Annotated in this window: 15 protein-coding genes and 1 pseudogene (2 of these 16 cut by a window edge); 7 read left to right on the forward strand and 9 right to left on the reverse strand. The window is 74.9% G+C overall.

The window, feature by feature from the left end:
* Together RM572_RS02635 and RM572_RS02640 are read left to right on the forward strand one after the other, a co-directional pair.
* Positions 1 to 793, forward strand: partial view of an NAD(P)/FAD-dependent oxidoreductase gene (locus tag RM572_RS02635; protein ID WP_311671605.1) — the 3' portion only. Its footprint begins 428 nt before the window's first position; only the last 793 of its 1,221 coding nucleotides appear in the window; its start codon lies off the left edge, out of view; it ends in the stop codon at positions 791 to 793.
* A 9-nt stretch (positions 794 to 802) separates the two neighbouring features.
* Positions 803 to 1,738 carry a sigma-70 family RNA polymerase sigma factor gene (locus RM572_RS02640; protein WP_311671606.1) on the forward strand — a complete coding sequence of 312 codons (936 nt, stop codon included), beginning with the start codon at positions 803 to 805 and terminating at the stop codon, positions 1,736 to 1,738.
* Between the two features lie 37 nt (positions 1,739 to 1,775).
* On the opposite strand, the gene RM572_RS02645 is transcribed toward RM572_RS02640, so the two are convergent.
* Genes RM572_RS02645 through RM572_RS02655 form a run of 3 tightly spaced genes read right to left on the reverse strand, consistent with a single transcriptional unit; the run spans position 1,776 to position 5,142 of the window.
* The gene (locus tag RM572_RS02645; RefSeq protein ID WP_311671607.1) at positions 1,776 to 2,795 is read right to left on the reverse strand and encodes a Gfo/Idh/MocA family protein; all 1,020 of its coding nucleotides are present in this window, start codon (positions 2,793 to 2,795) and stop codon (positions 1,776 to 1,778) included.
* Between the two features lie 15 nt (positions 2,796 to 2,810).
* Entirely contained in the window at positions 2,811 to 4,121 is a 1,311-nt protein-coding gene (gene rfbH, locus RM572_RS02650; protein ID WP_027763698.1) for a lipopolysaccharide biosynthesis protein RfbH, read from the reverse strand.
* Positions 4,114 to 5,142, reverse strand: coding sequence for an NAD-dependent epimerase/dehydratase family protein (locus tag RM572_RS02655; protein WP_311671608.1), 1,029 nt, complete (start codon positions 5,140 to 5,142; stop codon positions 4,114 to 4,116). Before RM572_RS02655 ends, rfbH begins: the two co-directional genes overlap by 8 nt.
* A gap of 231 nt (positions 5,143 to 5,373) precedes the next feature.
* On the opposite strand from RM572_RS02655, the gene RM572_RS02660 reads away from it, so the two are divergent.
* Positions 5,374 to 6,633 carry an activator-dependent family glycosyltransferase gene (locus RM572_RS02660; RefSeq protein ID WP_311671609.1) on the forward strand — a complete coding sequence of 420 codons (1,260 nt, stop codon included), beginning with the start codon at positions 5,374 to 5,376 and terminating at the stop codon, positions 6,631 to 6,633.
* A gap of 62 nt (positions 6,634 to 6,695) precedes the next feature.
* On the opposite strand, the gene RM572_RS02665 is transcribed toward RM572_RS02660, so the two are convergent.
* The gene (locus RM572_RS02665; RefSeq protein ID WP_027763700.1) at positions 6,696 to 7,346 is read right to left on the reverse strand and encodes a response regulator transcription factor; all 651 of its coding nucleotides are present in this window, start codon (positions 7,344 to 7,346) and stop codon (positions 6,696 to 6,698) included.
* A gap of 5 nt (positions 7,347 to 7,351) precedes the next feature.
* The gene (locus RM572_RS02670) at positions 7,352 to 8,557 is read right to left on the reverse strand and encodes a sensor histidine kinase (protein ID WP_311671610.1); all 1,206 of its coding nucleotides are present in this window, start codon (positions 8,555 to 8,557) and stop codon (positions 7,352 to 7,354) included.
* A gap of 168 nt (positions 8,558 to 8,725) precedes the next feature.
* Here RM572_RS02670 and RM572_RS02675 point away from each other — a divergent pair, with 168 nt between their 5' ends.
* Genes RM572_RS02675 through RM572_RS02685 form a run of 3 tightly spaced genes read left to right on the forward strand, consistent with a single transcriptional unit; the run spans position 8,726 to position 11,048 of the window.
* A complete protein-coding gene (locus RM572_RS02675; protein WP_311671611.1) occupies positions 8,726 to 9,241 on the forward strand; it encodes a YceI family protein in 516 nt (171 codons plus the stop codon).
* Complete coding sequence (locus tag RM572_RS02680) at positions 9,226 to 10,242, forward strand: ABC transporter ATP-binding protein (protein ID WP_311671612.1); 1,017 nt, start codon at positions 9,226 to 9,228, stop codon at positions 10,240 to 10,242. The genes RM572_RS02675 and RM572_RS02680 overlap by 16 nt, the downstream gene beginning before the upstream one ends.
* A complete protein-coding gene (locus tag RM572_RS02685; RefSeq protein ID WP_311671613.1) occupies positions 10,239 to 11,048 on the forward strand; it encodes an ABC transporter permease in 810 nt (269 codons plus the stop codon). The genes RM572_RS02680 and RM572_RS02685 overlap by 4 nt, the downstream gene beginning before the upstream one ends.
* Positions 11,049 to 11,168: 120 nt before the next feature.
* On the opposite strand, the gene RM572_RS02690 is transcribed toward RM572_RS02685, so the two are convergent.
* Positions 11,169 to 12,131, reverse strand: a complete 963-nt coding sequence (locus tag RM572_RS02690; protein WP_311671614.1) for a helix-turn-helix transcriptional regulator — start codon at positions 12,129 to 12,131, stop codon at positions 11,169 to 11,171.
* Between the two features lie 144 nt (positions 12,132 to 12,275).
* Here RM572_RS02690 and RM572_RS02695 point away from each other — a divergent pair, with 144 nt between their 5' ends.
* Entirely contained in the window at positions 12,276 to 12,965 is a 690-nt protein-coding gene (locus RM572_RS02695; protein ID WP_311671615.1) for an alpha/beta fold hydrolase, read from the forward strand.
* Positions 12,966 to 13,161: 196 nt separating this feature from the next.
* Here RM572_RS02695 and RM572_RS02700 read toward each other — a convergent pair whose 3' ends face one another.
* The 3 genes and pseudogenes from RM572_RS02700 to RM572_RS02710 all read right to left on the reverse strand — a co-directional run.
* Positions 13,162 to 24,603 (reverse strand): type I polyketide synthase, encoded by an 11,442-nt coding sequence (locus RM572_RS02700; protein WP_394813498.1) that lies wholly within the window; start codon positions 24,601 to 24,603, stop codon positions 13,162 to 13,164.
* Positions 24,604 to 24,857: 254 nt separating this feature from the next.
* Positions 24,858 to 33,890: pseudogene (locus tag RM572_RS02705) on the reverse strand (type I polyketide synthase); the annotation flags it as partial.
* Positions 33,887 to 57,671 carry the 3' portion of a type I polyketide synthase gene (locus tag RM572_RS02710; RefSeq protein WP_311671617.1) on the reverse strand. Its footprint extends 395 nt past the window's final position, so 23,785 of the gene's 24,180 nt are visible here — the last part of the coding sequence; its start codon lies off the right edge, out of view — the gene reads right to left on this strand; its stop codon occupies positions 33,887 to 33,889. The pseudogene RM572_RS02705 and the gene RM572_RS02710, both read right to left, overlap by 4 nt.

A 57,671-nucleotide genomic window follows, 5' to 3' on the forward strand; every position in this document is an offset into this window, starting at 1 on the left:
GCGGCTGCGGGAGCGCCTGGCCGGCGTGGGCCGGGGCGGCGGCGTGCTGGTCGTCGGCGAGGGTCTGACCGGCATCGAGACCGCGACCGAGTTCGCCGAGTCACGGCCCGACCTGTCCGTCGCGCTCGCCGCCCGCGGCGAGCTGGGCGCCTGGCTCTCCCCGAGGGCCCGCCGTCACCTGCGCCGGGCCTTCGACCGGCTCGGCGTCACCGTGCACGAGCACACCGCCGTCGCAGCCGTGGAGCCTGACCGTGCACTCACCGCCGACGGGCGTTCCCTGCCCGCCGACGTGACGGTGTGGTCGGCCGGCTTCGCCGTGCACCCGGTCGCGGCCGCGAGCGGACTGGAGGTCGCCGGGACCGGTCAGATCGTCGTCGACCGCACCATGCGCTCGGTCTCGCACCCGGACGTCTACGCCGCCGGCGACTGCGCCTACGCGATCGGCGACAACGGCCGGCCGCTGCCCATGTCCTGCGCCTCCGCCGGCTTCACGAACATGCAGGCGACCGCCGCGATCATCGCGCGCCTGACGGGTGGCGAGGTCCCGGCCACCGGACTGAAGTACTACGGCAACCACATCAGCCTCGGACGGCGGGACGCGCTGTTCCAGATGGTCGACGGGAGCGTCCGGTCGAAGTCCTGGTACCTGGGCGGCCGGACCGCCGCGCGGCTCAAGTCGGGCGTGCTCACGGGGGCCGGATGGGGCATCGCCCACCCGACCTTCGGCATGCCGAAGCGCAGGCGCCGGCTGGCCACAGCGCCGCAACGGGCCGGTGCGAGGGTCGCCGCCTAGGCTTTCCGCGTGGACACCGCAGCCCTCGAACGCTTCGAGGCCGGCCGGGCCCGGCTGGCCTCGCTGGCGTACCGCCTGCTCGGCTCGGCCGCCGACGCCGAGGACGCCGTGCAGGACGCGTTCCTGCGCTGGCAGGCCGCGGACCGGGAACGCATCGAGGTGCCGGAGGCGTGGCTGACCAAAGTCGTCACCCACCTCTGCCTCGACCGGCTCCGCTCGGCGCGGGCGCGCCACGAGCAGCCGGCCGGGGACCGGCTGCCCGAGCCGCTCCTGGAGGGCGACCCGATGCTCGGCCCGGCCGACACCTTCGCGCAGCGCGAGTCGGTGTCCCTGGCCGTGCTGACCCTCATGGAACGCCTCTCACCCGTCGAGCGGGCCGCCTACGTGCTGCGCGAGGCCTTCGCGTACCCGCACGCCGAGATCGCCGGCATCCTCGACGTCTCCGAGTCCGCCAGCCAGCAGCACGTCCACCGGGCCCGGCGCCACCTCGCCGCCGAGCGGCGCGGCGGCGAGGTGGACCCCCACGCGGCGCGGCGGATCGTCGAGGAGTTCCTGGCCGCCGCCACGTCCGGGCGCACCGAACGGCTGGTGGCGATGCTCACCGCCGACGTCACCGCGGTCTCGGACGGCGCCGGACTCGCCCGGCGGCCGCTGCGCCACACCACGCGCGAGCGCGTCGCCTCCCACCTGCGGGCCGGGTTCCGGCCCACTCCGGCGAAGCGGCGGCTGGCCGGCGGCTCCCCCGCGCTGTACATCGCGCCGGTCAACGGTTCCCCGGCGGTCGTCGCCGTGGTCGACGGGCGGGTCGTGGGCGCCGTGGCGTTCGACGTCAGGGACGGCAAGGTCGCGTCCGTGCACGGCGTCGCCGCCGCGGCCCGGCTCACGCGCCTCGACGCGGCCTGGCGACGGCACGACGCGGGCGCGCCGGTCATCGACTCCTGGTGACCGGCGGCGGCCCGTGCCGGCGGTTCCGGTGCGGCGCTCAGCGCGTGGACGCGCGCAGCACGGCCTCCATCACGGTGGCCTGCCGGACGGCGTCCTGCGCGTGGTGACGGTGCGCGACGGGCTCCCGGCACGCCGCGGCGAACGCGGTGAAGGTGCGCTGGAACTGGTCGGCCGCCGCCAGCACCCGTTCCTCCCGCACGTCGCCGCGCTGCAGGCGCAGCACCGGACGGGTGTCCGGCCTGGGGTTGAACGCCCAGTCCAGTTCGACGCGTCCCTCGCTGCCCCAGAGCGCGTACGTGTTGCGGTAGGAGTGCTCCAGCCCGAAGTCGCACTGCGCGGTGAGCCCCGCGCCGTCGGCGAGCAGCGCCGAGCCGGCGACGTCCACGCCGCTGGCGGGGTCGGTCCGCAGGTGTGCGCCGAGGACGCGCAGGTCGTCGCCGAGGTGCAGCAGCGCCGCGCGCAGCGGGTAGCAGCCGTTCTCCCGCAGGGTGCCGCCGGCGAGTTCGGGGCGGTAGCGGATCAGGTCGCCGCCGCCGCGCGGTATGCCGAGCGAGGCGGTGAACGTCTGCGGCGTGCCGATCGCCCCGTCGGCGACGAGCTTGCGGACCTCGTCGTGCTGGGGGTGGCAGAGGAAGGTGAAGTTCTCCATGAACGCCAGGCCGCGCGCCTCGGCGAGGCCGGCGAGGCGCCGGGCCGCTTCCGCGTCGACCGTGAGGGACTTCTCCACCAGCACGTGCTTGCCGGCCCGCAGCGCGGCCTCCGCCCACTCCTCGTGCAGCGCGTTGGGCAGCGGGACGTAGACGGCCTCGACGTCGTCCCGCTCCAGCAGGCGCGGGTAGGAGTCGACCGCCTCGCAGTCGAAGCGGTCGGCGAAGCGGCCCGCCTTCTCGGCGCTGCGGCTGGCGACGGCGACGAGCCGCAGCCCGTCGCAGCGTTGCACGGCGGGGAGCGCGTTCCGCCAGGCGATGTCGGCGGCGCCGAGGACGCCCACTCCGATCGGACGCGTACCGGTCCGGTCGCCGGCTCTGTGCGGTTCGGACGAGTCCCGTGCTGCCATGCGTGCGCCTGCCCCTCAGTCGTGCTTGGCGACGAACTCGCGGAGGGAGTCCGTCATGTAGTCGATCATCTCGGTGGTGATGCCGGGATAGACGCCGATCCAGAAGGTCCGCTCGGTGATGATGTCGCTGTTGGTCAGCTCGCCGCTGACCCGGTAGTTCTCGTTCTTGTAGGCGGGGTGCCGCAGGAGGTTGCCGGCGAACAGCAGGCGCGTGCCGATGCGGCGGTCGTTGAGGAACTGGATCAGCTCCCCGCGCGCGAACTTCGCCTCGTCGGTGAGGGTGATGACGAAGCCGAACCAGCTCGGGTCGCTGCCCGGGGTGGCCTCCGGCAGCAGCAGGCCGGGCACGCCCTCCAGCCGCTCGCGCATGCGCCGCCAGTTGCGCTTGCGGGCGGCCACGAAGTCGTCGAGCTTGGCGAGCTGGGTGAGGCCCAGCGCGGCCTGGATGTCGGTGGACTTCAGGTTGTACCCGACGTGCGAGAAGATGTACTTGTGGTCGTACCCGTGGGGCAGGTCGCCCATCTGATACGAGTAGCGCTTGAGGCACTTGTTGTCCTCGCCCGGCTCGCACCAGCAGTCGCGGCCCCAGTCGCGCATCGACTCGGTGATGCGGGCCAGTTCCAGGGTGTTGCTGAGGACGCAGCCGCCCTCGCCCATGGTCAGGTGGTGCGCCGGGTAGAAGCTGACCGTCGAGTAGTCGCCGAAGGTTCCGGTGGTCTTCCCCTTGTAGGTGGAGGCCACGGCGTCGCAGTTGTCCTCGATGAGGAACAGGTCGCGTTCCGCGCACAGTTCGGCGATCTCGGCGGCGGGGAACGGGTTGCCCATCGTGTGGGCGATCATCACGGCCCGGGTGCGCGGCGTGATCGCCTGCTCGATGCGCTCCAGCGTGGTGTTGTAGGTGGCCAGGTCGACGTCCACGAAGACCGGCACCGCGCCGCACTGGAGGATCGGGTTGACCGTGGTGGGGAAGCTCGCCGCGACGGTGATGACCTCGTCGCCGGGACGCAGCCGGCGGTCCTCGAGTTCGGGGACGGTGAGCGAGGCGAGGGCGAGGAGGTTCGCGGACGACCCGGAGTTGGTCAGGTGCGCCTTGCGGACCCCGATAGTCTTGGCGAAGCGGCGCTCGAAGAGCAGCGCCTTCGCGCCGGAGGCGATCTTCATCTCCAGGGCCTGCTCGACGAGCGCGGCGCGGTCGTCCTCGTCGAGGACGGCGCCGGAGGGCAGGATCGGCGTGACTCCGGGGCGGAACTCCTGCGCGGACGCGTCCCGGTCGCGGTGCAGCTTCCGCGTCTGCTCGAGGATGGACTGCACGTCCGTGTCAGCCATGAATGCTCTCTCCGTCCACTGCGAGGTTCGAGGTCGTGATCAGGGGTGCGGGCGACGCGTCGGGCCGCCCGGGGACGGTGTCCCACAGGGCCGTGAGGGCGTCGGCGAGGGTGTGGTGCGGGGACCAGCCGAGTGCGCGGCGGGCGAGGGACACGTCCAGCGGCTGTTCGCCGATGCCCGCGTCGCGTCGGGCGTGCCCGCCGTCGTCGGGGACGGGGCTGCGCAGGACGGCGGCGGTCGTGCCGGTGACGCGGATCAGGGTGTCCACGGCCTCGGTGAGCGGGACGCCGGTCCCGGAGCCGATGTTGACGACCGGCGGGACGCGCGGCGCGTCGGCGGCGCGGCGCACGGCGTCGGCGACGTCCCGGACGTCGACGATCTCGCGGACACCGGCGAGCGGCGGCAGCCGCAGTTCGCGGGGCTGTTCCGCGATGCGGCGGGCGAGCGAGCCGAGGAGGCTGTCCGGCGGGGCGTACGGTCCGGCGGACATGGCGATGCGCAGCACGGTCGCGTCGATCCGGCCGTCGGCGACGGCGTCGGTGAGGACCCGGGTGCCGGCCAGTTTGGTACGGGCGTAACGGCTGGTGGGACGCTCCGGGAGGTCCTCGGTGAGCGGCCTTCCGGTGCTCTGGCCGCCGTACTCGTAGGCGGAGCCGATGTGGACCAGCCGGGCGGGCTCGGGGAGTTTCGCGACGGCGTCGACGAGGCGCCGGACCAGGGTCACGTTGCCCTCGGTGAGCTGTTCGTCGGTGACGTTCCACAGCGCGCCCGCGGTGTTGACGACCAGCGTGGGGCGTTCGGCTTCGAGCAGAGCGAGGAGCGCGGACGCGTCGGAACGCAGCAGGTCCAGCCGTACGGTGCGGCAGCCCGGCGGCAGGCCGGAAGCGGTGCGGCGTACGACGGCGGCGACGGACCAGCCGCGCGCGGACAGCGCCTCGCAGACGTTGCGGCCGACGAACCCGGCGGCGCCGAGCACCACCGCGGTCGGCGGCTCACGGTCCGCGGGACTGACTGCACGCATGAGCGGCCCTTCTCGATCGGTCGGCCGAAGGGCGGGCCGACGTCGTCCGGGCGGCCCCGCCGGGCGTCACTATTCCTGCGGGCGCAGCGCGGGGACACCCGTGCCGGTGGTCGGCAGGGGAACTCTGGGTGTTTCCCCCGAGTCGCACGTCACGCGCCCGCGGCCCCCCGGCGGCGCCCCGAACCTGGTGGGGCACCGGCCCGTCCGCCCACCCTGGAGTGCACTGTGCGCGTGTTGTTCGCGACCATCCCGGAGAAGTCGCACCTGTACTGCATGACGCCGCTGGCCTGGGCGATGCGCGCCGCGGGCCACGAGGTGCGCATCGCCAGCTGCGTGGAGTTCGTCGACGTCATCGCGCGCACCGGCATGACGGCGGTGGCCGTGGGCACCAACGACGGCATCACCGAGGCGATGACCGCCCACCGGGAGACCCAGGTCGAGGAGAAGGTCAGCTTCAACGAGCTGGACCCGGCGAAGCTGAACTACCAGGACGAGCTGGCCCGGGTCACGCTCGCGGCCTACGGCTCGGCGATGTACAACGAGCCGATGATGGAGGGCCTGGTGGACTTCGCCCGGTCCTGGCGGCCGGACCTGGTGGTGTGGGACCCGCTGACCTACTCGGGCCCGATCGCCGCCGGCGTCGTCGGCGCCGCCCATGCCCGGTCGCTGTGCTTCGCCGACGTGTGGACGATGAAGCGGCAGCTCTTCCTGAAGCTGCACGAGCAGGCGCCGCCGGAGGAGCGGCACGACCAGATGGCCGAGTGGCTGGGCGAGCGGGCGGAGCAGTTCGGCGGCGTCTTCACCGAGGAGTTCACCACGGGGCAGCTGACCCTGGACCCCCTGCCGGACAGCCTGGGCATCGACACGCACGCGCGGCGCACGCCGGTGCGCTTCGTGCCGTACAACGGTCCGGCGGTGGTGCCGGACTGGCTGAGCACCCCGCCGGAGCGCCCGCGGGTGTGCATGAGCCTGGGGGCGTCCAACACCGAGCGGTACGGCGGCGACTTCGTGTCGAAGAACGACATTCTCTCCGCGGTGGCCGAACTGGACGTCGAGGTGGTCGCGGCCCTGCTGCCCGCCCAGGTGCGGGAGGTCGGCACCATGCCGGACAACGTGCGGGTGGTGGAGTCGGTGCCGCTGCACGCGCTGCTGCCCAGCTGCTCGGCGCTGATCCACCACGGCGGCTTCGGCTCCTACGCCAACGCACTGGTGTACGGCGTGCCGCAGATGACCGTCACCACCACGGTCGCCGACCAGATCTACCGCGGCGAGGGCCTGGAGCGGCAGGGCGCCGGGCTCCTGCTGGAGCGCAGCCAGGTCACGCCGGAGAAGGTGCGTGACGGGATCGCCCGGATGCTGGCGGACGACGGGTTCCGGCGGAACGCGGACCGGCTGCGCGAGGAGGCGGTCTCCCGTCCGTCGCCGGGCGCGGTCGTGCCGGTCCTGGAGCGGCTGGTGGAGGAGCGGCGCACCGCCCCTTGGACCGTCTGACGGTGTGACGCCCGCGAGACCTCCGGCCCCGGCCGGGGCCGGAGTCGTTCGGGCCCCGGCCCTCAGGGATGGGCGACGCCCGCCTCGTGGGCGATGAGTCCGGCCTGGGTGCGGTTGCGGCACTCCAGTTTGTCCAGCATCCGCGAGACGTAGCCCTTGATGGTGGCCTCCGACAGATACAGCCGGGAGGCGATCTGCGCGTTGGACATGCCCTCCCCGAGGCAGGCCAGCACCTCGACCTCGCGTTCGGTGAGCGCCTCGACGAGTTTCCGGGCCCGGTCGCGGGCGGACAGCCCGTCGGTGGAGGCGGCCACCAGGCGACGGGCGGCGGCCGCGGACAGCACGGTGTGGCCCTCGGCGGCCACCCGCACCAGCCCGATCAGGTCCTCCGGGGGCGTGGACTTCACCAGGAAGCCGGCGGCGCCCGCGCGCAGCGCCCGCATCACGTAGTGGTCGGCGTCGAAGGTCGTCAGCACCACGACGGCGGGCGGGTCGGGGAGCTTCCCGATGCGTTCGATGGCGGTCAGGCCGTCCACGCCGGGCATCCGCAGGTCCATCAGCACCACGTCCGGCCTGCTGCGCTGCACCGCCTCTACGCCGGCGGCGCCGTCGTGCGCCTCGTCGACCACCTCGATGTCCTCGGCGGAGCCGAGGATGGTGCGCAGGAACACGCACACCATCGGCTCGTCGTCGACCACCACCACCCGGACCATGCCCGTCACACCGCCGATTCCGCAGTCGGTACGTACGCGGGCAGCGTGGCCTCCACGCAGAACCCGCCGTCGGGAGCGCTTCCGGCGCGCAGCGTGCCGCGCAGCACCTCGACGCGCTGCCGCAGGTTGACGATGCCCAGGCCGGAGCCGGTCCGCACCAGTTCCCTGCTGGGACGCGCGGTGGGCGGCGTGTTGTGCACGGCGATACGCACCTGCGACTCCTCGTAGTGGACGCGCACCTCGACCTTCGCGCCGGGTGCGTGCTTGTGCGCGTTGGTCAGCGCCTCCCGCACGATGCGGTACGCGGTGCGGCCGACCACGGGCGAGGCCAGCCCCGGGTCGCCCTCCTCCAGCAGTTCGGCGTCGACCCCCGCGCCCGCCGACTCGGCGACCAGCGTGGGCAGCCCGGCCACCGACGGCGACCCGTCGCCCTCGGGCTCGGTGCGCAGGATGCCGACCAGGTCGCGCAGTTCGTCCAGCGCCTGGCAGCCGGCCTGCCGCAGGTCCTCGGCGGCCTGCCGGGTCGCCTCGTCCGTCGCGGTCATCCGCAGCGCTCCCGCCTGGAGCGCCATCAGGCTGACGCGGTGCGTCACCACGTCGTGCATCTCTCCGGCCAGCCGGGCGCGCTCCTCGGCGCGGGCCCGTTCGGCGAGCAGGTGGCGTTCGCGTTCGGCCCGCTCGGCGCGCTCGGTGAGGGCCAGCACGAGCTTCCTGCGGGCCTCGAAGTACAGCGCGAGCAGCGGGCCGACGGCGGTGCGCAGCAGGCCGATGGTCAGCACCGTCCAGGACGGCTGCCAGGGCCGCATCACGATCAGGGTGAACACGGCGAGCGCGACGAACGCGGCCCGCCGGTTCTGCTGGTAGAACAGCGGCCCGTACGCCGCGAGGACGGTGGCGAAGGGCGCCCACAGGTTGTTCTCGTGCGCCGGGGTCAGCGCCCCGAAGGGGTGGATGAGCAGCGTGATGGCCAGAGTGAAGGCGCCCAGCACCACCACCACGGCGATCGGCGCGCAGCGGCGTGCGGCGAGCGAGGCGCAGGCCAGTGCCTGGAGGCCGAGCATCGTCCAGGCCAGGGTGCCCGGCCGTTCCGGCCACCAGGTGGTGCCGGCCAGCGTCAGCACGGTGTCCAGCAGCACGAAGAACGCGGCGATCGCCGCGTCCACGACGGCCCAGTGGCGCAGGTGCCACGGCGCTTCGTCCCTGCTGGTCATGCGCAGCACGGTACGCCACTCGCGCGGCCGGGCACCCTACAGCGGACTTTCGCCGGGGCGGACCCTACGAAAGTCGCATGCGGCTTCCGCCTGGCGGACCGTTCGTCGCAGCGGGTCCCTCCCCTCCGCCCTGCCGCCGCACCCCCGGCACACGATGGAATGTGGGACATGGACGCGACACAGGACGACGTGACGGCGACCCCCGCACTGGGCAGGTACGCGATCGACACCGACGCTTCGACCATCCACTTCCGCAGCAGACACCTCTTCGGGCTGCTGCCGGTCAAGGGCACGTTCGCCGTCCGCAGCGGCACCGTGGACGTCGCCGAGCCGGTCGGCGAGTCGCGTGTCCGGGTGGAGGTCGACGCCACCAGCTTCCACACCGGCAACGACCACCGCGACGGCGACGTGAAGTCGTCGAAGTTCCTCGACACGGACACGCACCCCACCATGACGTTCGTCTCCGACCAGGTGGAGGGCACGCAGATCGTCGGCCGCCTGACCGCCTGCGGCGTGGAGCAGCCGGTGACGCTGCGGGTCGAGGAGTCGAAGACGACGGCCGCCGGGTTCACCGCCCGCGCCACCACCCGCGTGGACCGGACACAGTTCGGCGTGACCGGATCGCCGGGCATGGCCGGCCGCCATCTCGATCTGACCCTGGAGATCACGTGCGTTCGGTCGTAGTCGAGGACCTGCGCAAGTCGTACGGCTCGGTGCATGCCGTGCGGGGCGTCAGCTTCGACGTCGAGCAGGGCGAGATCTTCGCCCTGCTCGGCCCGAACGGCGCGGGCAAGTCCACCACCCTGGAGATCCTGGAGGGCTTCCGCAAGCGCGACTCCGGCACGGTCGAGGTGCTCGGCATGGACCCGGGAAGCCGCGCCGACGGCCGCGAGCTGCGCGAACGCATCGGTTTGGTGCTGCAGGACATCGCCGTCGAGCCGTACCTCACCGTGCGCGAGACGATCACCCGGGCCGCCGGCTACTACCGCACACCGCGCGACGTGGGCGAGGTCATCGAGCTGGTCGACCTGGCGGGCAAGGAGAAGCAGAAGGTCCGCAACCTCTCCGGCGGCCAGAAGCGGCGCCTGGACCTGGCGCTCGGCGTGATCGGCGACCCGGACCTGCTGTTCCTGGACGAGCCGACCACCGGTTTCGACCCCAACGCGCGGCGCGGCGCGTGGGAGCTGGTGCGCCGGCTGCGGGACACCGGCACCACCATCCTCCTCACCACGCACTACATGGAGGAGGCGCAGCAGCTCGCCGACCGGGTGGCGGTGATCGCCGCGGGCCGGATCGTGTCCGAGGGCACCCCGGCCACGCTCGGCGGGCGGGACAGCGCCAAGGCCCGCATCCGCTTCGCCCTCCCGGAGGGCTGCACGGCGGAGGACCTGCCGGTCGCGGACGCCGTCCTGGCCGAGGGCCTGGTCACCGTCGAGGCCGACGAGCCCACCGAGGCGCTGCACCGGCTGACCGGCTGGGCCCTGGACCGCGGCGCCGTCCTGGACCGGCTGAGCGTCGACCGCCCCAGCCTGGAGGACGTCTACCTGAGCCTCACCGGCGAGTCCGGCCCCGCTTCCGGGGACGAGCCCGCGGACGGGCCCGCGACGACGGACAGCGCGACGACGAAGAGCGCCGGGCGGAAGACGGGCTCGCCGGAGCCCGTCCTGGAAAGGAGTGCCCGATGAGCACCGCCGCTCCCCCGGCCCGGCCGGAAGCACCGGCCGCGCCACGCCGCGACAAGACCCTGCTGTGGCACCAGATCAAGTACGAGCAGCTGACGTTCTGGCGCAACCCGCAGAGCGCGTTCTTCACCTTCGTCTTCCCGATCGTGATCATCGCCATCTTCGGTGCGCTCTTCCGCGGCGGCAAGCCGAGTCCGTTCTACGACGGCCTGACGCCGCTGGAGTACTACGTGGCGACGATCGCCGCGCTCTCCGTGCTCAGCGCCTGCTACAGCCAGCTCGCGATCGTGCTCTCCACCCGCCGCCAGGACGGCATCCTCAAGCGGGTGCGGGCGACGCCGCTGCCGACCTGGATGTACTTCATGGGTCTGCTGGCCCACTGCATCATGGTGAGCGTCGTCGACATCCTGCTGGTCATCGGCATCGGCAACCTGTACGGCATGCCGCTGCCGAACGCCTCCCAGCTCCCCGCGATCACGGTGACGCTGGTGCTGGGCGCCGCGAGCTTCTGCGCCCTCGGCGTGGGCGTCGCCTCGCTGATCCGCAACGCGGAGGCGGCTCCGGCGGTGGTGCAGTTCGTGCTCTTCCCGCTGGTGTTCATCTCCGGGACGTACATCCCGATCCACTCCGACTGGCTGAACATCGTGGCCGGCGCACTGCCGGTGAAGCCGTTCAACGAGGCCCTGCTCGGCTCCATCTCCGGCGACGCGGCCTTCCCCTGGCAGAGCCTCGGCGTCCTCGCCCTGTGGGGCGCGCTGGGCGCGGTCGTCGCCATCCGCCGCTTCCGCTGGGACCCGAAGCCGGAGTGACCCGAGGGGCGTGCCGCCCCTCCCCCGATCCGCCGTGGCCCTGCGGCCCCCGACGCAGGGCCACGGCGCTCTCATGGCGGCCTCGCGTACGGCGCGCCGGCCGCCGCACGGCGCGCACGTTCAGGGCTCCTCCGTCAGGGCGGCGGTGAAGCGGGTGGCGACCTCGGCGACGGCGGCGCGGAGTTCGGGGCCGCCGTCGACGCGGAAGGCGAACGGCAGGGTCGCCAGCCACTCCTGGGCGTACATGGCGGGGTTGCCGGTGCTGCCGACGAGCACGCATCCGTCGCCCGACGGCTCCAGGCGGCCCATGGGCGGACGTATCCACGGCTCCACCTCGGCCGCCGGGGCGTCGAAGCGGACGCGGGTCGGGTACTCCCAGCCCGTGCCCAGGTGCTCCTCCAGGACGGCGACCGGGTCCAGCCCGGGGGGCGGTGCGAAGCCGTGCCCGGTCTGCCGTACCGCGCCGATCCGGTCGGCCCGGTAGGTGCGGACCGCGTCGGCGCGGTGGGAGTGGCACAGCAGGTACCAGCGGCCGTGGCGGACGACGACCGCCCAGGGGTCCACGTCGGCCTCCCACTCCCGGCCCGCCGCGCTGCGGTAGGCGATCCGCACCCGCCGTGCCGCGGCGACGGCGGCGACCAGCGCGCTGACGACGGCCGGGTCCGGGCGGGTGGAGTACCGGTCGGGCGCCACCGCGGCGTGGTCCCGCAACGCGGCCGCCTGCCGCCGCACGGACTCCGGCAGTGCGCGGAGGATCTTCCCGAGGGCGTCGCCGAGCAGGTTCTCCGCGTCGCCGGTCACGGGCCGGCCGTCGAGCACCGCCATGACCACCCCGACGGCCTCCGCCTCGGTGAAGACGACCGGCGGCAGCCGGGTGCCGCGGCCCAGCCGGTAGCCGCCGTGGGGGCCCCGGACCGAGGCGACGGGGATGCCGGCCTCGCGCAGGATGCCGACGTACCGGCGCGCCGCCCGCTCCGTCACCCCCAGCCGTTCGGCGAGGTCCCCGGCCGTCGTGCCGGGGCGGTCGCGGAGGATCTCCAGGGCACGCAGCGCCCGCGCGGTGGGGCTGAGGTCGGTGGGCACGCGAGCAGCGTAGGACGACCCCGGCGTGTACCGGAAGCAGAACGTCCGGAATCGGTTCTAGCGTGAGAGGCGCGCGGTCGGCGTCACTCGCCGCCGCGCATGCTCCGACTTCTGTGAGAACTTCCGCAAGAAAGAGATGCGCCCATGAGAATCCTGCTCATCGCCGGCCTGTGGCTCGACGGCTCCGCGTGGGACGAGGTGGTGCCCGCGCTGGAGTCGCACGGCCACCGGCCCGTGCCGCTGACGCTCCCGGGCCAGGGCGACGGCGCCTCGGGTGCCACGCTGGAGGACCAGCTGGCGGCGGTGCTCGCCGCCGTGGACGCCGAGGCGGACCGGCCGCTGGTGGTGGGGCATTCGGCGGCGTGCACCCTGGCCTGGCTGGCCGCCGACCGGCGGCCGGAGAAGGTCGCCGGGGTCGCCCTCGTCGGCGGCTTCCCGTCCGCCGACGGCGAGCAGTACGCCGCGTTCTTCGACCGGAAGGACGGCGTCATGGCGTTCCCCGGCTGGGGCCCGTTCGAGGGGCCGGACATCGCCGACCTCGACGAGGAGACCCTGCGCCGTGTCGCGCAGGGCGCGATCCCGGTACCGGAGGGGGTCGCCGAGGGCGTGGTGCGGCTGTCCGACCAGCGGCGGTTCGAGGTACCGGTCACGCTGGTGTGTCCCGAGTTCAGCCCCGCCGAGGCCCGGCAGGTGGTCGACGCCGGTGACGTGGCGGAACTCGCCGCGGCGCGGCACGTCGACTACGTCGACATCGACTCCGGTCACTGGCCGATGTTCAGCAAGCCGGCCGACCTCGCCCGGCTCCTCGCCGCCACGGCGGCCGACGCCGGCTGACCCGCCGCCGGGCGCCGGCCGGCGTCAGGCCGGCCGGCGCCACCCGGGGACGTGCACGCTGCTCGTGACGGGTGGCCACCCTGCCCACAGGAGGGGGCCGGTGTCGCACGGTTCGTCGATACGACCGCCGCGGCCCGCCCTACCCGGCGGCCGGGGCCCCCGGGAGTGACGGGTGCGGTGCGCCGGGCGGGTTCGGTCACGCCTCCCGGGCGCGCAGCCAGTCGTCCACGACGCCGGCGGTCGTCCCGGCCAGGTCCTCCATCATCGTGAAGTGGTTGCCGGGGACGTCCACGATGTCGTCGGCCTCGGTCCAGCCGGTCTGCCAGTCCTCCGGGGAGAGCGTGTCCCCGCCGGCCACCGGTTCCCCTGCCCGGACGAGGAGCCGGGGTGCCGAGAGCTTCCCGGGCGCCCAGTCGCCGAGCAGGTTGAAGTACCACGCCATGGCGGACAGCCGCGCGGTGTCCATGCGGGCGAAGCTCTCCTCCCGCGCGAACATCCCGCCGAGCAGCTGGTCCTCGAACTGGCCGAGGGAGTCGTCGCCGGGGACGTAGGTGTCGAGGAGGACGACTCCTGCCGGAGGGTGACCCGCCTCTTCCAGGTGGGCGGCGGTCGCGTACGCGAGGATGCCGCCCGAGGAGGAGCCGAGCAGCGCGAACGGCTCGTCGCCGACCTGCTCGCGCACCATCCGGGCGAGGAGCGCGAGGAGGGCGTCCTCCGTGGCGGGCAGCGACTGCCCGCTCGCGAACCCGGGCACGGCCAGCGCGACGACGTCCCGCAGGTCACGGAACTTGGAGGCGAACCGGGCGTACTGGTGGACGCCGGCGAGCGCCACCTGGGAGCTGATGCAGACCAGCCGCACCGGCGCCGGTCCGCCGGCGAGACGTACGGCCGTCGGCGACGCGGCGACCTCGTCCGCCGAGGAGAACGTGGGCCGCAGCCGGGCGACGCTCTCCAGCAGTGCGAAGCCCTCCTTGTGACGGCCCTCCTCGGCGGCCCGGCGGAACAGCATGCCGACCGTGTCGTCCGCGTCCCGGCGGGCGGCGGGAGCCGGTTCGGCGCCTTGCGGGCTCTCCGGGCCGGTGGCCGCGGCGAGTTCGCCGGACAGGTGGTCGGCGAGGTCGACGGGCGAGGTGTGGTCGAACACCAGGGTGGCCGGGAGCCGCAGCTCGGTGGCGGCGGCGAGCGCGTTGCGCAGCTCGACCGACGTGAGGGAGTCCAGGCCGAGTTCGAGGAAGACCGCGTCCGGTGCGATCGCGTCGCCGGACGGGTGGCCGAGCACGGCCGCGGTGGCGGCCCGTACGGTCTCCAGCACGGCGGCCCGGCGGGCCTCCGGTTCCATGCCGCGCACCCGCTGGGCCAGGGACGGACCGGCCGGTTCGCCGGACGCGGCGGCGCGGCGCGGCGAGCGGCGCACCAGGCCCCGGAACAGCGGCGCCGGTTCGGGCCCGAACGCCGAGGTGTCGAGGCGTACGGGGACGAGGGCGGCGTCGGGCGTGCGGAGCGTCTGGTCGAGGAGCTGGAGCCCTTCCTTCTCGGTGAGGGCGAGGACGCCGCCGCGCGTCATCCGGCCGCGGTCGGTCTCGTCGAGCCGCCCGGCCATGCCCTGTTCCCAGGCGCCCCAGGCCAGCGACAGGCCGGGCAGTCCGTCGGCGCGGCGCTGTGCGGCGAGCGCGTCGAGGAAGGCGTTGGCCGCGGCGTAGTTGCCCTGCCCGGGGGCGCCGAAGGTGGCGGCGGAGGAGGAGAAGAGCAGGAACGCGGACAGCGGCGTGTCGCGGGTCAGTTCGTGCAGGTGGAGCGCCGCGTCGATCTTGGCGCGGAAGACGGCGTCGAACCGTTCGGGGGTGAGGGCGGAGACCACGCCGTCGTCGAGCACGCCGGCGAGGTGGACGACGGCGGTGAGCGGGTGGGCGTCCGGGATGCCGTCGAGGGTGGCCGCCAGCGCGTCCCGGTCGGCCGCGTCGCAGGCGGCGAGGGTGACGTGGGCGCCCAGCGCGGTGAGTTCGTCGCGCAGGGCGGCGCCCTGGGCGGAGGCGGCGCCGCTGCGGCTGAGCAGCAGCAGGCGGCGGACGCCGTGGTCGGTGACGAGGTGCCGGGCGACGGGGCCGCCGAGCGACCCGGTGGCGCCGGTGACCAGCACCGTGCCGTCCGGGTCCCAGGCGTGGGCCGGGTCGGCGGGCGCGGGAACGCGGGCGAGGCGTGCGGCGCACACCCGGCCGTCGCGCACGGCGAGTTGGGGTTCGCCGGTGTCGAGTGCGGCGGGCAGGGCGAGCACCGAGTCGGGCTGGTCGTCGAGGTCGACGAGCACGAAGCGGCCGGGGTTCTCCGTCTGGGCGCTGCGCAGCAGGCCCCACAGCGGCGCGGCGGCGAGGTCGCCGGGGCGGTCCGGGCCGGTGCCGACCGCGGAACGGGTGACGAACGCGAGCCGGCTGCCGGCGAGGGCGTCGGCTGCGAGCCAGGTCTGCGCGGTGCGCAGCGCGTGTGCCGTGACGGTCCGGGCGGCGGCCGGGGTGTCGTCGCCGTCGGAGGCGCCGTCGGCGCCGTCGGAGCCGTCGGAGCCGTCGGAGCCGTCGACGGCGACGAGGACGAGTTCCGGCAGCGTCATGCCGGTGGAGACGGCGCCGGTGAGCGCGTCGAGGTCGGCGAACGACTCGACGGGCACGCCGGCTTCGGTGAGCGGGCCGGTGAGGTCCAGGGTGTCGGAGCCGACGAGTGCGCAGCGGCGGGTCTCCGGCTCCGCCCCGCCCGCGGCGACGGGCGTCCAGTCGACGCGGAACAGGGCGTCGGACCAGTTCTCCGGGCGCGGCGCGTCGGACGGTGCCCGCAGGGCGAGGGCGCCCACGTCGGCCACGGCACGACCGGACGGGTCGGCTGCGGCGATGGCCACCTCCTGCGGGCCGTTCGCCGTGAGCCGCACCCGCAGCGAGGCGGCGCCCGTGGCGTGCAGGGCGACGTCGCCGAAGGAGAACGGCAGGAGGCGCCCGGCGCCCTCGGGCAGGAGGAAGGCGATGCCGTGCAGGGCGGCGTCCAGCAGCGCGGGGTGCAGGCCGTAGTGCGGCGCGGCGGCGCGCACCGGTTCGGGCAGCGCCACTTCCGCGAACAGCTCGCCGTCGCGCTGCCAGGCGCCCTGCAGGCCCTGGAACGCGGGGCCGTAGGCCACGCCCTCCTCGGCCGGGTCGTCGTAGAGGCCGTCGACGGGCACCGGCACGGCGTCGGCGGGCGGCCACACGGTGGCGTCGAACGGGTCCGCCTCGGCGGCGGGCCGGTCGGTGAGGGTGCCGGTGGCGTGGGTGGTCCAGGGCGCGTCGGCGGGGGCGCCGACGATGCGGGACAGGATGCGGACGGTGCGGTCGCCGGTCTCGTCCGCAGGTCCGGTGACCACCTGGAGCTGCCGGTCCTGGGTGACGTCGAGGGGGAACGGCGCGGCGAGGACCAGTTCCGCGACCCGGTCGGAGCCGGCGTGGTCCCCGGCGTGGACGGCGAGTTCGAGGAGGGCGGTGCCGGGGAGCACGGCGCTGCCCGTGACCCGGTGGTCGGCCAGCCACGGGTGGGCGGCGGACGGCAGCCGCCCGGTGCACACGGTGCCGCCGTCGGGCAGCGGGAGGCAGGCGCCGAGCAGCGGGTGCGCGGCGCCGGCCAGTCCGGCGGCGCTCAGGTCGGCGGGACCGGTGCCGGCGTCGGCCCAGAACCGCTGGTGCCGGAAGGCGTACGTGGGCAGCTCGACGCGGCGGGCGCCGCTGCCGGCGAACAGCGTCTCCGCGTCCAGGTGGTCGCCGTGGGGCAGGACGGCGGCCAGTGCGGTGGCGAGGGTCTGCGCCTCGGGGCGGCCGCGGCGGAGCAGGGAGACGACGAACGGCTCGGCCGTCTCGCGGCCGGTGGTGCCGGGCTGTGGGGTTTCGGTCTCGAGGATCTCGCGGACGGCGGGGGCGAGGGCGGTGTCGGGGCCGAGTTCGACGAAGCCGGTGACGCCGCGGTCGCGGATCCGGGTGACGGCGTCGTGGAACCGTACGGCCTCGCGGACCTGCCGCACCCAGTACGCGGGGTCGCCGTACCCGCCCTCGGGGGCGTCGGCGGCGGTGGGTTCGCAGGGGATGCCGGCGGGGTGGTAGGTGACGGACTCGGCGACTTCGCGGAACGCCTCCAGCATCGGCTCCATGCGGGCGGAGTGGAAGGCGTGGCTGACCCGCAGGCGCTTGGTGCGGCGGTCGGCGAAGTGGTCGGCGACGCGTGCGACGGCGTCGTCCTCCCCGGAGAGCACCACGGCGTCCGGGCCGTTGACGGCGGCGAGACCCACGTCGTCGCCCAGGTGGGGGCGTACCTCGTCCTCGGTGGCGCGGAGCGCCAGCATCGCGCCGCCGGGCGGGAGTTCCTGCATCAGCCGGCCGCGTGCGGCGACGAGGCGGCACGCGTCGTCCAGGGTGAGCACCCCGGCGACGTGGGCGGCGGCGAACTCCCCGACGGAGTGGCCGGCCAGCACGTCCGGGCGCAGGCCCCAGGACTCCAGCAGCCGGTACAGGGCGACCTCGACGGCGAACAGCGCGGGCTGCGCGTACCCGGTGCGGTCGAGGAGGGCTTCGGCTCCGGGTTCGGGCTCGCCCCAGAGCAGCTCGCGCAGCGGGCGGTCCAGGTGCGGGTCGAGGCGGGCGATCACGTCGTCCAGGGCGGCGGCGAACACCGGTGAGGCCGCGTGCAGTTCACGTCCGGCACCCACCCGCTGGGCGCCCTGGCCGGTGAAGAGGAACGCGACCTTGCGGGGGGCCGCCCTGCCGTGGCCGGTGCCGGGTGCGGGGGTTCCGGAGGCGAGGGCGTCCAGGGCGGCGAGCAGTTCGTCGCGGTCGCCGCCGACGGCCACGGCGCGGTGGTCGAAGCGGCTGCGGCCGGTGGCGAGGGAGAACGCGGTGTCGAGCGGGGTGAGTTCGGGGCGGTCCGCGAGGTGGTCGCGGAGTGCGGCGGCCTGCGCGCGTACGGCGTCCGGGGTGCGTCCGGAGAGCAGCAGCGGCACCGTCGGGGCGGGGCCGTCGGGCCGGGCGGGCTCGGGCTGCCGGCCGGCGGCCTCGATCACGACGTGGGCGTTGGTGCCGCTGATGCCGAACGAGGAGATGCCGGCGCGCCGGGGGCGGTCGTCCTCGGTGTCCCAGGGACGTGCCTCGGTGAGCAGTTCGACGCTGCCGGAGTCCCAGTCGACCTGGGTGCTGGGCTCGTCGACGTGCAGCGTCGGGGGCAGCACGCCGTGCCGCATGGCCTGCACCATCTTGATGACGCCGCCGACGCCGGCGGCCGCCTGGGCGTGGCCGATGTTGGACTTCAGGGAGCCGAGCCACAGCGGCCGGTCCTCGTCCCGGTCCTGGCCGTAGGTGGCGAGCAGCGCCTGCGCCTCGATGGGGTCGCCGAGCACGGTTCCGGTGCCGTGACCCTCGACCGCGTCGATCTCGCGGGGTGACAGTCCGGCGCGTTCCAGCGCCTGGCGGATGACGCGCTGCTGCGACGGCCCGTTGGGGGCGGTGAGGCCGTTGGACGCGCCGTCCTGGTTGACGGCGGAGCCGCGCACCGTGGCCAGGACGCGGTGGCCGTTGCGGCGGGCGTCGGAGAGGCGTTCCAGCAGCAGCATGCCGACGCCCTCGGACCAGCCGGTGCCGTCGGCCGCGGAGGCGAACGACTTGCAGCGGCCGTCGGCGGCGAGGCCGCGCTGGGCGCTGAAGTCGATGAACGTGCCGGGGGTGGCCATCACGGTGACGCCGCCGGCCAGCGCGCTGTCGCACTCGCCCTCGCGCAGCGCCTGCGCCGCCATGTGCAGGGCGACCAGGGACGAGGAGCAGGCGGTGTCGATGGTGACGGCCGGGCCCTCGAGTCCGAGGAGGTAGGCGACGCGGCCGGTGACGACGCTGCCCGCCGAACCGGTGCCGAGGAAGCCCTCGGCGCCCTCGGGCACGGTGTGCAGCCGGGACAGGTAGTCGTGGTACATCACGCCGGCGAACACGCCGGTGCGCCCGCCCCGGAGGGTCGCCGGGTCGATGCCGGCGGCCTCGACGGCCTCCCAGGAGGTCTCCAGCAGCAGTCGCTGCTGCGGGTCCATGACCAGGGCCTCGCGGGGGGAGATGCCGAAGAACGCGGCGTCGAAGTCGGCGGCGTCGTGCAGGAAGCCGCCCTCGCGGACGTAGGTGGCGCCGCTCGCGCCGGGGTCGGCGGCGAAGAGCCGGTCGAGGTCCCAGCCGCGGTCGTCGGGGAACGGGGTGACGCCGTCGGCGCCGGTGCTGACCATCCGCCACAGGTCGTCGGGGTCGTGGACGCCTCCCGGGTAGCGGCAGGCCATGCCGACGATGACGATCGGGTCGTCCTCGGCGCGCTGCGCGCGCCGGGTGGGCCGCGCGGCGGGTGCGGTGGCGGCGTCGCCGCCGAGCAGCCGTTCCAGGAGGTGGTCGGCGACGGCGGCCGCGGTGGGGTGGTCGAAGACGAGGGTGGCGGTGAGCCGCAGGCCGGTGGCCGCGTTGAGGTGGTTGCGGAGTTCGACGGCGGTCAGCGAGTCGAAGCCGAGGTCGCGGAACGGCTGGTCGACGGCGACGTCGTCGGCGCCCTCGTGACCGAGGACGAGGGCGGCCTGTGCGCGGACCAGGTCGCGCAGTGCCGGGAGCCGGTCCTCGGCGGGCAGCGCGGTGAGCCGGTCGACGAGGGTGGCGGCCTGGGCGGAGGTGGCTGCGGCGGCCTTGCGGCGGGGGCGCCGGACCAGTCCGCGGAACACGGGCGGCAGGTGCTCGCCGGTCTCCCGCAGCGTGCCGAGGTCGAGCCGTACGGGGAGGACGGCGGCGTGGCCGGTGGCCGCGGCCGCGTCGAACAGGGCGGTGCCGTCGTCGGCGGTCAGCGGGATGACGCCGCCGCGCGCCATGCGCCGCAGGTCGGCGTCGTCGAGGCGGCCGGTCAGCTCGCTCGCCTGCGCCCACAGGCCCCAGCCCAGGGAGAGTCCGGGCAGACCGGCCGCCCGGCGGGACGCGGCGAGGGCGTCCAGGAAGGCGTTGGCGGCGGCGTAGTTGCCCTGACCGGGCGCGCCGAGTGCGGCGGAGACGGAGGAGAACACCACGAACGCCGACAGCGTGCTGTCGCGGGTGAGGTCGTGCAGGTTGAGGACGGCGTCGACCTTGGGACGCAGCACCCGTGCGACCCGGTCGGCGTCGAGGGAGGTGACGGTGGCGTCGGCGATGACGCCGGCCACGTGCACCACGCCGGTCAGCGGACGGTCGGCGGGGACGTCGGCGAGCACGGCGGCCAGCGCGTCCCGGTCGGCGGCGTCGCAGGCGGCCAGGGTGACGCGGGCGCCGGCGTCGGTGAGTTCGGCGGCGAGCGCGCGGGCGCCGGGCGCGTCCGCGCCCCGGCGGCTGAGCAGGAGCAGGTCGCGGACGCCGTGCGCGGCGACCAGGTGGCGGCAGATCACGCCGCCGAGTTCGCCCGTCGCGCCGGTGACCAGCACCGTGCCGTCGCCGTATCCCGTGGCGTCCGCCTGCGCGCCGGGCGCGGGGGTGGCGCGGGCGAGACGGCAGGCGAGCACGCCGCCCTCGCGGAGGGCGAGTTGGGGCTCGTCGGGGGCGGGGGCCTCGGTGACGGGGGCGGAGGTGTCGAGGAGCTGGAAGCGTCCGGGGTGTTCGGACTGCGCGGACCGCACCAGCCCCCACACGGCCGCGCCGGCCAGGTCGGTGACCGCGTCGCCGTCCCGGGCGGCGACGGCGCCGTCCGTGACGAGGACGAGGCGGCTGTCCTCGAACCGCTCGTCGGCAAGCCAGCCCTGGATCAGCTCCAGGGTCTCCAGCACGGCCTCGTGCACGGCCTGCGCGTCGGTGGCGCCGGGACGTCCGGCCGGTGCGAGGACGACCGCGGGTGCCTCCTCCCCGCCGTCCAGCGCGGCGCGCAGCGCGGCCAGTCCGGGGTGGCGGGTGCCGGACGGGAGGAGCCGGGCGGTGTCCTCGGTGCCGAGGACAGCCGTGGGGCCCACGTCCGGGTCGGCGGCGGGGGTGGTCGTCCGCGTCCAGTCGAGGCGGAACAGCGCGTCGGCGGGCGCGTTTCCGGCAGCGTCGGGCGCGCCGCCGGTGAGGGCGTCGACGGCCATGGGGCGGAGCGTCAGCGACCGCACGTCGGCCACGGCGCGGCCGGACACGTCGGCGACCTGGACGGTGAGGCTCTCCGGGCCGGTGACGCGCAGCCGTGCGCGGAGCGCGGTGGCGCCCTCGGCGTGCAGCGTCACGCCGCTCCAGGAGAACGGCAGCCGGCCCGGGGTGGCGTCGTCCGGGGCGGCGGACGGGTCGCCGCCCCCGGCGTCGAGGGCCATCGCGTGCAGCACCGCGTCCAGGGCGGCGGGGTGCAGGTGGAAGGTGTCGGCGTCGGACTGCTGACCGGCGCCGGAGGGGCGGGGCATCAGCACCTCGACGAACAGTTCGTCGTCCACGCGCCAGGCGCGTTCGAGGCCGCGGAAGGTGGGCCCGTACTGGAGGCCGAGCCCGGACAGGTGCGCGTAGAGACCGGACGCGTCCAGCGCCTCGGCGTCGGACGGCGGCCACGCGGCGAGGTCGGCGGGCGGCGTGGCGGTGGCGGGCGCCAGCGCACCGGAGGCGTTCTCCGTCCACTGGCCGGCCGGATCGTCGTCGCGGCGGGAGGACACCTGGAGCGCACGGCAGCCGGTGTCGTCCGGGGGGCCGACGAGCAGCTGGAGGTGCACGACGCCGGTCTCGGGGACGACCAGCGGGGTGGTGAGGGTCAGTTCGTCGACCTGTTCGCATCCGACCCGGTCGCCCGCACTCAGCGCCAGCTCGACGAAGCCCGTGCCGGGGAAGACGAGCCGGCCGGCCACCTGGTGGTCGGCCAGCCACGGGTGGCTCTGCGCGGAGATGCCACCGAGCATCAGCACGTCGCTGCGCCCGGCGAGGGTGATCACGGCTTGGAGGAACGGGTGCCCGGCGCGGGTGGAGCCCAGCGGCTGGGAGCCGACGGACAGCCGTGCGGTCGGCCAGTAGCGCTGGTGCTGGAAGGCGTAGGTGGGCAGGTCGACGACCCGGGCCCGGGCGGGGGCGTAGTACGCCGCCCAGTCGACGGTGCCGCCGTGCGCCCAGAGCCGGGCGAGTGCGGTGAGGACGGTGCGGGGTTCGGGACGGTCGCGGCGGAGGGCCGGGACGGCGAGCGCCCGTTCGCCGCAGGTCTCCTCGATCGCGGCGACCAGTGTGGCGTCGGGGCCGAGTTCGACGAAGCGGGTGACGCCCTCGGCGGCGAGGCGTGCGGCGGCGTCGGCGAAGCGGACGGTGCCGCGCAGCTGGTCGACCCAGTAGTCGGCGGTGAACTCCGCCACCAGGTCACCGGTGAGCGTGGACACCACCGGCAGGGTCGGCTCCGCGTAAGTGATGCCTGCGGCGACGCGGCGGAAGTCCTCCAGCATCGGGTCCATCAGGACGGAGTGGAAGGCGTGACTGACCTCCAGCCACCGCGACTGCCGCCCCTCCCCCAGCACGGCCGCCACCTGCTCCACGGCCTCCCGGGCACCGGAGACCACGACCTGACCCGGCGCGTTCACCGCGGCGACCGACACGCCCTCCACCAGATGCGGCTCGACCTCCTCCGGCGTGGCACGCACCGCCCACATCGCGCCGCCCTCCGGCAGCGCCTGCATCAACGACGCCCGCGCCTTCACCAGCGCACACGCATCCGCCAGCGACAACACCCCCGCGACGTGCGCGGCCGCCAGTTCACCCACGGAGTGCCCGGCCAGGTAGTCCGGCTTCACGCCCCACGACTCGGCGAGGCGGAACAGCGCCACCTCGACCGCGAACAGCGCGGGCTGCGCCCACCCCGTCTGCCGCAGCACACCGTCGCCGTCCTCGAACATGACGGCCCGCAGACCCTCGAAGTGCGCACACACCTCGTCCAGCGCCTCGGCGAACACCGGGAAAGCAGCCGCGAGTTCACGCCCCATCCCCGCACGCTGACCACCCTGCCCCGAGAACACGAAGCCCGTCAGGCCGTCGGTCACCTGTCCGGTGACGACGTCCGCGGAGTGGTCGCCCGCAGCGAGCGCCTCCAGTCCCGACCGGAGTGCGGCCGGGTCCGCGGAGAGCACCACGGCGCGGTGGTCCAGGCCCGAGCGGGCCGTCGCCAGCGACAGGCCCACGTCCGCGGGCGGGTCCGTCGCGACCCCGCCGGCCAGGCGTGCGGCCTGGCCGGCGAGTGCGGCGGGCGTCCTGCCGGAGACGAGCCACGGGACCGCCGGAAGCGCGGTGGCGGGCCCCTCGGCGGGCTCGTCCGCCGGGGCGTCGGGCGCGTCCGGGGCCTCTTCGAGGATGACGTGCGCGTTGGTTCCGCTGATGCCGAACGAGGAGACACCCGCACGGCGCGGACGATCGGACCGTGGCCAGTCGCGGGCCTCGGCGAGGGGTTCGACGGCTCCGGCGGACCAGTCCACGTGGGACGAGGGCGTGCCGACGTGCAGCGACTGCGGCAGCTTCTCGTGCCGCATCGCGAGGATGACCTTCATCAGTCCGGCGACGCCCGCCGCGGCCTGCGTGTGACCGATGTTGGACTTGACCGACCCCAGCCACAGCGGACGGTCCGCCTCCCGTCCCCGCCCGTACGTCGCGAGGAGGGCCTGTGCCTCGATCGGGTCGCCGAGCGAGGTACCGGTGCCGTGCGCCTCGACGGCGTCCACCTCGGATGCGGCGAGGCCGGCTCCGGCCAGCGCCTCGCGGATGACGCGCTGCTGAGACGGCCCGTTCGGCGCGGTCAGGCCGTTGGACGCGCCGTCCTGGTTGACGGCGGAGCCCTTGACGACGGCGAGGACCCGGTGGCCGTTCTTCCGGGCGTCGGAGAGACGTTCCAGCACCAGCACGCCGGCGCCCTCGCCCCAGCTCGTGCCGTCGGCGTCGTCGGAGAACGCCTTGCACCGGCCGTCGGCCGCCAGCCCGCCCTGCCGTTCGAACTCGACGAAGGCGCCCGGCGTCGACATCAGCGTCACGCCGCCCGCGAGGGCGAGGGAGCACTCGCCGGACTGGAGGGACTGCGCCGCCAGGTGCAGGGCGACCAGGGACGACGAGCACGCGGTGTCGACGGTGACCGCGGGCCCTTCCAGGCCCAGCGCGTAGGAGATGCGGCCGGACAGCACGCTGCCCGCCGTGCCCGTACCGCCGTAGCCGTCGGCCTGTTCGCCGGACAGGGCGAGTACGGCGCCGTAGTCCTGGCCGTTGGTGCCCGCGAAGACGCCGACGGGCAGGCCGCGCAGCGACAGCGGCCCGATGCCGGAGCGCTCCAGCGACTCCCAGACGACTTCGAGCAGCATGCGCTGCTGCGGGTCCATCGCCAGGGCCTCGCGCGGGGAGATGCCGAACAGGCCGGCGTCGAAGTCCGCGGCGCCGTCGACGAATCCTCCGACGCCCTGTCCGACGTCCCAGCCGCGGTCGGGCGGGAAGGCGCCCATGGCGTCGACGCCGTCGGCGAGCAGCCGCCACAGCGCCTCGGGCGAGTCGACGCCTCCCGGGAAACGGCACGCCATGCCGACGACGGCCACCGGCTCGCCGCCGGTCGCCTCTGCTTCGCGGAGTCGCTGTTTGGTCTCGTGCAGCTCGAGAGTGACCTTCTTCAGGTACTCGAGCAGCTTGTCCTCGTTGACCATCGGGCTCACCGCGTTCCGATCTCGTTGTCGATCAGGTCGAAGATGTCGTCGGCCGTCGCGGCCTCGATCTTCGCGGAGACGTCGGGCCCGCCGTCAGCGTCCGCGGCTGCGTCCAGGCGTTTCATTAGCTGTTGCAGCCGGGCGGTCACCTTCATCCGGGAGACTTCGGAGGCGGGCAGGGCGAGCAGGGTGGCCTCCAGCCGGTCGAGGTCGCCGTCGGCGTCCCGGCCGCCCCCGGCGGAGTCCGCGCCCAGCTCGCCGAGCAGGAACTCGGCGAGGCCGAGGGTCGTGGGGTAGTCGAAGACGAGGGTCGAGGGCAGTTTCAGGCCGGTCTCGGCGGTCAGCGCGTTGCGCAGTTCGACGGCGGTGAGGGAGTCGAAGCCCAGATCGCGGAAGGCGACGCCGAGTTCGACGGCCGAGGCGTCGGCGAAGCCGAGCACGGCGGCGACCTGACCGCGGACGACGTCGGTGACGATGCCCTTGCGGGCGGTCGGGGCCGCACTCGCGAGGCGTGCGCGCAGTCCGCCCTCGGCGGCGGCAGCGGGCCCGGCAGGGGCGCGGGTGTGCGCGGGTGCGATCCGTTCCCACAGGGCGTTCGGGCGCAGCGCGGTCGCGGCGGGCACGAACGCCGCCCAGTCCACGTCGGCCACGGTGACGCAGCCGGACGCCGACTCCAGCACGCCCACGGCGACGTCCGGGTCGAGCGGGGTCACGCCGCCGCGCGCCACGCGGGCCTGTACGACGTCGGCGGCGGCCATGCCGCCCTCCGCCCAGGGGCCCCAGGCGAGCGCGGCCGCGGTCAGCCCCTGGGCGCGGCGGTGCTCCACGAGGGCGTCCAGTGCGGCGTTGGCGGCGGCGTACGAGCCCTGCCCGGCACCGCCCCACACGCCGGCCGCGGAGGAGAACAGCACGAACGCGTCCAGCTCCCGGCCCTCAGCTGCACGGTGCAGGTTCCAGGCGGCGCCCGCCTTCCCCGCCCACACACCCGCCAACCGGTCGGCGGTCAGACCGTCCACCACACCGTCGTCCAGCACGCCCGCGCAGTGCACGACCGCCGAGACGTCGAAACGGCCGAACAGGTCCTTCACCTGGGCGGGGTCGCCGACGTCGCAGGCGACGACGTCCACCCGGCCGAGCGGCGTCAGCTCGTCGCGCAGCTCAGCCGCACCCGGGGCGTCCATGCCCCGACGGGAGACCAGCACCACACCCTCGGCACCACGCTCCAGCACCCACCGGGCCACCCGCGCGCCCAACGCACCCGTGCCACCCGTGACCAGCACCGTCCCCGACGGCGACCACACCTGCTCCGCCTCCCGGGCAGGCGCAAGCCGACGCCCCAGCACCGCGCCGCCGCGCACCGCGACCTGGTCCTCACCAGGAGCGGCACCCGCCAGCACCTCGGCCAGCCGGCCGACCGCGCCCTTCTCCGGCGCCTCGGGAACGTCCACCAGCCCGCCCCAACGGCCCGGCTCCTCCAGCGCCACCACACGACCCAGACCCCAGACACCGGCGCGTTCGGGGTGCGCGACCGCGTCACCGGGCCCGGCGAAGACGGCACCCGACGTCACCGCCCACAGTCGGGCGTCGCTTCCGGCGTCGGCGAGTGCCTGCACCAGCAGCATCGTGGACGCCGGGCCGCCCTGCTCCGGCTCCTCCTGCCCGAGGAAGGAGACGATGTGCGTGCAGTGCCCGGCCTCGCGCAGTCGCTCGGCCAGCGGGGCGCGTTCCAGGTCGGCCGCGGTGAGACGCATCGAGGCGGCCTTCGCGCCACGTCGCGCCAGCTCCTCGCCCAGCGCGGCGGCCCACGGGTCGTCCGAGCCGTCGCGTTCGACGATCAGCCAGTCGCCCGAGACGACCGTGCCCGCCGTGAGGCCGACCGGGGACCAGGAAACCTCGTAGCGCAGCCGGTCCACGGCCGCGCGTTCCCTCCGTCGCTGCTGCCAGGCGGAGAGCGCCGGAAGGGTGTCCCGCAGCGGCGCTTCCAGGTCGATGCCGAACTCGGCGGCGAAGCGTTCCGCGTCGGCGGACTCGACGGCCTCCCAGAAGGTGCCGTCCGCCCCGCCGGCGGCAGAAGCCGCCACGGCGAACTGCGGCCAGTAACGCTGACGCTGGAAGGCGTAGGTGGGCAGCGCGGTGGCGTGCGCGCCGGTGGGGGCGAAGTACGCCGCCCAGTCGACGGTGCCGCCGTGCGCCCAGAAGCGGGCGAGCGCGGTCACAGCCGTACGCGGTTCGGGCTTCTCGCGGCGCAGCAGGGCCACCGCGACGGCGCCGTCCTCGCAGGCCTCGCCGATCGCGCCGACCAGGCTCGCGTCCGGGCCGAGTTCCAGGAACCGGGACACGCCCAGCGCCCGGGCGCGGGCGGTGGCGTCGGCGAAGCGGACGGTGCCGCGCACCTGATCCACCCAGTAGTCGGCGGTGAACTCCTCGACCAGGTCGCCGGTGAGAGTGGAGACGATCGGCACGTCGGGGCGCCGGAAAGCCGTCCCCGCGGCGGCGCGGCGGAACGCGTCGAGCATCGGGTCCATCAGGGCGGAGTGGAAGGCGTGGCTGACCTCCAGCCACCGACCGTCCAGCTCCGGCAGCGCTCCGGCGACCTGTTCGACGACCTCGCGCGCCCCGGAGACGACGACCTGGCCGGGAGCGTTCACGGCGGCGACCGAGACGCCCTCGACGAGGTGCGGTGCGACCTCCTCCGGCGTGGCACGGACGGCCCACATCGCGCCGCCCTCCGGCAGCGCCTGCATCAACGACGCCCGCGCCTTCACCAGCGCACACGCATCCGCCAGCGACAACACCCCCGCCACATGAGCGGCGGCCAGTTCACCCACCGAATGACCCACGAGGTAGTCCGGCTTCACCCCCCAGGACGTGACGAGACGGAACAGCGCCACCTCCACCGCGAACAACGCGGGCTGCGCCCACCCGGTCTGCTTCAGCACACCGTCCGGGTCCTCGAACATGACGGCCCGCAGCCCGTCGAAGTGCGCACACACCTCCCCCAGCGCCTCCGCGAACACCGGGAACGCCTCGGAGAGTTCACGCCCCATCCCCGCCCGCTGACCACCCTGCCCCGAGAACACGAAACCGGTGAGCCCGTCCACGGGCTGGCCGGAGACGAGGCCGGGGGCGGGTTCGCCCGCAGCCAGGGCGGCGAGGCCGTGGCGCAGTTCGGCCGCGTCCTCACCCATCACGGCGGCGCGGTGGTCCAGGCCCGAGCGGGCCGTCGCCAGCGTCAGGCCCACGTCCGCTCCCGGCCGTCCGTCGACGGCCGACAGCAGCCGTGCGGCCTGGGACGCCACGCCCCCGGCGGTCTTCGCGGAGACCAGCCACGGAAGGACGGGCAGTTCCGCGGCCGGACCGTCGGCCGCACTCTGCGCCTCGTCCGGTGCCACGGGGGCGCCCCCGATGATCACGTGGGCGTTGGTGCCGCTGACGCCGAAGGACGACACGCCCGCGAGGCGGGGGCCGTCCGTGCCGGGCCAGTCGCGGGCGTCCGCGAGGAGCCGTACGGCGCCGCTCGACCAGTCCACGTGGGACGACGGTTCGCCGATGTGCAGGGACTTCGGCAGCGTCTCGTGCCGCAGCGCGAGGATCATCTTCATGACGCCCGCGACGCCCGCCGCGGCCTGCGTGTGCCCGAGGTTGGACTTCACCGACCCCAGCCACAGCGGACGGTCCGCCTCCCGGTCCTTGCCGTACGTCGCGAGGAGGGCCTGTGCCTCGATCGGGTCGCCCAGGGACGTACCGGTGCCGTGCGCCTCGACGGCGTCCACCTCGGACGCCCGCACGCCTGCCTGGGCGAGCGCCTGCCGGATGACGCGCTGCTGCGACGGACCGTTCGGCGCGGTCAGGCCGTTGGACGCCCCGTCCTGGTTGACCGCCGAGCCGCGCACGGTCGCCAGGACGTGGTGACCGTTGCGGCGGGCGTCGGAGAGCCGTTCCAGCACCAGCACGCCGGCGCCCTCGCCCCAGCCGGTGCCGTCGGCGTCGTCGGAGAACGCCTTGCACCGGCCGTCGCCCGCGAGCCCGCTCTGGGCGGCGAACTCGGCGAACGCGCCCGGCGTCGACATCACGGTCACGCCGCCCGCGAGAGCGAGGGAGCACTCGCCGGACCGCAGCGCGTGCGCCGCCTGGTGCAGCGCGACCAGGGATGCGGAGCACGCGGTGTCCACGGTGACCGCGGGTCCTTCGAGGCCGAGCACGTAACTGACGCGGCCGGACAGCACGCTGCCGGAGTTGCCGGTGGCGCCGTAGCCCTCGACGGATTCGGCGGAGGCCGCGAGAAGAGCGCCGTAGTCCTGGCCGTTGGTGCCGACGAACACGCCGACGGGAGTCCCCCGCAGCGACAGCGGGGCGATGCCGGCACGTTCCAGCGAGTCCCAGGCCACCTCCAGCAGCACGCGCTGCTGCGGGTCCATCGCCAGGGCCTCGCGCGGGGAGATGCCGAACAGACCGGCGTCGAAGTCGGTGGCGCCGTCAAGGAAGCCGCCGACGGGAACGAAGCCGGAGCCGAGGTGCGGGTCGAGCTCCCAGCCGCGGTCGAGCGGGAAGGGGCCCATGGCGTCGACACCGTCGGCCAGCAGGGTCCACAGGCCGTCCGGGGAGTCCACACCGCCCGGGAAGCGGCAGCCCATGCCCACCACGACCACGGGGTCGTCCCCCGTGACGGCGGTGGCGGTGACCGGAGCCTCGGCGGAGTCGGCGATCTCTCCGGACAGTTCGCCGAGGAGGTGGCCGGCGAGGGCTTCCACGGTCGGGTAGTCGAAGACGAGGGTGGAGGGCAGCTTCAGGCCACTCGCGGCGGTCAGCGCGTTGCGCAGCTCGACGGCCGTGAGCGAGTCGAAGCCCAGCTCACGGAAGGCCACGCCGAGTTCGACGGCCGAGGGGTCGGCGAAGCCGAGCACGGCGGCGACCTGGCCGCGCACCAGCTCGGTCACCGTCGACCGGCGGGCGGTGGCCGAGGCACCGGCCAGCCGTTCCGCCAGACCGCCTGCGGCGCGGGGAGCGGCCGGCGCGGCGGCGGCAGGCGCCAGCTCCTTCCACAGGGTGTTGGGACGGAGTGCCGTCGCGGCGGGGACGAACGTCGTCCAGTCGACGTCGGCGACGGTCACGCAGCCGTCGACGGAGTCCAGCAGCCCGACGGCGATCTCGGGGTCGAGCGGGGTGAGACCGCCGCGCTCCGCGCGCGCCTGCACCACGTCCTGGGCGGCCATGCCGCCCTCCGCCCACGGACCCCACGCCACCGACGCCGCCGGCAGACCCCGGGCCCGGCGATGGTCGGCCAGCGCGTCCAGCGCCGCGTTGGCGGCAGCGTAAGAGCCCTGCCCGGCACCGCCCCACACCCCGGCCGCCGAGGAGAACAGCACGAACGCGTCCAGCTCGCGGTCCTCGGTGACCCGGTGCAGGTTCCAGGCCGCGCCCGCCTTCCCGGACCACACACCCGCCAACCGGTCGGCGGTCAGACCGTCCACCACACCGTCGTCCAGCACGCCCGCGCAGTGCACGACCGCCGACACCTCGAACCGGCCGAACACGTCTTCCACCTGGGCGGGATCGCCGACGTCACAGGCGACGACGTCCACCGCTCCGAACTCCGTGAGGCGCGCGTGGAGTTCGTTCGCGCCCGGGGCGTCCATGCCCCGACGGGAGACCAGCACCACACCCTCGGCACCACGCTCCAGCACCCACCGGGCCACCCGCGCGCCCAACGCACCCGTGCCACCCGTGACCAGCACCGTCCCCGACGGCACCCACACCTGCTCCGCCTCCCGGGCAGGCGCAAGGCGACGGCCCAGCACCGCGCTGCCGCGCACCGCGAGCTGGTCCTCCTCGCCCGCACCTCCGGCCAGCACTTCCACCAGACGCCCGACCGCAGCCTTCTCCGGTACGTCGGGAACGTCCACCAGCCCGCCCCAGCGGTCGGGCTCCTCCAGCGCCACCACACGGCCGAGGCCCCAGACACCGGCCCGTACCGGATGCGTCACCGTCTCCCCCGGGCCGCCGGCGACCGCGCCGGAGGTCACCGCCCAGAGGCGGGCGTCGCTTCCGGCGTCCGCGAGCGCCTGCACCAGCACCATGGTGGACGCCGGGCCGCGCTGCTCCGACTCGGCCTGGCCGAGGAACGACACCACGCGTCCGCAGTCCGCGAACGCGCCGAGTCGGTCCGCGAGTTCACCGCGCGACGCGGTGCCGGTGGCCACGTCCAGCCGGCTCACCTGGGCGCCGCGGGCCGCGAGGGCGTCGGCCAGGGCGTCGGCCCACGGCTCTTCCGGCCCCTGCGCCTGCACGATCAGCCAGCCGCCGGAGACGTCCCCGGCCTCCTCGGTGACCACGGACCGCCAGGAGATCTCGTAGCGGAGGCGGTCGACCTCGGCGCGTGCGCGGCGCTGCTTCTGCCACGCGGACAGGGCGGGCAGGGCCTCGCGCAGGGAGGATTCGGCGCCGAGGCCCAGTTCGGCCGCGAACGACTCGGCATCCGCGTTCTCGAGCGCGTTCCACAGCTCCGCGTCCGCCGGGTGGCCGGCGGCGCGGGACGTGTGCTGCGCGCCTTCGGGGTTCTCCATCCAGTAGCGGTCGCGGGCGAAAGGGTAGGTGGGCAGGTCGACGGTCTCGGCGCCGGACGGGGCGAAGAACGCGTCCCAGTCCACGCGGAGGCCGTGCGTCCAGAGCCGGGAGACGGCGGCGAGGACGGCCTGTGCCTCCGGCTTGTCGCGGTGCAGGGCGGCCACGGCGAGGACGTCGTCCTCGCAGGTCTCGCCGATCGCGCCGACCAGGCTCGCGTCCGGGCCCAGTTCGATGCAGCGGGTGACCCCGTCGGCGCGGAGGCGTGCCGTGGCGTCCGCGAACCGGACCGTGCCGCGCACCTGGTCCACCCAGTAGTCGGCGGTGAACTCCCGTATCCGCTCCCCGGTCAGGGTGGAGACGATCGGTGTCTGCGCCGGGTGGAAGGAGACGCCTGCCGCGACGCGGCGGAAGTCCTCCAGCATCGGGTCCATCAGGACGGAGTGGAAGGCGTGACTGACCTCCAGCCACCGCGACTGCCGCCCCTCCCCCAGCACGGCCGCCACCTGCTCCACGGCCTCCCGGGCACCGGAGACCACGACCTGACCCGGCGCGTTCACCGCGGCGACCGACACGCCCTCCACCAGATGCGGCTCGACCTCCTCCGGGGTGGCGCGCACCGCCCACATCGCGCCGCCCTCCGGCAGCGCCTGCATCAACGACGCCCGCGCCTTCACCAGCGCACACGCATCCGCCAGCGACAACACCCCCGCGACGTGCGCGGCCGCCAGCTCACCCACGGAATGCCCGGCCAGATAGTCCGGCTTCACTCCCCACGACTCGGCGAGGCGGAACAGCGCCACCTCGACCGCGAACAACGCCGGCTGCGCCCACCCCGTCTGCCGCAGCACACCGTCCACGTCCTCGAACATCACCTCACGCAGACCCTCGAAGTGCGCACACACCTCCCCCAGCGCCTCGGCGAACACCGGGAACACAGCCGCGAGTTCACGCCCCATCCCCGCACGCTGACCACCCTGCCCCGAGAACACGAACGCCGTACGCCCGCGCGCACGGCCGCCTCCGCGTGCCGCGGTCCCGCGGAGGACGTGCGGGGACGGCTTGTCCCCCGCGAGGGCGTCGAGTTGAGCGAGTGCGGAGTCCGTGTCGGTCGCGAGCACGACGGCGCGCTGTTCGAACACGGCGCGGTGGGTGGCCAGGGTGCGGCCGACGGCCGCGGGCGCGGTGTCCGGCCGGGCGGCGAGGGAGGTGCGCAGACGTGCGGCGAGCCGGGGCAGGGCCTCGGGCTGCCGGGCGGTGAGCAGCCACGGAACGACCGGCGGTGGGACGGCGGCGCCGTCCTGCTCGGCCGGTTCCTCCGCCGGGGGCTCCTCGATGATCACGTGGGCGTTGGTGCCGCTGATGCCGAACGAGGACACGCCGGCCCGCCGCGGGCGCTCGTCGGTACGGGTCCACGGGCGGGACTCCGCGAGCAGTTCCACCGCGCCCGCCGACCAGTCGACGTGGGTGGAGGGCGTGCCGACGTACAGGGACTTCGGCAGCTGTTCGTGCTGGAGGGCGAGGATCATCTTCATCACGCCCGCGACGCCCGCCGCGGCCTGGGTGTGACCGATGTTGGACTTGACCGACCCCAGCCACAGCGGACGGTCCGCCTCCCGGTCCTGCCCGTACGTCGCGAGCAGGGCGTGCGCCTCGATCGGGTCGCCGAGGGACGTACCGGTGCCGTGCGCCTCGACGGCGTCCACCTCGGACGCCTTCAGCCCGGCGCCGGCCAGCGCCTGCGAGATGACGCCCTGCTGGGAGGGGCCGTTGGGGACGGTGAGGCCGTTGGACGCGCCGTCCTGGTTGATGGCGGAGCCCTTGACGACGGCGAGGACGCGGTGACCGTGCTTGCGCGCGTCGGAGAGCTTGCCGAGGACGATCAGGCCGACGCCCTCGCTCCAGCCGGTGCCGTCGGCGTCGTCGGAGAACGCCTTGCACCGGCCGTCGGTGGCGAGGCCCTGCTGGCGGCTGAACTCCAGGAACATGCCGGGCGTCGACATGACGGTGACGCCGCCGACGAGGGCGAGGGAGCAGTCGCCGGAGCGCAGCGCCTGCACGGCCATGTGCAGGGCGACCAGCGACGACGAGCAGGCGGTGTCGATGGTGGCGGCCGGGCCCTTCAGCCCGAGGGTGTAGGCGATGCGGCCGGAGGCGACGGCCATGGAGTTGCCGGTGAGCATGTAGCCCTCGACGCCCTCGGGGAGGGCGGTGAGGTGGGTGCCGTAGCCGGTGGAGGCGGCGCCGACGAAGACGCCGGTGTCGGTGTTCTTCAGGCCGTGCGGGTCGATGCCCGCGTGCTCGAACGCCTCCCAGGACGCCTGGAGCAGCATGCGCTGCTGCGGGTCCATGGCCATGGCCTCGCGGGGGCTCATGCCGAAGAAGCCGGCGTCGAAGGTGGTGGCGTCGTGCACGAAGCCGCCGACCCGGGTGTAGCTGGTGCCGGCCTGCGTGTGGTCGGCGTTGTAGAGCGCCTCCAGGTCCCAGCCGCGGTCGACGGGGAAGGCACCCATGCCGTCGCCGCCGTCGGCGAGGAGCTCCCACAGGTCCTCCGGCGTGCGCACGTCGCCGGGGAAGCGGCAGCTCATCCCGATGACGGCGATGGGCTCGTTGTTCGCGGCCTCCAGGTCGCGCAGCCGCCGGTGCGCCTGGCGGAGGTCGCCGGTGACCTTCTTGAGGTAGTCGAGCAGCTTCTGCTCGCCGTCGGAGTTGCCCACAACCTTGTCCTCGCTCAAGACGTGCCGCCGAACTCGCCGTCGATCAGCTTGAAGAGTTCGTCGGCCGTCGCCGATTCCAGTTCGTCGTCCTCGTCGCCGTGGTCCGCCGCCTCCGGGACGGTGGTGGCCGGCGCGGCGTGCGCGGACCACTTGGCCGCCAGCGCGCCGAGGCGCTCCCCGACCGCCCCGTTCACGCCGCCGCCCGCGGCCAGGTGGTCGAGCAGCTTCTCCAGCCGGGCGATCTCGTCGAGTGCCGAGGCGTCCGTCGCGGTCGCCGCTGCACCCGCCCCCTCGCCCGCCGGGCCGGCCGTTCCCTCGCCGTCGCCGGCCCCGTCGCCCGGGTCGAGCGCGGCGCACACGTACTCGGCGAGCGCCACAGGCGTCGGGTAGTCGAAGATCAGCGTGGCCGGGAGCCGGCTGCCGGTGAGGGAGTTCATCCGGTTGCGCAGCTCGATGGCGGTCAGGGAGTCGAAGCCCGCGTCGTTGAAGGCCTGATCGGGATCGACCTCGTCGGCCGAGCCGTGTCCCAGGACGGCGGCGGCCTCGGCGCAGACCAGGTCCACCAGGTGGTCGACCCGTTCGTCGGCGGGCAGGGCGCCCAGGGTGCGGCGCAGGTCCGCGGTGTCCGGCTGCGCCGCCGCGGGGGCGGAGGCGGCCGTGCGGCGGGTGGACGTACCGGCGAGGGCGCGCAGCAGCGGCGGCACGGGGCCGTCGCCGCCCGCGGCGGAGCCGGCGTCGAACCGCATGGGGAGCACCGCGGCCCGGTCGGCGCGGAGCGCGAAGTCGAGCAGCGCCATGCCCTGCTGTTCGCCGAGCGGCCGGAGGCCGGCCTGCGCCATGCGGGCGAAGTCGGTCTCGGTGAGGTGACCGGTCATGCCGCGGTCGGCGACCCACGGCCCCCAGGCCAGCGCCACGGCGGGGGTGCCGCGGTGGCGTGCCCAGCGGGCGAACTCGTCGACGAAGGCGTTGGCCGCCGCGTAGTTGCCCTGTCCGGCGCCGCCGAAGGTGCCGGCGGCTCCGGAGAAGAGCACGAAGGCGGCCAGGTCGGCGTCGCGGGTGAGGGCGTACAGGTTGAGCGCGGCGTCCATCTTGGGCCGCAGGGTGGTGTCCATCCGGCCGGGGTCGAGGGCGGAGAGGACGCCGTCGTCGACGACTCCGGCGACGTGCACCACGGCGGTGAGCGGGTGGTCGGCGGGGACGCGGCCCAGGGTGGCGCGGAGCGCGTCCCGGTCGGCGGCGTCGCAGGCGTCGAGGGTGACGGTGGCGCCGAGCGCGGCGAGTTCGTCCCGGAACGCGAGCGCCCCCTCGGCCGCCTCTCCGCGCCGGCTGGTGAGCAGCAGGTGGCGGGCACCGTGCTGCTGCACCAGGTGGCGGGCGACGTAGCGGCCGAGGCCGCCGGTGCCGCCGGTGACCAGGACGGTGCCGTCCGGGTCGATCGGCTTCGGCATGGTGAGCACGACCTTGCCGATGTGCTTGGCCTGCTGCACGTACCGGTACGCCTCGGGGGCGCGGCGGACGTCCCAGGTCTTCGTCGGCAGCGGGGTGAGGGCGCCTTCGCCGATGAGGCGGAGCACCTCGGCCAGCATCTCCCCGATGCGTTCGGCACCGGCCTCGACGAGGTCGAAGGCGTGGTAGCCGACGCCGGGGTGGCTCTCCTCGACGGCCTCGGGCGTGCGGACGTCGGTCTTGCCCATCTCCAGGAAGCGGCCTCCGGTGGTGAGGAGGCGCAGCGACGCGTCGACGTACTCCCCGGCGAGGGAGTTGAGGACGACGTCCACACGACCGCCCTCGGCCACGGCCCGGAACCGGTCCTCGAAGCCGAGGTCGCGGGAGGAGGCGATGTGGTCGTCGGCGAGTCCCTGGGCGCGCAGGGTGTCCTGCTTGGGTGCGCTCGCGGTGCCGAACACGTCGGCGCCGAGGTGGCGCGCGATCTGGGTGGCGGCCATGCCGACGCCGCCCGCGGCGGCGTGCACCAGCACCGACTCGCCGGGCCGCAGCTTGGCGAGCTCGACCAGGCCGTAGTAGGCGGTGAGGAACACGATCGGCGCGGACGCGGCCTGTTCGAAGGACCAGTCGTCCGGCATCCGCGCGATCATGCGGTGGTCTGCGACGGACACCGGGCCGAACGCCTTGCCGAACATGCCCAGGACGCGGTCGCCGGGCCGGAAGCCGGTGACGCCGGAGCCGGTCTCGGTGATGACGCCCGCGCCCTCGACGCCCATCGGGCCGGGGTCGCCGGGGTACATGTCGAGGGCGTTGAGCACGTCGCGGAAGTTGAGGCCGGCGGCCCGTACGGACACCCGTACCTGCTCGGGAGCGAGCGGCTCGCGCAGCGCGTCGTCGGGGGCGAGGGTGAGGTGGGCCAGCGAGCCGCGGCCGGTGGTGTCCAGACGCCAGGTTCCGGTGTCGGCGGGCGGGAGCAGCGCTCCGTCGTCCGAGGCGCCGGTCAGCCGCGTCAGGCGGGCGGCGCGGACCGTGCCGCCGCGGACGGCGACCTGGGTCTCGTCGGAGGCCAGGACATCCGGCAGCAGGGCGGCGGCCCGGGTGGCGTCGTCGAGGTCGACGAGCCGGAACCGGCCGGGTTCCTCGGTCTGCGCGGACCGTACGAGGCCCCACACGGTGGCGGCGGCCGGGTCGGCGAGCCCTTCGGCCTCGTCGGGGGCGACGGCGCCGCGGGTGACGAACACCAGCTCGCTGCGCCCGTACCGGCTGTCGGCGAGCCACTGCTGGAGCAGTGCCAGCACGTCGTGGGACAGCCGCCGTGCCGCGCCGGCCATGGCGTCCGGGTCCGGGTCGTCCCCGGTGACGCCGGCGCAGGGCACCAGCACCACGGCGGGGGCGTCGGACGCGGCGAGGTCGGCGAGGTCCGCGACGGGACGGGCGCCGAGGGCGTCGGTCAGGCCGAGGCTGTCGGCGCCGAGCACGGCCCAGGCCGCGGTGTCGGTCGCGCCGTCCCCGCCGACCTGGGCCGGGGACCAGTCGAGCTGGAACATCGCGTCGGGGTAGGCGTTTCCGGCCGGCCGCAGCTGCGCGGCGGAGACCTGCCGCATGGCCAGCGACTCCACGGCGGCGACCGGGCGGCCGGTGCCGTCGGCGATGTCCATGCTCAGCGCGTCCGGGCCGGACTGGGCCAGCCGCACGCGCAGCGCGGACGCGCCGGAGGCGTACAGCGAGACGCCGGACCAGGAGAACGGCAGCCTGCTCTCGCCGCTGCCGTCCAGGGCGATGAACGTCAGCGCCTGCACGGCCGCGTCGAGCAGCGGCGGGTGGATGCCGTAGCGGGCGGTCTCCGCGTCGAACTCGGCGGGCAGCGAGATCTCGGCGTACACGTCGTCGCCGGCCCGCCAGGCCTGGCGGAGTCCCCGGAAGGACGGGCCGTAGGTGAAGCCGCCCTGGAGGTACATGTCGTAGAAGCCGGAGACGTCGAGGGGTTCGGCGCCGGGCGGCGGCCAGGCGGCGAGGGCGTCCGGCTCCTCCGCCGCGGGGGCGTCGCCGAGAGTGCCGGTGGCGTGCAGCGTCCACGGGGTGCCGGGCGTGGCGCCCTCGGCCCGGGAGTGGATCTGCACGGTGCGCAGTCCGGAGGGGTCGGGGGCGCCGACGGCGAGCTGGAGCTGCACGGCGCCGTCCTGCGGCATCATCAGCGGCGCGGCGAGGGTGAGTTCCTCGACCTGGTCGCAGTCGACCTCGGCCGCCGCCCGCAGCGCCAGCTCCAGGAAGCCGGTGCCGGGGAAGAGGACCGTGCCCAGGACGTCGTGGTCGGCGATCCAGGCGTGGTCGCGCAGGCTGAGCCGGCTGGTGAAGAGGGTTCCGCCGTCACCGGCGAGGGTGACCGCGGCGCCCAGCAGCGGGTGTCCGGCGTCGCTGAGCCCGGCGGCGGTGACGTCGCCGCGCGGGGCCACGGCCGGTTCCGGCCAGAACGACCGGTGCTGGAAGGCGTACGTGGGCAGGCCGGTGACGCGGGCCGGGGTGGGGGCGAAGAACGCCGCCCAGTCGACCGTGCCGCCGTGCGCCCACAGCCGGGCGAGAGCGGTGACGGTGGTCTCCGGTTCGAAGCGGTCGCGGCGCAGGAGAGCCACGGCGAGCGCGTCGTCGCTGGTCTCCTCCACGGCGCCGACGAGGGAGGCGTCCGGGCCGAGTTCGACGAACCGGGTGACGCCTTCGGCGGCGAGGCGTGCCGCGGCGTCCGCGAAGCGGACGGTGCCGCGCAGCTGGTCCACCCAGTAGTCGGCGGTGAACTCCCGCACGGGTTCGCCGGTGAGGGTCGAGACGACGGGGATGCGGGGGCGTTCCATGGCGATGCCGGCGGCAGCCTTGCGGAACTCCTCCAGCATCGGGTCCATCAGGACGGAGTGGAAGGCGTGGCTGACCTCCAGCCAACGCGACTGCCGCCCCTCCCCCAGCACCGAGGCGACCTGCTCGACGGCCTCGCGGGCGCCGGAGACGACGACCTGGCCAGGGGCGTTGACGGCGGCGATCGACGCGCCGTCCACCAGATGCGGTTCGACCTCCTCAGGGGTGGCGCGCACCGCCCACATGGCGCCGCCGTCGGGCAGCGCCTGCATCAGCGTGGCGCGGGCGGTGACCAGCGCGCAGGCGTCCTGGAGGGTGAGGACGCCTGCGACGTGCGCCGCGGCCAGCTCGCCGACGGAGTGGCCCGCGAGGTAGTCCGGGCGCAGGCCCCAGGATTCGGCGAGGCGGAACAGGGCCACCTCGACCGCGAAGAGCGCGGGCTGCGCCCAACCGGTCTGCCGCAGCAGGCCGTCCGGGTCGTCGAACATCACCTCGCGCAGCGGGCGGTCGAGGACGGCGTCGAAGTGGGCGCAGACCTCGTGCAGCGCGTCGTCGAAGACGGGGAACGCCTGGCTGAGTTCGCGGCCCATTCCGGCGCGCTGGCCGCCCTGGCCGGAGAACACGAACGCCGTCAGGCCCTCGCCGGCGACGGCGTCGCGGACCAGGCCGGTGGCGTTCTCGCCGGTGGTCAGCGCCTCCAGTCCGGCGCGGAGTGCGGCGGTGTCGCCGCCGACGACCACCGCGCGGTGGTCGAGCGCCGCGCGCGTGGTGGCCAGGGAGAAGGCCACGTCGAGGGGGTCGGCGCCGGAGCCGTCGGCGGCCGGGCCGGCGAGCAGCCTGCCCGCCTGTTCGGCGAGTCCGGCGGCGGTCTTGGCCGACACCGGCCACGGCAGGGCGGGAAGCGGCGTGCCGGTGCGGTCCGCGGCCTCCTCGGTGCTCTCTGCCGGGGCCTCCTCGATGATGACGTGGGCGTTGGTGCCGCTGATCCCGAACGAGGACACACCGGCGCGTCGCGGCCTGTCGGTGCGCTCCCACGGACGGGACTCCGCGAGGAGTTCAACGGCGCCCGCCGACCAGTCGATGTGGCTGGACGGTGCGGAGATGTGCAGGGACTTCGGCAGCTTCTCGTGCCGCATGGCGAGCACCATCTTCATGACGCCCGCGACACCCGCCGCGGCCTGCGTGTGACCGATGTTGGACTTCACCGAGCCGAGCCACAGCGGCGTGCCGGCGTCCCGGCCCTGCCCGTAGGTGGCGAGGAGGGCCTGCGCCTCGATCGGGTCGCCGAGCGAGGTGCCGGTGCCGTGCGCCTCGACGGCGTCGACGTCGGCGGGCGTGAGCCCGGCGGTCGCGAGGGCCTGCCGGATGACCCGCTGCTGGGAGGGGCCGTTGGGCGCGGTCAGGCCGTTGGACGCGCCGTCCTGGTTGGTGGCGGAGCCGGTGACGAGGGCGAGCACGGTGTGGCCGTTGCGGCGGGCGTCGGAGAGGCGTTCCAGCACCAGCACGCCCACGCCCTCGGCCCATCCGGTGCCGTCGGCGTCGTCGGAGAACGCCTTGCAGCGGCCGTCGACGGCGAGGCCGTGCTGGCGGCTGAACTGCACGAACGGCGACGGGGTGGAGATGAGCGTGACGCCGCTGGCGAGCGCGAGCGAGCACTCGTCGGCGCGGAGCGCCTGCGCCGCCAGGTGCAGCGCGACCAGGGAGGAGGAGCAGGCCGTGTCCACGGTGACCGCCGGGCCCTCCAGCCCGAGGCTGTAGGCGATGCGCCCGGAGAGCACGCTGGCGGCGTTGCCGGTCATGAAGTAGCCGTCCGCGCCCTGCGGCTGGGACAGGAGCAGGCCGCCGTAGTCGGAGCCGTTGCTGCCGGCGAACATGCCGGTGCGGCTGCCTGCCAGGGACAGCGGGTCGATGCCGGAGCGCTCGGCCGCCTCCCACACGGCCTCCAGCAGCAGACGCTGCTGCGGGTCCATGGAGAGCGCCTCGCGCGGGTTGACGCCGAACAGGGTGGAGTCGAAGTCGGCGATGCCGTCGACGAATCCGCCGTGCCGGGTGTAGGTGGTGCCGGCCTTGTCCTTGTCGTCGCTGTAGACGCCGTCGACGTCCCAGCCGCGTTCGGCGGGGAAGTCGGAGATGGCGTCGACGCCTTCGGACAGCAGCCGCCAGAACGCCTCCGGCGAGCCGACGCCGCCGGGGAGGCGGCAGCTCATGCCGACGATGGCGATCGGGTCGTCGCCGGTCGCGGCCGATGCGGCGACGGGCGCGGCCGTGGTGGTCGCGGGAAGCTGTTCGGCGGAGGAGCCGACCAGTTCCGTGCGCAGGTGGCGCATCAGCGCCTGCGGCGTCGGGAAGTCGAAGATCAGCGTCGCCGGGAGGCGCAGGCCGGTGACCATGCCGAGCCTGTTGCGCAGGTCGACGGCGGTCAGCGAGTCGAAGCCGATGGCGGAGAACACGGCACTGGACTCGACGTCGGACGGGGAGGCGAAGCCGAGGACTCCCGCCACGTGCTTGCGCACCAGGTCCAGGAGTTCGCGGTCCCGCTCCGCCTCGGAGAGTCCGGCCAGGTGGGAGGCGAGCCCGTCGGGCGTGCCGGGCGTTCCGTCGTCGGCGACGGCGTCCAGAGCCTTGCGCGCCTCGGGGATCTGGTCGAGCAGCACGCTGCGGCGGGTGGCGGTGAACGCGGGCGCGTACTTCTCCCAGTCGATGCCGGCGACGGTCAGCGTCGGGTCGCCGTCGGCGACGGTCTGCTGGAGCACCGTCATCGCGGAGTCGGGCGCGAGGGAGTACACGCCGCCCTTGCGCTGCCGTGCCTCGACGGCGGCGCTGTCGGCCATGCCCGCGTCGGCCCACGGGCCCCAGGCGAGGGAGGTCGCGGCGCGGCCGTGGGCGCGGCGGTGTTCGGCGACCGCGTCGAGTACGGCGTTGGCCGCGGCGTAGTTGGCCTGTCCGGGACCGCCCCAGATGCCGGCGGTGGAGGCGAACAGCACGAACGCGTCCAGGTCCAGGTCCGCGGTCAGCTCGTCCAGGATCAGCGCGGCCCCGGCCTTGGGCGCCATGACGCCGGCGATGCGGTCGGGGGTGAGCGCGTCGAGGATGCCGTCGTCCAGCACACCGGCCGCGTGGACCACGGCGGTGAGCGGCCGGTCGGCCGGGATCGCGGCCAGTACGGCGGCGACCTGCGCGCGGTCGGCGGTGTCGCAGGCGGCGACGGTGACGGCGGCGCCGCCCTCCTCCAGCTCACGGCGCAGGTCGTCGGCGCCGGGTGCGGCGGGCCCGCGACGGCTGGTCAGCACCACGTGGGCGGCGCCGTTGCCGACGGCCCAGCGGGCGACCCGGGCGCCCAGGGCACCCGTACCGCCCGTGATGAGGACGGTGCCGGACGGCGTCCACTGCGTGTCCGCGCCGGCCGGGCGCGGTGCGCGCACCAGGCGGCGGCCGAAGAGACCGGACGCGCGCAGCGCGACCTGGTCCTCGTCGCCTGCGGCGACGGCGTCGACGAGCCGTCGGGCGGCGCGCGCGTCGGGCGTGCCGGGCACGTCGACCAGGCCGCCCCAGCGGTCCGGGTGCTCCAGCGCGGCGACGCGGCCGAGGCCCCAGACGGCGGCCTGGGCGGGTGCGGTGACGGCGTCCCAGCGGGCGACGGAGACGGCGCCGCTGGTCAGCGTCCACACGGGCGCGGTGAGCCCGGCGTCGCCGAGCGCCTGGAGCAGCACGGAGGTCAGGCCGGTGCCGAGGGGCAGGCCCGGGTGTCCGGCCGCGTCGCGGCCGTCCAGGGCGAGGAGCGAGACGACGCCCACGAGTTCGCCGAACTCCCCCAGGGCCTGAGCCAGCGCGGCCCGGTCGAGGTGGCCGTCGTCCAGGTGGAGCCGGTGCGGGGTCGCGCCGCGCGCGGCGAGTTCACCGGCCACGGCCTCGGCCCATGCGCCGGGGGCGTCGGTGTCGGCGTCGGTGGTAACGACGAGCCAGGCGCCCGTGGCGAGAGCAGTGCCCTCGGGGGAGAGCGGCGTCCAGGAGACGCGGTAGCGCCAGCCGTCGGTGGTGTTCTGCTCCTGCTGCTGCCGGTGCCAGCCCGCGAGGGCCGGCATCAGCGGATCGAGGACGGAGGTGTCGGTGTCCAGCGTCGTCGCCAGCGCTGCGGCGTCGCCGCGCTGGACTGCGGCCCAGAACTCGGCGTCCACGACGCTGCCGCCGCCGTCGGAGCCGGAGGCGTCCGCGGCCGAGGCGAGCGTGGGCCAGTACGACTGGCGCTGGAAGGCGTAGGTGGGCAGGTCCACGGTCGGCGGCGGGGTGTCGCCGAAGGCGACCGTCCAGTCCACCTCGACGCCTCGGACCCAGACGGAGGCGAGTCCGGCGAGGAACCGGTCCAGGCCACCGTCCTCACGACGCAACGAGCCCGTCACCACAGCGGGTTCACCACCCGCGGCGTCCACCGTCGCCTCCACCGCCGAAGTCATCACCGGGTGCGAGGACATCTCCGCGAACACCCCGAAACCCTCAGACGCCAACTTCGCGACGCCCTCGGAGAACCGCACCCGCTGCCGCAGATTCGTGAACCAGTAGTCGGCATCCATCGTGAGCGGATCCACGAACTCCGCCGACACCGTCGACATCAGAGGCACACTGCCCGCCTGCGGCGTCACGCCCACGAGCGCGGCGGCAAGGGCGTCCCTCAGCTCCTCCATCGCCGCCGAATGCGAGGCGTAGTCCACCGCCACACGCCGAAAGCGGACCTCCGCCTTCTCGCACACGACACCCAGCTCATCCAGAGCCGCAGCCTCGCCCGAAACCACCACCTGCGCAGGTCCGTTGACAGCGGCCACCGAGACACGGCCCTCGAACGGAGCGATCAACTCCTCCGCACGCCCGGCGGACACCGCCACCGACGCCATGCCACCAGAGCCCGCGATCTCCGCGATCGCCCTGCTCCGCAGACACACGATGCGCGCCGCGTCCTCCAGCGACAGAATCCCCGCCACACACGCCGCAGCGATCTCCCCCTGCGAATGCCCGATCACCGCGGCAGGCTCCACCCCGTACGACCGCCACAACGCCGCAAGGGACACCATCACCGCGAACGACGCGGGCTGCACCACATCCACCCGCTCCAACGACGGCGACCCCTCCTCCCCACGCAGAACAGCCGTCAGCGACCAGTCCACATGCGCGGACATCGCCGCCTCACACGCCGCCACCGACCCAGCGAACACCGGCGAGGACTCCAGCAGATCAGCACCCATACCGACCCACTGCGCACCCTGACCCGGGAACACGAACGCCGTCCGCCCCACAGGCCCCGACACACCCGAGACCACACCGTCCGCAGGCTCACCCTCAGCCAACGCCGCAAGCCCCGCCGCGAGGTCACCCGTCACCACGGCCCGCTGCTCGAACCGGGACCGTGCGGTGGCCAGGGACCAGCCCACCGCCGCCGCGTCCGCGTCGCCCTGCGCCAGCGGCGCCAGCGCAGCCGCCTGGCCCTTGAGTGCGGCGTCGCTGCGGGCGGAGACCAGCCACGGCACGGCGGCCGGGGCTACGCCCGGCTCCGTGTCGGCGGCCGGTGCGACGGGGTCCTCCGCCGGTGCCTGCTCCAGGATCACGTGTGCGTTGGTGCCGCTCATGCCGAACGCGGAGACGCCCGCCCGGCGCGGACGGCCGGTCTCGGGCCATTCCCGCGCCTCGGCCAGCAGTTCCACGTCGCCGTCGGACCAGTCGACGTGCGAGGTGGGCTCGCCGACGTGCAGCGACTTGGGCATGACGCCGTGCCGCATCGCCGACACCATCTTGATGACGCCCGCGACACCCGCCGCGGCCTGTCCGTGGCCGATGTTGGACTTGATCGAGCCGAGCCACAGCGGCCGCCCCTCGGGCCGGTCCTGGCCGTAGGTGGCGAGGACGGCCTGCGCCTCGATCGGGTCGCCGAGCGAGGTGCCGGTGCCGTGCGCCTCCACGACGTCGATGTCGGACGGCTGGAGGCCGGCGTTGGCGAGGGCGTGGCGGATGACGCGCTGCTGCGACGGACCGTTCGGCGCCGTCAGGCCGTTGGACGCGCCGTCCTGGTTGACCGCGCCGCCCTTGACGACGGCGAGCACGCGGTGGCCGTTCTTCCGGGCGTCGGAGAGGCGTTCCAGCAGCAGCATGCCCGCGCCCTCGGCCCAGCTGGCGCCGTCGGCGTCCTCGGAGAACGGCTTGCAGCGGCCGTCCTTGGCGAGGGCCCGCTGGCGGCTGAACTCGACCAGCGAGATGGGCGTCGACATGACGGTGACGCCGCCCGCGAGTGCCATGGAGCAGTCGCCCTCGCGCAGCGCCTGGCACGCGGAGTGCAGGGCGACCAGCGACGAGGAGCAGGCGGTGTCGATGGTCAGGGCGGGGCCTTCGAGGCCGAAGGAGTACGCGACGCGGCCGGAGAGCACGCTCGGCGAGTTGCCGGTGCCGAGGAAGCCGCTGAAGTCGTCGATGGCCGCGTTGAGCAGGCCGCCGTAGTCCTGGTAGGTGACACCGGCGAAGACGCCCGTCCGGCTGCCGCGCAGCCCGTTCGCGTCGAGCCCGGCGTGTTCCATGGCCTCCCAGGACGTCTCCAGCAGCAGGCGCTGCTGCGGGTCCATGGCCACGGCCTCGCGCGGGCTGATGCCGAAGAAGGTGGCGTCGAACCGGCTGGCGTCGTGCAGGAATCCGCCCTCGTGCACGTAGCAGGTGCCGGGGTTGTCGGGGTCCGGGTCGTAGAGGGCGTCCAGGTCCCAGCCGCGGTCGGTGGGGAAGCCGGACACGGCGTCGGTGCCGGTGGCCACCAGGTCCCACAGCTCCTGGGCGTTCTGCACGCCGCCGGGGTAGCGGCAGCTCATGCCGATGATGGCGATGGGGTCGTCGGCGAGGACCGCCGAGCGACCCTGCGGCGCGGCGTCGGCGGTGTCGGGGCCGCCGCCCAGCAGCTGCTCGAGCAGGTGGTCGACGAGGGTGCGGGGCGTGGGGTAGTCGAAGACGAGGGTGGCCGGCAGCCTCAGCCCGGTCTCCTCGGACAGCGCCTCCCGCAGTTCGACGGCGGTGAGCGAGGTGAACCCGAGGTCGCGGAACGGCAGATGTTCGCCGAGGGTCTGCCCGGCCGGCTGTTCGAGGACGATGGCGGCGCGGCGGCCGACGATCTCCATCAGCGCGGCCCGCTGCTCGTCGGCGGGCAGCGCCTCCAGGCGGGTGCGGAGCGCGTTGCCGCCGCCGGACACCGCGGCGGCCGCCTTGCGGCGGGCCGGGGTGCGGGACGGGCGGGGGGCGTCGGTCTCCTGCGGGGCCGCCAGGCCGGCGGTGAGCTGTGCGGCGGTGAAGGGCCGCAGCGTCAGTGCGTCGGCGGTGAGGACCACTTCGCCGGAGGTGTCGGCGACGGTCACGGCGTAGCCGTCGGCGCCGGACGGGGTGACGGCGACGCGCAGCAGCGACGCTCCGGTGGCGTGCAGCGTCACGTCGTTCCAGCAGAACGGCAGCATGGCGCGGCCGGCCGTGCGGGCGTCGTAGGAGAGGGTCTGCAGCGCGGCGTCGAGGACGGCGGGGTGCAGGCCGAACCGGTCGACCTCGCCGCGGTGTTCGTCGGCCAGCGCCACCTCCGCGAAGAGGGCGTCGTCGCGCCGCCACACGGCGGTGAGGCCCTGGAAGATCTCGCCGTAGCCGAAGCCGTTCTCCGCGCGCAGCGCGTAGTGGCCGGTGATGTCCACGGGCTCCGCGCCACGCGGCGGCCAGGCCGCGAGCGTGTCGTGTGTACGGCCGCCGGCGCCGGCGAGCGTGCCGCGGGCGTGGCGGGCCCAGGCCGTGGCGCCTTCGGGGCGGGAGGAGATGGTGAACGCGCGGGTGCCGTGGTCGTCGGCCGGGTCGACGACGACCTGGAGCCGGACGGCGCCGTCCGCGGGGAGGACGAGGGGGGCTTCGAGGAGGAGTTCCTCGATGCGCGCGCAGCCGAGCTGGTCGCCCGCGGCGACGGCCAGTTCGAGGTAGCCGGTGCCGGGGAACACGGCCTCGTCGGCGACGCGGTGACCGGCGAGCCAGGGCTGGACGCTGGTGGAGAGGCGGCCGGTGAGGACGTGGCCGCCGCCGTCGGAGAGCTCCACCGCGGCGCCGAGCAGCGGGTGCTGGACGGGGTCGGCGCCGATGGCGCCGACGTGCAGCGGGCCGCTGCCGCCCTCGAGCCAGTAGCGGCGCCGCTGGAAGGGGTAGGTGGGCAGGCCGACGGTGCGGGCGCGGGCGGGGGCGTGGAACGCCTCCCAGTCGACGGTGCCGCCGTGCGCCCAGAGGCGGGCGAGGGCGGTGACGGCCGTCTGCGGCTCGGACCGGTCGCGGCGCAGCAGCGATCCGGCCTGCACGTCGTCGCCGCAGGTCTCGGTGACGGCGGCGACCAGGCTCGCGTCGGGTCCGACCTCCAGGAACCGGGTCGCGCCGAGCGCGGCGAGCCGTGCGGCGGCGTCGGCGAAGCGGACGGTGCCGCGCACCTGGTCGACCCAGTAGTCGGCGGTGAACTCCTCGACCGGCTCGCCGGTGAGGGTGGAGACGAGGGGGATGGTGGGGCGGTCGTAGGTGAGGCGGGCGGCGACCTGCCGGAAGTCCTCCAGCATCGGGTCCATCAGGACCGAGTGGAAGGCGTGGCTGACCTCCAGCCACCGTCCGTCACGGTCGGCGAGCGCCGCGGCGACCTGTTCGACGGCCTCGCGGGCGCCGGAGACGACGACCTGGGCGGGGGCGTTCACGGCGGCGACGGACACGCCCTCGACGAGGTGCGGCTCCACGTCTGCCGGTGCGGCCCGGACGGCCCACATCGCGCCGCCGTCGGGCAGCGCCTGCATCAGCGACGCGCGGGCGGTGACCAGCGTGCAGGCGTCCGCCAGTGACAGGACGCCGGCGACGTGCGCGGCGGCCAGTTCGCCGACGGAGTGGCCGGCGAGGTGGTCCGGCCGTACGCCCCAGGACTGCAGCAGGCGGAAGAGCGCGACCTCGACGGCGAACAGCGCGGGCTGTGCCCAGCCGGTCTGCTTCAGCACACCGTCCGGGTCGGTGAACATCACGTCGCGCAGGCCGTCGAACTCCGCGCACACCTCGTCCAGGGCGGTGGCGAACGTGGGGAAGGCGGCGGCGAGTTCACGGCCCATGCCGGCCCGCTGACCGCCCTGGCCGGAGAACACGAACGCGGTCAGGCCGCCGTCCACGACGCCCTGGACCAGGCCGGCGGCGCCCTCTCCGGCAGCCAGCGCCGTCAGGCCCGCGCGGAGTTCGGCCTCGTCCGCGCCGAGCACGGCCGCGCGCTGTTCGAGGGCGGTGCGGGTGGTGGCCAGCGACAGGGCGACGTCGCCCGCGGACAGGGCGTCCGTGCCGTCGAGCAGACGTCCGGCCTGGTCGGCGAGCGCCTCGGGGGCACGGGCGGACAGCACCCACGGCACGACGGGAAGGGGCGTCGCGGTGCCCGTCGTGTCGTCCTCGGCCGCCTGCTCGGGGGCCTCTTCGAGGATGACGTGCGCGTTGGTGCCGCTGACGCCGAACGCGGAGACGCCCGCACGTCGTGCGGTGTCCGTACGCGGCCAGGCGCGGGCGTCGGCGAGGAGTTCGACGGCTCCGGCCGACCAGTCCACGTGCGTCGAGGGCTCGCCGACGTGCAGGGACTTCGGCAGCGTCTCGTGCTGCAGGGCCAGGACCATCTTCATCAGGCCGGCGACGCCGGCCGCGGCCTGGGTGTGCCCGAGGTTGGACTTGACCGACCCGAGCCACAGCGGACGCGCGGCGTCCCGGTCGCGGCCGTAGGTGGCGAGGATCGCCTGGGCCTCGATCGGGTCGCCGAGCGAGGTGCCGGTGCCGTGCGCCTCGACGGCGTCCACGTCGTGGGGCGCGAGCCCGGCCTCGGCGAGGGCCTGCCGGATGACGCGCTGCTGCGACGGACCGTTCGGCGCGGTCAGGCCGTTGGAGGCGCCGTCCTGGTTGACGGCGGAGCCACGGATGACGGCGAGCACCGGGTGCCCGTTCCGCCGGGCGTCGGAGAGGCGTTCGACGAGCAGGAGGCCCGCGCCCTCGCCCCAGCCGGTGCCGTCGGCGTCGTCGGAGAACGGCTTGCAGCGGCCGTCGCCCGCGAGGCCGCCCTGCTGGGCGAAGTCGATGAACGCGTCCGGGCTGGCGATGACGGTGACGCCGCCGGCGAGGGCGAGCGAGCACTCGCCCGACCGCAGCGCGTTCGCGGCCAGGTGCAGCGCGACCAGGGAGGAGGAACAGGCCGTGTCGACGGTGACGGCCGGGCCCTCCAGCCCCAGCGCGTAGGCCACGCGCCCGGACAGGACGCTGCCCGAGTTGCCGGTGATGAGGTGGCCGCCGACGCCCTCGGGCACCTCGTGCACGTTGCTGAGGTAGCCGGAGGTTCCGGCGCCGACGAACACGCCGACCCGGTCGCCCTTCAGCGACATGGGCGCGATGCCGCCGCGCTCCAGGGCCTCCCACGCGGTCTCCAGCAGCAGCCGCTGCTGCGGGTCCATGGCCAGCGCCTCGCGCGGCGAGATGCCGAAGAAACCGGCGTCGAACTCGGCGGCGCCGTCCACGAATCCGCCCGCACGGGCGAAGCGGGTACCGAGCCCGCCCGTCTCGGCGGGGTCGAGGCCGTCCAGCTCCCAGCCGCGGTCGGCGGGGAAGGGGGTGATGGCGTCGGAGCCGTCGGCGAGGAGACGCCACAGCGCCTCCGGGTCCGTGGCGCCGCCGGGGAAGCGGCAGCTCATGGCGACGACGGCGACGGGCTCGTCCAGGGGTTCACGGGTGCGTGCGGGCAGCGCGTCCTGCCGGTCCGTGCCCATCAGTTCGTCGACGAGGAAGTCGGTGAGCACGGCGGCGGTCGGCTGGTCGAAGACCAGCGTCGCCGCGAGGGACAGGCCGGTCGCCGCCTGCAGCCGGTCGCGGAACTCGACGGCGGTGAGCGAGTCGAACCCGAGGTCGCGGAAGGCGCGTTCCGGTTCGATGGCGGTGAGGTCGGTGTGGCCCAGGGCCGCCGCCGCCTCGGTGCGGACGAGTTCCAGCAGGTGACGGCGCCGGTCCTGCGCGTTCAGCGGCCGCAGCCGCTCCCGCAGTGCGGCGTCGCCGCCCTCGCGGCTCCGCCCCGCGGGCTGTTCCGGGGCCGGGGCGAACGCGTCGAAGAGCACGCTGGGGCGGCGGACGGTGAAGGTCGGGAGGAAGCGGTCCCAGTCGATGTCCGCGACCGCGACGCAGGGTTCGTCGACGAGGAGGGCGCGGTGCAGCGCCGCCATGGCCAGGTCGGGGTCGAGGGCGGGCAGGCCCCGCTTGCGCAGGTGATCCTCGGCGCCCTCCTGCGCGGCCATGCCGCCGCCGCTCCACGGCCCCCAGGCGACGGACGTCGCCGTACGGCCGAGGGAACGGCGGTGCGCGGCGAGGGCGTCCAGGTATGCGTTGGCGGCGGCGTACCCGCTCTGCGTGCCGCTCCCCCAGGTGCTGGCGATGGAGGAGTAGAGGACGAACGCGTCCAGTGCGCGGTCGGCGAGCAGGGCGTCGAGGTGGGTGGCGCCGGCGGTCTTGGCGAGGGTCACCGACGCCAGGTCGTCGAGGCCCGAGTCGAGGAGCGGCACGGCCTGGGCGAGCCCCGCCGTGTGGAAGACGGAGCGGACCTCGGGGCCCTGGGACTCGATCTGTTCCAGGGCGGCTTCGACGGCGTCCCGGTCGGCGATGTCGCAGGCGGCGAAGGTGACGGTGGCGCCCTGCGCCTCCAGTTCGGCGGCGAGTTCGGCCGCGTGCGGCGCGTCGGCACCACGGCGGCTGAGCAGGGCCACGTGCCGGGCGCCCCGGGTGACGGCCCAGCGGGCGACGCGGGCGCCGAGGGCGCCGGTGCCGCCGGTGACCAGCACCGTGCCGGACGGTGTCCACGACGCGTCGGCGTCGGCGTGGCCGGTCGTCCGTGCGGGGACGAGGCGGCGGCCGAGTACGGCGCCGCCGCGCAGCGCGAGCTGGTCCTCGTCGCCGGCCCCGCCGGTCAGCACGTCGGCGAGCGAGGCGGTGAGGCGCCGCTCCGGCCGCTGCGGGAGGTCCACCAGACCGCCCCAGCGGTCCGGCAGTTCGAGCGCCGCCACCCGTCCCAGGCCCCACACGGCGGCGCGGGCGGGGTGGGTGAGCGCGTCGTCGGGGCGGGTGGAGACCGCGCCGGAGGTCACGGCCCAGACCTGTGCGTCGAGGCCGGAGTCCGCGACGGACTGGAGGAGGACGGTGGTGGCCGCCAGACCGGACGGGACGCCGGGCCGGGCGGGGTGGTCGCTCTCGTCCTGCGCGAGGAACGACACGATGCGGCCGCAGGGGGACTGCCGCAGCCGTTCGGTGAGCGCAGCCCGGTCGAGGTCGGCGGCGGTGAGCCGCAGGCGGGTCACGTCCGGGCCGCGTCCGGTCAGCTCTTCGGCGAGGGCGTCCGCCCAGGGCTCCGGGGCGTCCGCCGATTCGACGACCAGCCAGTTCCCGGTCGCCGGGGTGCCCGTGACCGGGCCGGCGGGCGCCCAGGAGACGCGGTAGCTGAGGCCGTCGACGGCGGCGAGGCCGTCCTGCCGCTCCTGCCACCCCTCCAGTGCGGACAGCACGGCGGACAGCGGGGCGTCGGGCTCGACGCCGAGGGTGGTGCGGAAGGTCTCCAGGTCGCCGCCCGCGACCACGTCCCAGAACGCCGCGTCGGAGGTCCGGCCGGCACCGGCCGCTTCCGGGGAGAGGCGGTCGGCGTGCGGCCAGTAGCGCTGCCGCTGGAAGGCGTAGGTGGGCAGGTCGACGACCCGGGCCCCGGTGGGGGCGAGGAACGCCGCCCAGTCGACGGTGCCGCCGTGCGCCCAGAGCCGGGCGAGGGTGGTGACGGTGGTCTGCGGCTCCGGCCGGTCGCGGCGCAGCAGCGGGACGGCGAGCACGCCGTCCGCGCAGGTCTCCTCGACGGCTCCGGTCAGGCTCGCGTCCGGGCCGAGTTCGACGAAGCGGGCGACGCCGAGTTCCGCGAGACGTGCGGCGGCGTCGGCGAAGCGGACGGTGCCGCGCACCTGGTCGACCCAGTAGTCGGCGGTGAACTCCGCCACCAGGTCACCGGTGAGCGTGGACACCACCGGCAGGGTCGGCTCCGCGTAAGTGATGCCTGCGGCGACGCGGCGGAAGTCCTCCAGCATCGGGTCCATCAGGACGGAGTGGAAGGCGTGGCTGACCTCCAGCCAACGCGACTGCCGCCCCTCCCCCAGCACGGCCGCGACCTGCTCGACGGCCTCGCGGGCGCCGGAGGCGACGACCTGGCCGGGGGCGTTGACGGCGGCGATCGACGCGCCGTCCACCAGGTGCGGTTCGACCTCCTCAGGGGTGGCGCGCACCGCCCACATGGCGCCGCCCTCGGGCAGCGCCTGCATCAGCGACGCACGGGCGGCGACCAGCGTGCACGCGTCCGCCAGCGACAACACCCCCGCGACGTGCGCGGCCGCCAGTTCGCCGACGGAGTGCCCGACGAGGTAGTCGGGCTTCACTCCCCACGACTCGGCGAGGCGGAACAGTGCCACCTCGACCGCGAACAGTGCGGGCTGCGCCCACCCCGTCTGCCGCAGCACACCATCCGCGTCCTCGAACATCACCTCGCGCAGCGGCCGTTCGAGCAGCCCGTCGAACCCCGCACACACCTCGTCCAGGGCCGAGGCGAACACCGGGAAGGCCGCGGCCAGTTCACGGCCCATTCCGGCACGCTGACCGCCCTGGCCGGAGAACACGAAACCGGTCAGGCCGTCACCGGTCTGCCCGGACACCACGGAGGGTGACCGCTCGGCGGCGGCCAACGCCCCCAGGCCGTCCAGCAGTTCACCGGCATCGGCGCCGAGCACCACCGCGCGGTGCTCCAGGCCCGAGCGCGTCGTCGCCAGGGACAGCGCGACGTCGCAGGCGGTGAGGTCCGCGACGGAGGGCCGCAGCCGGGCCGCCTGGGCGGCGAGGCCCGGGGCGGTCTTCGACGACAGCAGCCAGGGAAGGGCCGGCAGCACGTCCGGTGACGCGTCGCCGTCGGCCCCGGCGGGGGGCCCGACCGCCTCGGGAGCCTCTTCGAGGATCACGTGGGCGTTGGTGCCGCTGACACCGAACGCCGAGACGCCCGCGCGCCGTGCGGTGTCCGTGCGCGGCCATTCCCGCGCCTCCGTGAGCAGTTCGACGGCTCCCTCGGTCCAGTCCACGTGCGACGACGGGTCGCCCACGTGCAGAGTCCGGGGCAGCGCGCGGTGCTGGAGGGCGAGGATCATCTTCATCACGCCCGCGACGCCCGCCGCGGCCTGCGTGTGCCCGATGTTGGACTTGAGCGATCCCAGCCACAGCGGACGGTCCGCGTTTCGGTCCCGCCCGTACGTGGCGAGCAGGGCGTGCGCCTCGATCGGGTCGCCGAGCGAGGTGCCGGTGCCGTGCGCCTCGACGGCGTCCACCTCGGAGGGCGTCAGCCCGGCGTGGGCGAGCGCCTGGCGGATGACGCGCTGCTGCGACGGACCGTTCGGCGCGGTCAGGCCGTTGGACGCGCCGTCCTGGTTCATGGCGGTGCCCTTGACGAGGGCCAGCACGCGGTGGCCGTTCCGGCGCGCGTCGGAGAGGCGTTCCAGCACCAGCACGCCGGCGCCCTCGCCCCAGCCGGTGCCGTCGGCGTCGTCGGAGAACGCCTTGCACCGGCCGTCACCGGACAGCCCGCCCTGCTGCGAGAACTCGATGAAGGCACCGGGGGTGGACATGACGGTGACGCCGCCCGCGAGGGCGAGGGAGCACTCACCGGACTGAAGGGACTGCGCGGCCAGGTGCAGGGCCACCAGCGACGACGAGCACGCGGTGTCGATCGTGACGGCGGGGCCTTCGAGTCCGAGCGCGTAACTGACGCGGCCGGAGAGCACGCTGCCCGCGCTGCCGGTGCTGCCGTAGCCGTCGGCGGTCTCGCCCGACAGGGTGAGCATGGCCGGGTAGTCCTGGCCGTTGGTGCCGGCGAACACGCCGACCTGCTGCCCGCGCAGCGAGAGCGGTCCGACGCCGGTGCGCTCCAGCGCCTCCCAGGCGACCTCGAGCAGCATGCGCTGCTGCGGGTCCATGGCGAGGGCCTCGCGGGGGGAGATGCCGAACAGTGCCGCGTCGAAGTCGGCGGCGCCGTCGAGGAAGCCGCCCACGGGGGCGAAGTCGCCGAGCAGGCGGTCCTTCAGCGCTTCCCAGCCACGGTCGGCGGGGAAGGGGCCCATCGCGTCGACGCCGTCGGCCAGCAGGGTCCACAGGCTCTCCGGCGTGTCCACGCCACCGGGGAAGCGGCAGCCCATGCCGACGACGACCACCGGGTCGTCGGAGGTGGCGGCGGGGGCGGCGTCCGGCAGGCCGGACGGGGCCGTGTCGTCGTCGCCGAAGAGACGGCCCAGCACGAAGTCGGTCAGCGCTGCGGCCGAGGGGTAGTCGAAGACGACGGTCGCGGGCAGCTTCAGGCCGGTCACGGCCGTGAGGCCGTTGCGGAGTTCGACCGCCATCAGGGAGTCCACGCCGAGGTCGCGGAACGCCGTGGACAGGCCGACGGCGGAGCCCTCGGCGAAGCCGAGGACGGCGGCGACCTGGCCGCGCACCAGCTCGGTCACCGTCGACCGGCGGGCGGTGGCGGACGCGCCCGCGAGGCGTTCGCGGAGACCGCCCTCGGCCGGGGTGGCGGCGGCCGGCAGTGTGCCGGCGGGCGCGACGTGCTCCCACAGGGCGTTCGGGCGCAGCGCGGTCATGGCGGGGACGAACGTCGTCCAGTCGACGTCGGCGATCGTCACGGAGCCGGAGACGGAGTCCAGCAGACCGACGGCGATCTCGGGGTCGAGCGGGGTCAGACCGCCGCGCTCGGCACGGGCCTGCACCACGTCGTCGGCGGCCATGCCGCCCTCCGCCCAGGGGCCCCACGCCACCGACGCCGCCGGCAGGCCCCGGGCCCGGCGATGGTCGGCCAGCGCGTCCAGCGCCGCGTTGGCGGCAGCGTAAGAGCCCTGCCCGGCACCGCCCCACACACCGGCCGCCGAGGAGAACAGCACGAACGCGTCCAGCTCGCGGTCCTCGGTGACCCGGTGCAGGTTCCAGGCCGCGCCCGCCTTCCCGGACCACACGCCTGCCAACCGGTCGGCGGTCATCCCGTCCACCACACCGTCGTCCAGCACGCCCGCGCAGTGCACGACCGCCGACACCTCGAACCGGTCGAAGAGGGCGTCGAGTTCGGCGGCGGAACCCGCGTCGCAGGCGACGACGTCCACCCGGCCGAGCGGCGTCAGCTCGTCGCGCAGCTCAGCCGCACCCGGGGCGTCCATGCCCCGACGGGAGACCAGCACCACACCCTCGGCACCACGCTCCAGCACCCACCGGGCCACCCGCGCGCCCAACGCACCCGTGCCACCCGTGACCAGCACCGTCCCCGACGGCGACCACACCTGCTCCGCCTCCCGGGCAGGCGCAAGCCGACGCCCCAGCACCGCGCCGCCGCGCACCGCGACCTGGTCCTCACCAGGAGCGGCACCCGCCAGCACCTCGGCCAGCCGGCCGACCGCGCCCTTCTCCGGCGCCTCGGGAACGTCCACCAGCCCGCCCCAACGGCCCGGCTCCTCCAGCGCCACCACACGACCCAGACCCCAGACACCGGCGCGTTCGGGGTGCGCGACCGCGTCACCGGGCCCGGCGAAGACGGCACCCGACGTCACCGCCCACAGCGAGGCGTCCAGGTCCGCGTCCGCGAGGGCCTGCACCAGCACGGCCGTGTCCGCGAGACCGGCGGGAAGGCCGGGCTGTTCCGGGTGGTCCGCGTCGTCGAGAGCCAGGAAGGACACCATATGCGTGCAGTCGGCGAACTCACCGAGCCGTGCGGCCAGCGACGCGCGGTCCACGTCGGAGGCCGCGAGCTGCAGGCGGTTCACCGCGGCCCCGCGCGCGGCCAGTTCCCCGGCGAGGGCGTCCGCCCACTGCCCGTCCGTGCCCGCTGCCTCGACCAGCAGCCAGCGGCCGGACACCACGGCGCCGGGCGTCAGGCCGACGGGCGACCACGACACCTGGTGGCGCAGCCGCCCGAGCGAGGCGTTCTCCTCGCGGCGCCGGCGCCACGCCGAGAGCGCGGGCAGCGCGTCGGCGAACGAGGTCTCGGCGTCGCCCAGGCCCAGCTCGGCGGCGAGCGACTGCGCGTCGCCGCGCTCGATGGCGTCCCACAGCCCGGCGTCCGTGCCGGCTTGCGGGCCGGTCTCGGCGGGCATCCCGATCTTCCGCGAGGGCCAGAAGCGTTCGTGCTGGAAGGCGTACGTGGGCAGGTCGACGGTCTCGGCGCCCGACGGAGCGAAGAACGCGTCCCAGTCCACGCGGAGGCCGTGCGCCCAGAGGCGGGAGACGGCCGCGACGAGTGCCCGCGGCTCCGGCCGGTCACGGCGCAGCAGCGACAGGGCGAGCGTGTCGTCCTCGCAGGTTTCCTCGACGGCGCCGACGAGACTGGCGTCCGGACCGATCTCGACGAAACGCGAGACGCCCAGGGACTTCACCCGTGCCGTGGCGTCGGCGAAGCGGACGGTGCCGCGCAGCTGGTCCACCCAGTAGTCGGCGGTGAACTCCTCGATGAGGCGGGCGGTGTGGGTGGAGACGATCGGTGTCTGCGCCGGGTGGAAGGAGACGCCTGCCGCGACGCGGCGGAACTCCTCCAGCATCGGGTCCATCAGGACGGAGTGGAAGGCGTGACTGACCTCCAGCCACCGCGACTGCCGCCCCTCCCCCAACGCAGCGGCGACCTGCTCCACGGCATCCCGGGCACCGGAGACGACGACCTGGCCGGGGGCGTTCACGGCGGCGACCGAGACGCCCTCGACGAGGTGCGGTTCGACCTCCTCCGGCGTGGCACGGACGGCCCACATCGCGCCGCCCTCCGGCAGCGCCTGCATCAACGACGCCCGCGCCTTCACCAGCGCACAGGCGTCCTCCAGCGACAGCACCCCGGCGACGTGCGCGGCGGCCAGTTCACCCACCGAATGGCCCACGAGGTAGTCGGGCTTCACGCCCCAGGACGTGACGAGACGGAACAGCGCCACCTCCACCGCGAACAACGCGGGCTGCGCCCACCCCGTCTGCCGCAGCACACCGTCCACGTCCTCGAACATCACCTCACGCAGACCCTCGAAGTGCGCACACACCTCCCCCAGCGCCTCCGCGAACACCGGGAACGCAGCCGCGAGTTCACGCCCCATCCCCGCCCGCTGACCACCCTGCCCCGAGAACACGAACGCCGTACGCCCGGCTTCCGCCGCGTCGCGGACGACGTCCGGTGACGGCGCACCGGTCGCCAGCGCCTCCAGTCCGGCGCGGAGTGCGGTCGCGTCGCCGCCGAGCACCACGGCGCGGTGGTCCAGCCCGGAGCGGGTGGTGCCGAGCGACAGGCCGACGTCGGCGCCGGACAGGCCGTCGGTGACGGCAAGGAGCCGGGCTGCCTGCTCGCGCAGGGCCGCCTCGGTCTTCCCGGACAGCGTCCACGGCACCACGGGCAGCGCCGTCGGCGGGGCGGTCGGGGTCTCCGGCTCGGCGGTGTCGTCGTCGGCCGGTGCCGGGGCCTGTTCGAGGATCACGTGCGCGTTCGTGCCGCTCACGCCGAACGCGGAGACTCCGGCCCGCAGCGGGCGGTCCCCCTCGGCGGCCCAGGGCCGCTGTTCGTCGAGCAGGCGTACGTCGCCGGCCGCCCAGTTGACGTGCGTGGACGGCTCGCCGACGTGCAGGGTCCGGGGCAGCAGCCCGTTCCGCATCGCGAGGACCATCTTGATGACGCCGGCGACGCCCGCCGCGGCCTGCGTGTGACCGATGTTGGACTTGACCGACCCCAGCCACAGCGGCCGGTCCTCGGCTCGGCCCTTGCCGTACGTCGCGAGGATCGCCTGCGCCTCGATGGGGTCACCCAGCGAGGTGCCGGTGCCGTGCGCCTCGACGGCGTCCACGTCGGCCGCGGTCAGGCCGGCCCCCGCGAGGGCCTGGCGGATGACGCGCTGCTGCGACGGGCCGTTCGGCGCGGTCAGGCCGTTGGACGCGCCGTCCTGGTTGACGGCGGAGCCGCGGACCACGGCCAGCACGCGGTGCCCGTTCTTCCGGGCGTCGGAGAGACGTTCCAGCACCAGCACGCCGGCGCCTTCGCCCCAGCCGGTGCCGTCGGCGTCGTCGGAGAACGCCTTGCACCGGCCGTCGGTGGCGAGGCCGCCCTGCCGGGCGAACTCCACGAACGCGCCCGGCGTCGACATCACGGTCACGCCGCCGGCCAGGGCGAGGGAGCACTCGCCGGACCGCAGCGCGTGCGCCGCCTGGTGCAGGGCGACCAGGGACGACGAGCAGGCCGTGTCGACGGTGACCGCGGGCCCTTCCAGGCCCAGCGCGTAGGAGACGCGGCCGGACAGCACGCTGCCGGAGCTGCCGGTCATGACGTAGCCGTCGACGCCCTCCTCGCCGGTGACGACGACGTCGTAGCCGGAGGGGGCGCCGCCGACCCAGACGCCGACGCGCTCGCCCTTGAGGGACAGCGGGGCGATG

The sequence above is a fragment of the Streptomyces hazeniae genome, from assembly GCF_031845485.1.
In the GTDB taxonomy this organism is placed as follows: Bacteria; Actinomycetota; Actinomycetes; order Streptomycetales; family Streptomycetaceae; genus Streptomyces; species Streptomyces hazeniae.

Bases quoted from the DNA above. Each gene is read 5' to 3' on its own strand.
- RM572_RS02645 (WP_311671607.1), bottom strand. From the start codon at position 2,795: ATGGCAGCACGGGACTCGTCCGAACCGCACAGAGCCGGCGACCGGACC.
- rfbH (WP_027763698.1), bottom strand. From the start codon at position 4,121: ATGGCTGACACGGACGTGCAGTCCATCCTCGAGCAGACGCGGAAGCTG.
- RM572_RS02655 (WP_311671608.1), bottom strand. From the start codon at position 5,142: ATGCGTGCAGTCAGTCCCGCGGACCGTGAGCCGCCGACCGCGGTGGTG.
- RM572_RS02665 (WP_027763700.1), bottom strand. From the start codon at position 7,346: ATGGTCCGGGTGGTGGTGGTCGACGACGAGCCGATGGTGTGCGTGTTC.
- RM572_RS02670 (WP_311671610.1), bottom strand. From the start codon at position 8,557: ATGACCAGCAGGGACGAAGCGCCGTGGCACCTGCGCCACTGGGCCGTC.
- RM572_RS02675 (WP_311671611.1), top strand. From the start codon at position 8,726: ATGGACGCGACACAGGACGACGTGACGGCGACCCCCGCACTGGGCAGG.
- RM572_RS02685 (WP_311671613.1), top strand. From the start codon at position 10,239: ATGAGCACCGCCGCTCCCCCGGCCCGGCCGGAAGCACCGGCCGCGCCA.
- RM572_RS02695 (WP_311671615.1), top strand. From the start codon at position 12,276: ATGAGAATCCTGCTCATCGCCGGCCTGTGGCTCGACGGCTCCGCGTGG.